We start from the raw sequence: 40,978 nt of genomic DNA on the forward strand, positions 1-40,978 counted from the left end.
TTGATGATAATGGTAAATGGATGGACGGCTGGGAGACTCGGCGCAAGCGCGGATTGGGTCATGACTACTGCGTGATTCAATTGGCTCGTCCTACGCGAATAATCGGTATAGATATTGACACCAGTCACTTCACTGGAAACTTCCCACCGTCGGCAAGTATCGATGCGATCTATGCACCTGAACTGATGGAAAAAGACGAGGATTCAATTAACTCGCTTACTAAAGACGATTGGGACGATATGTCATGGCGATACTTTATCGGTATGACACCACTAGAAGGTAACTCGCATGAGTTTATCAAACTTGATAAACCGAATGCGACAGACATCGTCACCCATTTACGTTTAAATATCTATCCTGATGGTGGTATTGCCCGTCTTAGAGTGTATGGCTATGTCAGTATCGAAGGAAATGAAACCGAGAATGAAACTGTCGATTTGGTTGCAGCTCGCAACGGCGGCCGTGCCATTGCCTGTAATGATGCTCACTTTGGTGCAGTTGAAAACCTATTACTACCAAATAAAGCACCGAACATGGGCGAAGGCTGGGAAACCAGACGCAGACGTGAACCTGGTAATGACTGGTGTATTATAGCCTTAGGCGGTGCTGGTATCCCTGAATCTATTGAAATTGACACCAATCATTTTAAGGGCAACTATCCAGATAAGGTATCTGTACAAGCTGCTTATGCGCCTACTATGACAGAATCAACTTTGATTACTCAAAGTATGTTTTGGGAGACCCTGTTAGAGCCGCAAAAGACCTCTGCACATAACGTACATACATTTGAAGACTTATGTATGGATAAGCCGATTACTCACATAAGAGTCAACATATTTCCAGATGGTGGTATTAGTCGAGTTCGCTTATATGGTAAGTTTTTAGATCACTTATAAAAAAAAATTTTCCAAAACTATGATTAATGTGTGTTGAGCAGTGAATGAGCTTGCGCTGCACACGTTAAGTAATAACTTATGAGATATTTATGACTACCCTTTTAAAAGCAAAACCGTTAACTAAATCAGCATTCGAACGTTTCGGTACTGTTATTGAACCTTATGACGATTCACAAAAGACGGCTGATAATTGCTTTGAGATTAATAATGGTTATGCCATGCGTCATCATGCTATAGCGACAGCAGGACTAGATGGCGGACAAGTAGGTATGAGTATTTTTTATGCCAAACCACGCTCGCACCCCATTACCCTATCAGTAATGGAGTATCACCCACTTGGTACTCAGGCATTTTTTTCTATGGAAGGTCAAGACTATATAGTAGTGGTGGCTCCAAAAGGTAAAGCGCCTGAGTCTTTAGAAGATTTAAGTGTATTTTATGCCAAATCTAATCAAGGTATCCAATATAACGCTGGCGTGTGGCACCATCCTCTATTAGCACTTAACAAGCCTTCTTCATTTTTGGTGGTTGATAGGATCAATGGTGAAGGTAATAACTGTGTAGAATTAAATATAAGTGATTGGAATGCCATTATAGATTTCGACTAAATTTATATTGCATATTTATTCATCCTATATTTAGATAGCGATTTAGAAAGCCAATAATTATAAAATTATTGGCTTTCTATTGTAATTACCGTACTGCTGTACTAGAATGCTGAAACATAAATATTAACTTATAAAATACACTATCATTTTTTGATTCAGTAGACAATTTTATGCCAAACAACACACTCGCTTTTGATAGCTTATTAAAGCATTTAGCTAATTCATCTGATACCTCTCAGATAGATAAGTTATTATCAGCACTATTGACCGATAAAGAAAAGCAAGACTTAACCAATCGTATTAGAATCTTTGATCTTTTAGAACAAGGCATTCCTCAACGAGATATATCACGGCAATTAGGCGTAGGTATAGCTACCGTATCAAGAGGAGCAAAAGCATTGAATAACATTGATAACTCATCTATTGAAAACTTGCTCGCCACTCATCGTAATAAACATAGCAACAATATTAAGAACAGGCATCTTAAATAGAGTTTTTTAGATATCAAAATTTAATATTTGCTTTATTTTTAAAACATAACTATCAAAACATTCATATGTTCAAACTTTTCAAACCACCCTTTTAAACCGTTCTTTTAAATCAATCTTTTAAACCAATCTTTTAAACCAATCTTTTAAACAATCAGAGCTGGAAGTAAATTATGCCAAACCCGAACACTACCAATCAGCCCAAACCAATTGATATACCGAGCAAGCCTATTCGAATAAAACTTACGCAAGATATAGACTTTTTTGAATTATTTAAACGTATAGAAGCACAGTTCGATACTTGTTATTTACTTGAATCCCTCGGTGAAGAGAGTCATATGTCGCGGCATCACGCCATTGGGTTCTCCCCTATTATGACGATCTCTGCACCAAATCGTAAAACCCTTCGTATCAAAAATAACGTAGAGAATCGTACTGAAGATTTTGATACAAATAATCCTTACCAATTACTACGCAATATAACGCCTCAACATGTTATCGCTCGCGACCAAACAGGCGGATTAGTAGGTTATCTTGGTTACGATAGCGTTAACTTTTTTGAACCCAGTCTTGATGCTCAGTCTAGTGAACATTTTGAAGCATTCAAATTTGGTGTGTATTTAGATGGCCTCACTTTAGATAAAATGACGGGTGAGATTTTTTACTTTTATTATCCCGCGCATCAACAACAAAATCGTATCGAATTAATCAAACAATTGCTTGACAGCCCAATACCTACTTACATATCGCCTCAAGTGGAGTTTTTGGGGGATGGCATGAGCCGCTCAGAACATGCTAAAGCAGTGATGCAGGTTAAACAAGATATTATAGCGGGTCGTATATTTCAGTGCGAAGTAGGTTTTAAATCAACATACAAAATCGTTGGAGAGCATATTCCTATCTATGAAAAACTGCGCCAAGTTAACCCCTCTCCGCATATGTATTATATGAAATTTGGGGAACAGCGAATTATAGGGGCGTCACCAGAATTGTTGTTTAGATTGCGCCAAGGAGAGATGGAAACTTTTCCATTGGCAGGAACCGCTAAGCGAGGCAAAGATGAGGTGGAAGATCGTCAATTGGCCCGTGCACTGTTAAATGATGACAAAGAGATTGCTGAGCATAATATGCTGGTTGATTTGCACCGTAATGATATTGGCCGTGTCGCAAGATTTGGCACAGTCAAGGTGCGTAACTTAATGGATATAAAAAGATATTCTCATGTACAGCATATCTCGTCAGAAATCGTTGGCGTATTACATCCTGACGAAGATATGTTTACTGCTCTTGCGAGCAACTTCCCGGCGGGCACGTTGTCTGGCGCCCCAAAAATTGAAGCGATAAAAATTATTAATGAGCTTGAACCTGATGGTCGCGGTGCATATGGCGGTGCATTAGGTTCATTTAACTTCAATGGTGATTGTATTTTTGCCATACCAATTCGTAGCTTATTTATAGAAGGCGAATTCGCCTATGCACAAACTTGCGGCGGCAATGTATATGATTCTAATCCTGAAGATGAGTATTTAGAAATTCAGCGCAAGCTGTCTGCAATGAAAGTGGTCTTAGATAGCTTTTCAAATACGCATGAATAGATTTAAATTAATAATAATCAAAAATCACGATTTAAACTTATAAATAGATTTAGGTTAGATTCGATCTGCACGGTTGTCTCTATTACTTAATGATTGGCAATCAGCATTTAGTTAGTGAAAACTTTAGGAAACTTTATGAACGTATTAATAATTGATAACTTCGATTCATTCACTTTTAATTTATATCAGTATGTCGGTGAGATATTAAAAACCTCACTAAACAACTCAGAATCAGATTCAGCCTCAGAATCAGAATCAGACTCAGACCCTTTATTGCATAAGAATACAAAAGGTACAAAAAATCAACCTACTCATGGCGTGACGGTTAAACGCAATAATGAAATAAGTATAGAAGATATAAAATCAGAAAACTACGATCGCATCATAATATCACCCGGCCCTGGCTCACCTGATGATCCCGCTTATTTTGGCGTTTGTGCAGATGTGATTAAAGAGCTTGGTCCAACAACGCCCTTGTTAGGGGTATGTCTAGGTATGCAAGGCATCGCGCATGTGTTTGGCGGAGATGTAGTTAAGGCTGGCGTGCCTATGCATGGCAAGACCTCTCCAATTCGTCACGATAATAAAGGTGTCTACCACGGATTACCGCAAGATATTGAGATCATGCGATATCATTCGCTTATGGTCAGAGGAGATACATTGCCTGATTGTTTAGAAGTCACGTCGGTGGTATCAAATGAAGCATTTTATGAGCTTCAGCTCAATGACTGCGTAAAAAATGGTGAAGAGATCATGGGACTACGGCATAAAGACTACCCTATTCAAGGAGTGCAATTTCATCCAGAATCATTTGCAACTGAGGGTGCCAAACAACTTTTATATAATTTTTTAATCCAGCGCTAGATATTTATAGGCTATATTAAAGATGCTTATTAAAGGTTAACTCTTAATTGAATCAGTCCTACATGGAGAACGAATATGATGAATACAGACGCCATAACTATGAGTATGCTTAAGCATCTATGTACTGTATTTGCGATGACTATAGGATTGTTCGTTTATAGTACGTCTTGTAATGCGCTAGCACCTATTGAAAATAACTTCTGGTTTAAAATTGAGGTGGAAGGTCAACGCTTAAACTTATATAAGGGCTGCGATGATGGAGACATATCGTGCAAAGATATGTTGCTCGAATCACCTGATTTAATGAATTTAATTAATCTAAAAGGTTATGATTATAAAAAGCCCAGTACTATTAAATATTATCCTACCACCACACTACATAGCACTTGCAAAGATGGCGTGACCCCATGTGCGTTTCATGGCTATAGCTTTGAAGGTCATGGTGTAAAGGGATTAATGACACATGACGATATAACCATAACTTTTGATTCCATTCATTCATTTAATAATGAACAAATCACTTTACCACTTGTAAACGTAAATAGCTCCGATATAAATTACCAACCTCTAAATAATAGACATAGTTTTATAGATACTTTGTATAACTATTCAGATGAATGGATTAATTCTGGATATAAAGCCATCTTGTATGAAGTTAAGAACATTTACGGTTCTGATGCGGCAAAAGAATTCCAAGACGATCAAATCAATTGGATTATCGAACGTTCACGCAAGTGCGGCGCCAACCAGCAGCATCTTCCGCGCACACAACAGGAAAAAGCGTGTTTTTACCAAGAGACTAAAAAAAGAGATAGTGCTTACTTTCTATGGATTGATTAATAAGTATCGACATATTAAATTTTAAGAGCTCTAATTAAATATTACTTAAATTATGGATTAAATAGTAGTTACATCGCAATTAGGTTTAACCTATTTGACAATCGGATTCTCAATGTTAGTTTCTCTTCCTCTTTAATTACTTCCATTCTATAAAACAGTGTTATATATTGGATTTAGAACACATGAATGAATCTAATAGTTTAAACATAACAATGTCATAATATTATCGATAAAACCTTGGTACTGATTTTGCAGTAGTTAATCAGTATCGTAGTTTTAAATGCGGTTTAAGCAAATATAGACTTTTGAATATTATAAATTTTTAATATATGTGTATAAATTTGAACGTTGGGACGATTTAATAATTGTAAAGCTTATAGTTAAGAATATATTTTACATCTACTTAAAAGGAATTAAACCTATGTCGGGAGAAAGCAAAATAAGTGGTTTAAATAATTCTGGAAGTGATGCCCCATCTCTTAAATTCGATTCTCAACCTAATGAATCATTAAATATAACAAATCAGGCATTTAATGAGCTCCAAGAGAATGACGGTAGTTATCGAGCCGTCGCCGAAAAATTAGGTCATTGGTTAAGCAACACCAATCTAGATGCATTGAATCAATTAAACGATCAAGCGGCTGATGTATTTTATCGTAAAGGGGTCACTTTTACCGTTTACAGCGATGCCAAAAACATCGAGCGCATGATACCTTTTGACATTATTCCACGTGTTATTCCCTATAGCGAATGGCAAACTGTTGAAGCAGGTTGTAAACAGCGCATTACGGCATTAAATAAATTCCTTGATGACATATACCATGAACAAAATATTCTAAAAGAAGGTATCGTTCCCTCAAACTATGTATATGCAAGCGGCTGCTATGAACCATGGATGATGAATATTAACCTCGCCAAACCAGTGTATTCGCATATAAGTGGTATAGACTTGATACGAGATGAAGAGGGTACATTTTGTGTATTAGAAGACAATCTACGTACCCCATCAGGCGTTTCATATATGCTTGAGAGTCGTAATATATCCAAAATGCTATTACCAGATGTCTATAATGACATGTCTATTTTAGATATTGAAGATTATCCCCAGCGTTTAAAAGCTTGTCTTTCAAGCTCATCAATTAAATATGATCCTCAGATAGTTATATTAACCCCAGGTCGTTTTAATAGTGCTTACTATGAACATGCTTTTCTAGCCCAAGCAATGCATGTGCCTTTGGTACATGGATACGATTTATTGGTGGAAGATGGCAAAGTATACATGCAAGGTATACGCGGTAAAGTTCAGGTCGATATTATTTATCGGCGTATTGATGACCCTTTCATAGACCCTTTAGGCTTTAAATCTGACTCAATCTTAGGAGTTTCTGGTTTAATGAGTGCCTATCGTGCGGGTAATGTCGTGATAGTAAATGCACCCGGAACTGGTGTTGCAGATGATAAAAGTATATATCCGTTCGTGCCTGATATGATTGAATATTATCTTGGCGAAAAACCTATCCTACCCAACGTAAAAACCTACCAATGCCGCAAACCTGAAGAACTAGACTATGTTCTAAATAACTTAGAGAGTCTAGTCGTTAAAGAGACTCAAGGCTCAGGTGGTTATGGTATGTTAATCGGTCCAAGTGCTACCCAAAAAGAAATAGAAGCCTATCGCTTGCGATTGATGGATAACCCTGCGGGGTTTATCGCTCAGCCTACCATATCGTTGTCAACCAATCCCACAACCGTTAATGATGGTATTGCTATAAGACATATTGATTTGCGTCCATTTGTATTAAGTCATGGTGATGGTAGCGTTGACATTGTACCTGGTGGATTAACACGAGTTGCTATGAATGAAGGCTCACTAGTGGTTAACTCTTCGCAAGGCGGTGGTATTAAGGATACTTGGGTAGTTGACGATACTAATAAAGATACCGATCCCTATAACAATAGCTTTAGAGATGCCAATCAGCAAACTATGCAGGGCACCTTAAATTCAATTGTTGCGCGTCATAACTATTATGCCGACAAGTCTCATCCCGTAGAAGTTGGTTATGAAAATCTTGATGCAGCGCCAATGATACTACTGTTATCAACGGCCAATTATTTGGTATGGTTAGGTAGATTTAGTGAGCGTCTTCATTACTATGATAGCCTAATGAATAAGGTATTAAAGGAGGAATATGACATAAGCGAACTCAATCATATTGTTCATTCGTTAGGTATTGGCATCGATTATATGGATGATAATTGTGATACTGATAATATTAAAATAAAACCCATTGTATTATCCATATTACAAGACTTAGAAACAAACAAAATACCTAGTGTTATCGAATCTATCGAAACCAATGTTCAAGAAGCTAAAGGTGTACTTGGTAAAGATACTGCCGAGCTTTATAACTTAATCAAGCGTTTATCGAGTGCAGGTACATATCGCGCAGCGACGCTTCAACTTGAAGCGTGTAACGCTGCGATGATGCAAGAGCACTTTAAGGTTAAAACCTTTTGGCAACTTGGACGACAGTTTGAAGTATTAGAGCGTGCTATTTTATTAAATGAAAACGCTGAGCAATCAAGTTTAGAATTCAAGAAATGGGTTAATGAGTTGCCTGAGAATACAAGATGGCGCGAGCTGATTCGACTTACTAACCAACTTATAAAATCTCAATCTTATGATGACTATGTATTATTGAGTCAGGAGTTTAATACCATATTGCAACAAGGAGTGTAATTCATGAAACTACAAATCAGTCATCAAACTAATTATTTTTATGATGAACTCGCTCAGCGTAGTGTTCAATACATTAGAATGACTCCAATGCGAATTTCTCATCAAAAAGTACATAACTGGCAGGTAATGTTACCTAAACTTGCTACGACTCAAGAGGATGGCTTTGGCAATATTTGGCTAACCCTGAGTCGTAACGAAGCACACAATAACTTACAGATGCAAGCTTCTGGTGTGGTAGAGATTGATTTAGAAACTGAACGTCTTGAAGATACGGGTAATGTACCCTATCAGTTATTTACGGTACAAAGCCCATTAACAGTGTGCTCAGAACAAATGCGTGAATTTGCAAATTCTTATCTAGAAGAAGTATCTGTCGATAATCTCAAAAAATTCTCAAAGGCACTACTTGATTATATGCCCTATACCAAATATGTGACGCATGTAGGAACAACGGCAGCCGAAAGTTTTGAGATAAAAGCAGGAGTGTGTCAAGACCATACCCATGTGTTTTTAGCTTGCCTTCGAGATAAATTAATACCCGCGCGCTATGTGTCGGGCTATCTGTATGACGATACCGATAATCATATGGCAAGTCATGCTTGGGCTGAAGCATACTTAGACGGATATTGGTACACATTTGATATCTCAAATCAGCTATATAAACCCAGCTCTCATGTGTATGTAGCTATCGGACGAGACTACCTTGATGCTGCGCCAGTGCGTGGCGTACGCATGGGTGGTGGTTACGAAAATCTTTATAGCCAAGTCGTAGTTAATCGTTTGGATTAATCGCTTATAATTGAGGTTGTATGTGGTAGTTTTTAAGTCATTTCATTTTTAATAATTCTTATACAAATTAACAAATGTTAGGTGGTATCATGCGCTACTTTTTATCAGAATAATTTATCGTTTAATACTATTCAATCTATTATAGATTTAGGTAGCTATTAATGAATAGAGTATTTTGACTTACCTCATAACCCCTTTTCAATTTTAAATATTGATTTAACTTAGGAACTTTAATGACCTATTGTGCAGCCTTAAGACTCAAAGATGGCATGGTATTCGCCAGCGATACACGCACCAATGCTGGCGTCGATCATATTTCGTCCTTTCGTAAACTTTATACCTTTGGTATCGATGGTGAACGCAGTATCGTTATTCAAACTGCGGGCAGCTTAGCGACCTCTCAAGCGGTATTTAAAAGATTGCAAAATGCTATCGATCAGCGCTCAGAAACCAATTTATTAACTGCCTTAACGATGTTCGATGCGGCCGAAATAGTTGGTGAACTGGTACGCGATGTAATCACTAAGGCGCAAAACGTCGCCAATGATTCTGTTAGTGGCACCTTTGCCAGTACGTTTATGCTGGGTGGTCAAATTAAAGGACAAGAAGCCGAACTGTATATGATATACCCCGAAGGTAATTGTATTCGGGCGTCTAAAGATACGCCGTTTTTTCAGCTGGGTGAAAGTAAATATGGTAAACCGATACTGGACAGATCGGTTAATTACGATATTGAATTAGAGCATGCTGCCCAAGCCATGATGTTATCTTTTGATTCAACTATACGCTCTAATTTGTCGGTAGGTATGCCGATTGATATGGTTATTTATCATAACGATAGTTTGAAACTGCCGACCATACGCCGTATTAGTGAAGATGATGAGTATTATTGCGACCTAAGCAAACGATGGTCTGATGCCTTATTAAATACTTTATTATCACTGCCGGACTACCCAGAGGGCTATTGGGATCAAAATTAATAAGATGATAAATATTTATTAGACCAAACTTTTATATATATAAGAGCTTTTTTACGACAAATCTTATTGTTATATTTATCTTAACAAATCCGTTCAAACCATAATGCATAAACTTCATAATCATGAGTGTTACCAAATCTTGAAGTAAAAAGTTTAGCGTGTTTAACTAATATGAGTTATTTTCAGAAAAAGTTTAATTATTAATACGCTGTAAAAAGGCTCTGGTTCTTGGATGTTCCGACTCTGCAAAAAGCTGCTGTGGAGGCCCTACTTCAACCACATAGCCATCTTCCATAAGCATGACGATATCTGCCACATCACGCGCGAAAGTTATCTCATGCGTGACCACAACCATTGTCCATCCTTCAGATGCCAATTGCTGCATAGTCTTTAATACTTCTTGAACCAATTCTGGATCTAAGGCAGAGGTTGGCTCATCGAATAGTAATAAATCAGGCTCTATGGCAAGCGCACGCGCTATACCCACACGCTGCTGCTGCCCGCCTGACAGTTGAAACGGATATAATTCTACTTTATCTGATAATCCTACCTTGTCCAATAGTTTTAACGCTTTCTCACGGCTTTCAGTTTTGTTCATACCTTGGGCCACAACTGGACCTAGCATTAAGTTTTCAAGTGCAGTTTTATGAGGGAATAAGTTATAAGACTGAAATACCATGCCTGATTTCTTTTTAAGGTCACGCATACGCTGCTTTGAGACTTTTTCAGCAAAGTCAACTATTAAGCTGCCATCTGTGAATTCTATAATACCTTTTTCAGGCACTTCCAAACCATTTAAACAGCGTAGGAAGGTGGTTTTACCAGATCCTGATGGACCCAATATAACAACAACACTCCCCTTTTCTACTTCAAGATCAATACCTTTAAGAACTTCATTATCTCCAAAGGCTTTATGAATATTGGATATTTTAATCATTCTTGTATCCTGATAACGCAATCCTAGTTATGGTTTATTTGGCTATTTAGCAATATAGCGATCAAGTCTTTTTTCTAATCTTCCTTGCAGCGAGCTTAAAGCCAAACAAATGACCCAATAAATAACAGCAGCTTCGGTATAAACCAGCATAAATTCATAATTTCGCGCTGTGATAATTTGGGCTTGCTTAAATAGCTCCGTTACCAAAATTAATGAGGCGAGAGAAGTGTCTTTGACCAATGAAATAAACGTATTCGATAAAGGCGGTACTGAGACTCTCAGCGCTTGTGGCAATATTACATGACGAAATGTTTGAAGGTAGCTTAAACCAACCGTTGAACCTGCTTCCCATTGTCCTTTAGGAATAGATAGAATTGACGCACGAACAGTTTCAGAAGCATAAGCACCGATGTTTAAAGAAAATGCAATAATTGCCGCTGGAAATGGTTCGAATTTGACCCCAATACTTGGTAAACCATAAAATATGATGAATAACTGAACCAACATCGGTGTACCACGGATAGCCGATACATACGCGCGCGCTATATAATAAGCGATTTTGTGCCACAGAGCATTGCGAGGTACGATGCGAATGAGCGCTACAACAAGCGCTATTCCCATTCCAATCATAAAAGACGCTATCGCTAGCGGAATCGAATAGTATATAGCGCCTTTTAACATTGGCCAGAATGAATCTATAACAATCTGAGCCCGATTGGGTGTCATGAATGGCAAGACTGCCAGAAGATTCTTTAATGCTTCTATAACAGATGCGATCATCTCTTACTTATATCCTCACCGAAGAATTGTTTGCCAAGCTCGGTTAATGTACCATCTTCATGAAGCTCTTTCATCGCCGCATCAACTTTGGCAAGTGCTTTATCATTACCTTTCAACATCACGATACCAGAGCCCGTCTTTTCTTCAGCAGGTGCGACAAGCTTTACTTCTAAGTCGCTATCTGGAAATTTGTTAAGGTAATCAAGAATGGCTAAATGATCATTTAAGGTCACATCGGCACGGCCTTGTTTCACCAACTCAATTGCTTGCGCCATGCCATCTACAGGTACAACTTCTGCTTCATATTTTTCAGCCATTTCACCATAATTACTACTTAATGATTGAGCAGATTTTAACCCTTTTAACGACTCCCAAGCGTTATATCGACTGTCTGACTTAGGTGCCAATACCGCTGCACCAGACCAATTATAAGGTTCGGCGATATCATATTTGGCTTGACGCTCAGGTGTAGTGAGCGCAACTTGGTTGGCTACCATATCAAAACGCCCAGCGTCCAATCCAGCTAACATCGCATCCCATTGGGTTTCTTTAAAATCAACAGTGACTCCAAGTTTGTCTGCTAAGGCGCGTGTCACTTCAACGTCGTACCCTGTAAGTTTGTTGTCTTCATCATGATAAGTATAAGGTGGGTATGTACCCTCAGTGCCAACATTGATCGTACCCCCATTGTTTATACGACTTAGAAGATCTGATCCTGTAGCTGACTCATCTGCTGAATCACTATCAGTTGTGGCCGATTGATTACAAGCAGCTACTAATATAGCAGTGGCAGCAACGACTGAAAAATTTTTAAAAGTCTTAAAGCGCATAAGTATTCCTTATATATCTAAATAATAAAATTTTTAGCTTTATATCATAAAGATAATTATCTTCCAAAATCTAGATTACCAAAACAATATTCAAGATAGAAATGTTTAATAGAAGCTATGCTTTAAATAGCAATGTTTAATAAAAGCTACATTTTAAATAGCTATGTGCTATTGAATAGTTCTTGAATGTAACTAATCTACCTATTCTAGGTCACTACGTTTAATATGTCACTCCTGCGACTAATAATCACATCAATATCAATACATATGACATCACATAAAAATGTCTATATGAAGAAAGTTTCAGTTACCTACTATATAAAAAATAGTTATTAACTGTATAAACATATCATTATAATAAGTCTTTAGTTTTTTGAATACTTTCAAGGTTTTAGATTTAATGATTAGTTTGTTTGATATGTTTAAAATAGGTATTGGACCTTCAAGCTCTCATACTATGGGGCCGATGGTTGCTGCTGGCATGTTTATAGATGCTGTTCAATCGGATTATAATTTGTCTGAGGTTAGCCGTGTTCAAATTGACTTATATGGATCATTAGCGTCGACAGGTGCAGGTCATGCTACAGATACCGCTTGTATATTAGGGCTGATTGGGTTTAAAGCCAATAGTATTGATACCAATAAAGTAAACGAGTATTTAGCTGCTCCTCTAAACAAACAGACCCTCAATTTCGCTGGACTGCATGATATCTTTTTTGATTACGATACTGATATCGTATGGCACCCGCAAACAAGCTTGCCGCATCATCCTAATGGACTGCGTTTTTCGGCTTATAATTCTGATAAGCTCATAGCTTCCAAAATTTATTATTCAATCGGTGGTGGATTCGTTGCTACCGAATACGAATATAATGGATCCAACGAATTTGACGACAGGGTAACGAGTACCGACAAAGTACCCAACCCAATTAGCAAAAAAAGTGGCCACGAAGCAGACAGTGTTGCAATCACAGACGATAGTAATGCTCCCTACCCATTTAACAATGCCTCTGAGTTACTTACCTTATGTGAGAGTCATGGGTTAAACATAAGCGACATAATGATGGCGAATGAATTAACTTTACGAGATGAATCTACAATTAACCAATATTTAGATGATGTATGGGAAGTTATGCAAACTTGCGTTAAAAATGGGTGCAGTAGCGAAGGCATTTTACCCGGGGGATTAAACGTTAAACGTAGAGCAAAAATGTTGTACACGCAACTACTTGATGAGCTGCAAAACCCGACCAATAACACAGATAAATTAATGGCTATGGATTGGGTAGATTTGTTTGCTTTGGCCGTGAATGAAGAAAACGCAAATGGTGGACGAGTTGTCACCGCACCGACTAATGGCGCCGCTGGCATTATTCCAGCAGTATTGCATTATTATAGAGACTTCTTGAACCACTATACTATAAAAGGGGTGCGTGAGTTTCTGCTCACAGCTGCTGCAATCGGAACCATCATTAAACAAAATGCGTCGATATCTGGGGCTGAAGTCGGCTGTCAAGGCGAAGTCGGTTCTGCTTGTGCAATGGCCGCAGCTGGTTTGGCTCACGTTATAGGATTAACCCCTGCACAATGTGCTAATGCAGCCGAGATAGGTATAGAACACAATTTGGGTTTAACTTGTGACCCGATAGGCGGGCTGGTTCAAATACCTTGTATCGAACGTAATGCAATGGGCGCAGTCAAAGCTATAAATGCAGCACGATTAGCCAGTCGCGGCGATGGGCAACATCATGTATCTCTTGATAAAGCCATAGCAACGATGAAAGCCACTGGCGCCGATATGATGGATAAGTATAAAGAAACTGCAAAAGGAGGATTGGCCATTCACGCTCTAGATTCAAAAGATGGACGCATCGATGTCGTAGAAGTTGGTGTGGGTTATCCACAGTGTTAGGTTGTTAATAAATCAATTGGTTAGTAGTTAGATACTAAATATAGCATTTGTAGTAATTTATAATCTATACAAAAAAAGACCAACTCAATAAAGTTGGTCTTTTAGATTATTCGCTAATTAATATAAACTAAAGTACTAGCCATTATTAGAACGGCGAGCGGGACGACCTTCGCCTGAACGAGACGATCCGCCTCGGCGTTGACCCGCTGGTTTAGCTGCTGCAGCTCCTGGCTTACCATTACCACCAAAGCGACGACCACTAGGCTTACCACTTGGACGGCCAGCGCCTGCACCACCAGAATTATTATTAGACTTACCACGATAGCCACCACCACCGTTTCCGCCTCGGCGATTGTTTGCACCAGAATCACCACGGCGATTGCCGCCACGGCCACGTTTCGGAGCTGTACCAACTTTTAAATCTTTGGTATTTTTCTTAGGCTCCATACCTTCGATCTCTTCAACAGACATGGTACGTTTTAAATAACGATTGATGGCGTCAAGTTGTGGACGGTCATCAATGCTACATATGTTTATTGCGATACCTGTACGACCAGCACGACCACTACGACCAATACGATGCACGTAGTCTTCTGTTTGGCGTGGAAGATCGTAGTTAAATACATGAGTTATACCACTCACATCAATACCACGCGCAGCCACATCAGTCGCTACCAATATAGTGATTTTACCCGCTTTCACGTCATTTATTATACGAGTACGTTTTGACTGAGGTAGATCACCGTGTAAGAAACTGGCTTTATGACCTTGCTCTTTAAGACTCTTAGCTAACGTCTCACAGCTACGTTTAGTCGCCGCAAATACGATGGCTTGATTAACGTCTTTTTGGGTCAATAACTTATCTAATAGACGGTTTTTATGATTAAAATCATCTGCGTAGTACACTGATTCATCAATGTGTTTGGTTTCCGCTTTAATTGATACGTTTTCAGGGTTATTGGTGAAGCTTGCTGCAATTTTGCCAACAGGACCATCCCAAGTGGCTGAACACATAATGGTTTGACGGCTATTAGGTGCAGCTTTCATAACTTTTTCAATATCGTCAGCAAAGCCCATATCTAACATGCGATCAGCTTCATCAAGAATCAATAGCTCAAGTTGAGATAAGTCGATACGACCCGAATTCATGTGATCAATGAAACGACCAGGGGTGGCAATAATAACTTGTACACCTTTATTTAGTGCGCGAATTTGACCACCGTAAGGTGCACCGCCCACTAAAGGAACACTGAATATATTGCGAGTTTTTGAACTATATTGACGTACGCTATCACTAACTTGGTTTGCAAGCTCACGTGTAGGTGTCAAGATTACGGTATGCACTACTTTATTAGTCGCTTTATCACGAATAATTTTATCTAGCATTGGTAGTACAAATGCTGCCGTTTTACCACTACCCGTTTGTGCAGACAATAGTAAGTCACGGCCTTTAAGTGCTGGCGGGATAGATTGTGCTTGAATAGGTGTAGGATGCTCATAGCCGCTTGCATTAAGCGCTTCTAATAGTTCAGGCGCTAAATCAAGGTCACTGAATGAAACTTTATCTTCAGTTGCTACGTTGGTGTTAGGATGGGTTTTATCGTTCAAATCTTGAGTAGTTACGACACCGTCAATTTCGTTTGCGGCATTATTTAGTACATTTTCTAGCTTAGACATATATGTGTATCCAATAAATTACTGCCACTACTTATTCGGCCGATGCTGAAGGCCAGTAGTTTACAGTTAAAGTTTTTAGGTACAACACAGATAAGCGTTTGAAAATATGTACATCCAATGTACATATCAATAACGTATTTTGATGGTTGTTACCGTGAATCGTTAGCAATGATAACTTTAATATTTAAACAAATATCAAGAAGTTATAGTAAAGGCTAACGGCAAAATCATCGGCAACAATTATAAAAGGTGTCTTCTCCAGACGACAATTGCGGGCGATGTTATCAATCAGCAGGCGCGCATTATAGCACAACTATATGATTTAGGGGGATTATTTAAAATTTATTCAAATAATCCCCCTATTTAGATTTTATACCTATAAAAGATTTAATTCTTATTAAATAACTTTTATGATTATCCAACCGTTTAGTATAGAAAATTTTAATAAGAGTTTTAGAATGCTATACAACTAATAGCATTCTAGAGTCTTAACATAGAATTTAATGTGAACTGATAGGTTGAAGCTCAAGCTCTACAGCACGTTTGACAGCTGAACGTTCAGCTATTTGCTTTGCCCATCTCTGTAGATTGGAATAACTAGAGGCGTTTAGGAATTCTGCACTGTTATTATATAACTCATCTAGTACCAGTCTGCCATACCAAGGCCATATCAACATATCCGCGATAGTATAATTTTGTTCGCCATTACCTATCATATACTCGGAATTTGCCAAATGTTTATCAAGTACATCTAATTGTCTTTTGGTTTCCATAGTGAATCTATCTATTGGGTACTGCATTGGATAAGGTGCATAATTATAAAAATGACCAAAGCCGCCGCCTACATAGGGCGCACTACCCATTTGCCACATTATCCAACTCAAGCACGAGGCACGTAATTGTGGTTCAGCCGACATTGACGGTATAAAGCACTCAAACTTCTCTGCTAAATACATCAAAATTGCGCCCGATTCGAACACCTTAACTGGTGAGTTTTCAACGCTATAAACAACCAATGCTGGAATTTTAGAGTTTGGGTTGATGTCAACAAAGTCTGAACCAAACTGATCGCCGTCCATAATATTTATTTGATAGGCATCATATTTTGCTTCTTCAATGCCCAATTCAGCCAGTTCTTCTAGCAGAATATTGACTTTAATTCCATTAGGGGTGTTTAGCGAATAAAGCTGTAACGGCTTATCTTTAATATTCCCTATAGGTAACGTTTGTTGATGCCTTGCCCCCGCAGTAGGTTTATTAGTATTGGCAAACTTGCCACCATTTTGAACCGGTTGCCAAACCTTTGGCGGCGTATAGTCGGTGTTATTAGTAGTGGTTTGATTGGATGGCTTATCTGAAGAAGTATTATTCATATTTGGTCCTAATCATTCTGATTATTTATTAGTGCTACTATTATAGGATGATAGTCTATCAATACATTAAAAGCAGTACTGTAAATTAAATCAGTCGTTATGAATGATTAATAATAATAGTCAAACTAGAACTTAGATTATATTGATTAACTTTTAAGCAAGGGATTGAAATGAATGGATAACTATATAAAGGCGCTATTATCGCATTATTTACCTGATATTGATGAGCAAGATAGCACTAAACTCATTGAGTCAATCAATCAATTTACTACAATTCAACACACTAAGTTCGAAAAGAACCAACGTATATATAGCAAAGGTCAAACTGTAAAAAGTATGTTCTTACTTAAGACAGGTCTAGCGCGGGTTTATGACCATTCTGATAGTCAATCTAATAACCTTGAGGTTAATCTGCGGCTTTTATGTGATGATTCGTTAGTTCTACCTATCTATGTCGTTTCACAATACTGGCAACTCGGTAGAAGCACGCAACCCCTTATAATAGCCTCAGAAACTGCGGAAGCCGTTACAGATTGTAACGGCTATCTAATACCTTTCAAAGCTTTCGATCAATTAGGGGAATGGCAATATAGATTGAAACTGGAAATGACCATTCGTCATTATCGTTCAATGGAAGAACGTCTTAGAATGTTGCAATTACTAACGGCATATCAACGCTATGAGACCTTTTTGAATACTGCACCGACAAAGATCATTGAGCAAATGCCAAGCTTACATATTGCCTCTTATTTGGGTATAAAGCCTGAAACACTTAGTCGAATAAAACGTCAATATAAAGCAAGTGACCAAAACCATCGGGGCTAAATTATCTGATACCATGAACGCGACTTGATATATATCAATGCATTCACTAAAGGCACACCTTATAATCCCTAATACATAAAATAATAATTAATAAGGTAGTGACTAAACATGGCAAACTTTATACAACCAATAATTGGAATGGTGAGCGTTACAGCTGGTGTGTGGGGATATATGTACATCAAACGTTTAGACTACCTCAATAAACATAACTTAGACCCACAATCAATTAATACACCTGAAAAAGTAAATTCTGTATTACCCGACGCTATTAATTACCCATCGAATAATTTAAAAAATCTGTTTGAAATGCCTGTTTTATTTTATGTGCTATGTTTGGCGTCTGAGCTGTATCGTACTCAAGATTTACTATCCACTCATGATTGGATGATCAAGTTGGCTTGGGCTTTTGTCATCCTTAGAGGGTTGCATAGCGTAGTGCAATGTACCTACAACAAAATCATGCAGCGCTTCACGCTATATTTTTTATCTTGTATTATTTTATGGGTGATGGCGGTTAAAGTGGCTATGCTGGCTTGGTCTTAGTCTAATGAGAAATGATAATTTCTAAATCAAATCAGTAAGGTTCCTTAGTAAAGATAGCGTTTACATACAGTACTAAAGATAAAGACAAACCCAATTAAATAATTTGACCCTACATCTTTATTAACAAAGTTTTAATGCTATGATTAGTTAAAACAAGATTAAGGATAATCTATCGTGACAAGTTTTCAATTTGAAACCACAAATGGCACCTACCCCGTTAATGTAAATATTAGCGAACCGTCTACAGATTTCATTGATGATTCTAGTTCTAAAAATAACAACGCTAAAAAAAACAGTGCTGACCATAGCACTGACAACCAAGCACCACAAACAACCCTCATTATGCTTAATGCGCTGGGTGTAACCATAAAAAAGTATGACAAGCTTATTAAAGGTTTGACTAAAAAAGGGTTTACCGTTATCTATGCCGATTATCCAAATTGTGGTGAAAATAAGCCACATATAAAACGAGGCATTGATTACGGCTACGATGAACTTGTGAATTATTTTGTTCATCAGTTAGTGGAAAAAGCCAAGGCGCATACGCCAAATAACGATATTGTTCTAGTGGGCCATAGCTTAGGCGGACATCTTGGTACTATTTATTCAGCCATCCACAATGTACCGATTATAGGCATCGCCTGTGGTAGTACCCATTACAAAAGCTGGCGGGGTCGTGGACGTATTAGAATACTGTCGGCGGTTGCCGTTATTCAAGCTTTGATAAGACTTTACGAGTTTCTGCCAGGTAATAAGATAGGTTTGGGAGAACGAGAAGCCAAAACAATGATGCACAACTGGTGCAGAATCTCTCTTACAAACAAATTTGATTTTATAACGAATAAAATGGACAGTGCAAAAGGCCTTGGTTTATATATCAATATACTTGGCGATGACTTTGCGCCATTGAAAGCAACCCAAAAACTTGCCGATCTTTGTGCCACTTCTAAGATTGTTAGAGTAAAGCTTGATGACAATCTTAAAGGCAATCCGCATGGCATTTGGGTTAAAAGACCAGACAAAGTGATAGAGGCTATTTGCGATAATTTAAACTCAATAAATAATTAGACCACTTAATCACCAGCACTTAATAACCAACACTAAATACCAATCAAAAGTTCAAATTTACTAACATTAACACTAAATAGTACCCATAGACTTAATGATAATATAAGCCCGAAGTTATTAACCCTTGACTAAAACAAAAGAAAAGAGCTAAATCTTAGGCTTTATTATGTCTGCTAATCTAACAACAGAACGCTCTACAACTAAAGAGACTAACCCTAACTTCACCCTTACACCTGCACAAGCTAAGTTTCTGCCGTATGTACTAGCGGTCGCCCTGTTTATGCAAATTCTGGATGCAACTATCCTTAATACCGCATTACCTGAAATGGCTAAGGCATTGGGCGAATCTCCCTTAAAGATGCAATGGTCGGTGATTAGCTATGCGCTGACCTTGGCAATATTTATACCGATAAGTGGCTTCTTAGCAGACAAATATGGTACCCGCAAAGTATTTTTGGGTGCTATTGTTATATTTAGTATTGGCTCAATACTATGTGCCCTGTCCCCTACTTTAGATATATTAGTAGCTTCAAGAGTCGTGCAAGGTATTGGCGGCGCTATGATGACGCCTGTTGCCCGCTTAATTTTAGTTAAGTCATTTCCGCGTAATCGCTTATTAACAGTTATGAATTTTGCGGTTATCCCAGCGCTGATTGCACCTTTGCTTGGGCCTTTGGTAGGTGGGTATATTGTAGAGTATGCAAGTTGGCAATGGATATTTCTTATTAATATTCCAATGGGGTTACTTGGCCTTGTTATCGGTTATAAATTAATACCTGACATTAGAGAAGAAGCCGGCAAGCTTGATTGGTTAGGTTTCGTACTATTTGCGGTTGCTGCTGCTATTTTGACACTAGCGGTTGAATTTTTATCGCAACCCGGTAAGGCTGTAGAGGGTTTAATGATGTTTGGCATCGCTCTACTTCTACTATTTATATATGTAAGACATGCTCGCAAAGCTCCAAACCCTCTATTCCCTTTATCTTTATTTAATATAAGAACATTTAGAATAGGCATCACTGGAAATCTGTTTACGCGTTTAGGCATCAGCGCCGTTCCATACCTATTACCCCTGTTATTCCAAGTTGCTTTCAAATATACGCCTTCACAAGCTGGGTGGCTGCTTACCCCTATTGCTATTGGCGCTATGGGAATCAAGCCTTGGGTGAGTAAAATCATTCAGCGCTTTACCTATCGGAAGGTATTGGTAGCTAATACGATCATTTTGGGGCTGTTAATTATTATGCTGGCTCAGCTTAATGAATCTGTACCTTGGTATTTTATTGCGCCACTTTTAGTTATTATGGGTGGGTGCAACTCTATGCAGTTTAGTGCCATGAATACCATAACCATAGGTGATTTAGACGGACCACAAACCAGTAGCGGAAATAGCCTGATGGCCGTAAACCAGCAATTAGCCATTAGTTTTGGTATTGCCTTTGGCGCGGCGGTATTAACCGTATTTAGTGATCGATTAAACTTTGATGTCATTCAAGCTTTTAATGCGACTTATTATGTGCTTGGTATATTGACGGTAATATCAGGATTGTCTTTCTTAAGACTAAAACCTGAGGATGGTCGCGGGCTATATTAGGTACATATATGCTTATATTTATTCGATGTATAATCAAATAAATTAAAGCTTATTGTCTTTATCGATTGTGATACGAACTTTTGGTTTCAAAGGATCTGAGAAATGTAAAATTAAAAATCCCACTAGGGATAAAATGATGGCGATTTCATAGCGCTGATAAGCTACTGTAATGCCAATGGCCGCTGTATTCCATAAACTTGCAGCAGTCGCTGTACCACGCGGCCCATCCTCGCTTTTGAAAATAGCACCCCCACCGATAAAGCCCATACCTGAGATTACCGCATACATAATTCGAGCTTCAGCATCTGCTTGATACACCTCCAAAGCCACTAACATAAATGCACATGATGCAATTGTAACTAAAGGAAATGTGCGTAGCCCTGCTCCACTGTCTTTCATTTCACGGTTTAGCGCGATAGGTAGCGATAGCACAAATGCGATGCCCAATTGAATTAAATGAAACTGTAATAATTCAAGATTAATATTAAATCCAGTCATTAAACTACCTCCCTACCTCAAACTCTATGAGTTATCCTTGTCAAAACTAAAGCATAAATTTTAATATTATTTTTATACAGCTTATCATCATATCGGTACTATCAAGTACATGCAGTTATTCAATACAAATGGTTAAGTGAAATCATGATATACGTTGGAATAAACTGACACTTGTGGCATATTTTGAGTGTAAAGAGTTTATTTATCTATAAAACTATTTTATGTCATTTATACAATCATTGTCGCAAATTTTGTACTGGTTTAAATAGTTACGATATGTTCGTTTCTAGATTTATAGTTTAATAATTTAACCTTATTCTATTTTATTTGCTTAGGCTATTTATTCTTTTATTCTTAATGACTTTGATTCACTCGATTGATCAACGCCTCTGCTGATTCGACACGTTCTGAATAGCGATCTACAAGATATTCAGCGTGGTCTCTTGTTAGTAAAGTAAAGCGCATTAACTCTTCAAGCACATCCACCACCCGTAGATAATATCCTGATTGCTTCATACGTTTAGTTGTATTGCCCTCACCGTCTATCACATCTTCGAATTCAAGGAAGGCTTTGGGTACTGAGGACTGATTCGGGATGGTTAACATACGCATCCACCGCCCTAAGATACGCAGCTGATTGACCGTATTAAAAGACTGCGACCCACCATTGACTTGCATGACAGCTAACGTCTTACCTTGAGTGGGCCGAACCGCGCCCAATGATAGAGGTATCCAATCAATTTGAGTTTTCATAATTCCTGTCATCGCACCGTGGCGCTCTGGTGAACACCACACCATGCCATCATTCCACTGTACTAATTCTCTAAGTTCAGCAACCTTAGGGTGACTCGCATCTTCACTGTCGGCTAACGGCAGACCTTGTGGATCGAATATTCGAACCTCGGCGCCCATAGCTTTGAGTATCCGTGCACATTCTTCAATCAGAAGCCTACTGTATGAGACCTCACGTAACGAGCCATATAAAAGTAAAAACTTGGGAGAATGTGTTGAAAGTTGCGTTTTAAAATCACGGCTATTCGGTATCTTGAAATGATGACCTTCGATATTTGGTAAATCGACAAGGTTGTTATCAATATCAATTTTATTTTGAGATTTTGTCATATTTTTATCAGTTACAATTAATTGTAGTAAAGTTTAATATTACTCATGATATTTAAAATACATTGAGAGTTTTTCATCTAATGTAATCTACTCATTACAAAATATTTGCTTAGGCTATTTATTAAAATTTATTGTAATTGGCTTTATTACGTCTTAATCAAATTTTCTAAAGCTATTTTACGATCCTGTTTTAGTAACGATGCCACTTTCATTAGCTGTTCTACCCTATCTTCTATAGTGCGAATCGTGTTTTGAAAATTGATTTGGGTTTGCAGTGCATCTTGTGTGTCTTTTGAGGGGTCAGTCAAACCCCAATGTAGTTTAGTCAAATTTGACAAGTCACCAAGCCATAATGGACACGCCTCGCCAGCAGCATTATCACACACAGTAATCAGCACATCTGGTTCAAAACCTTGCATATATTCAGCATCTTCCCAAGAGTTACTTGTTAATCCATCAATTGAATAGCCGCCCTCTTTCAAATATTTAAGCGTTAAAGGATGCACCTCTCCTACCGGTGTACTACCTGCACTTTTCGCAATTAATAACGATTCAGTGTTTCTATTTAGTTTACTTTGAGGCATGTCGCTTGTTGCCTTATGCTTTCGGTCTGAATGCTCTTGTGTGTTGGTCTTAACCTTCGCTGCCATTTGATTGGTTATGGCTTCACACAGTATGCTTCTGCAGCGGTTATGCGTACAGATATATAAGATTTTTAATGGTTGCATCGCTACTCCTAATGAATTGAATACCTATAAAACTCTAATGAATGTCTATTAAATGCTTATAGAATGCCTAAAGATCCCAAACAGGTAAGATTAACTCACCATTGGAAGCCATATTACTAATGCGGTAAGCGTCGCTAATAGGACAGGTACCGTTAAGATTATTCCTACTTTAAAATAGTATCCCCACGTAATTGTTACCTCTTTACTCGCCAGAACATGCAGCCAAAGTAAGGTTGCCAAAGAACCAATGGGCGTTATCTTAGGGCCTAAATCTGAGCCTATAACGTTGGCATATACCATCGCCTGTGCGATTAGATCAGGTTGCGAGGTATCTGCTATAGCTAGAGACTGGATTAGTACGGTAGGCATATTGTTCATCACGGAGGACAATCCAGCAGACATAAATCCTGTACCTATTGCCGCACTCCATAAGCCATGATCGCCCAAACCATTTAATGCATACGTCAAATACTCAGTTAATCCTTCATTTTTAAGCCCGTATACGACCAAATACATACCGAGTGAGAAGACCACCACTTGCCACGGTGCTTCTTTAATTACCTTGGAGACAGAGAGCTTTTTGTTGATAGTGGCTGTCAGCAGCAATACTAAAGCCCCTGATGCTGCAATAACACTTATTGGAATACCTATAGGCTCTAATACAAAAAACCCAATTAAAAGCGCTGCTAATACGAGCCAGCCTGTCTTGAAGGTTAGAGGATCAATAATTGAAGTACTCGCCTTGGGCAAGCTTGCGACATCATAGGTTTTAGGTATGTCGCGGCGATAGAAGATATATAGCACCAGAAGTGAGCTTAGCACCGATACGATATTGACGGGCATCATAACTTGGGCGTAGCGATCAAAAGAGATATTGAAAAAATCTGCAGAAACTATATTAACGAGATTTGACACCACCAAAGGTAAGCTTGCCGTATCTGCAATAAATCCAGCCGCCATAATAAACGCTAATGTCGTGGCCGCTGACACCCGCATTTTAATAAGCATGGCTATCACAATGGGCGTTAATATTAATGCTGCGCCATCGTTTGCAAATAATGCAGCGACCACAGCGCCTAGCAATACAATAAGAACAAATAGCAAGTTTGCATTACCCTTGCCTAAGCGAGCCACATGTAAAGCAATCCATTCAAAAAAGCCAGCTTGATCAAGTAACAAGCTTATGATGATGATAGCGATGAAGGCAAAGGTAGCGTTCCAAACTATATCCCACACAATAGGGATATCTTGTATATCGATGACACCTGATATTAACGCTACTACGGCGCCAAGGGTCGCACTAACGCCAATACCCAGTCCTTTAGGTTGCCAAATTACCAATATCAATGTACATATAAATATCAACCCAGCAGTGAACATAGTTTGTCTCTTACATAAAAGATTAATACCTTTCCAACAACCAACCTATTATTGTTAAAGTCGCTGAATCTACTATGCGTAGCTTTAGCTCTCGTTTTACTCGATAGGTTGGTTTTAAGATCGGGTATAAAAATTAAAAGAAATATTTACTAAATACATTAAAGCATATTTGTATACATATATCCGCATAAGCGAATATATCAAACTTTTAATCTAAGGTACAATACTTTAATATGAAAATAATAAATGGGTTTACCGAGGCAGCATATGCAAACACTTAGTCAAACAAAGATGCATCCGACCACATTCTTTAAAGCCCTATCTGACCCCACACGGTTAAACTTAATCATGCAGCTTAAAGATACAGAGGCTCTGTGCGTGTGCGACTTGACTGAAAACTTGCAACAGCCTCAGTCCACCATATCCCGTCATTTGAGCTATCTAAGAAAGGCTAATGTCGTTACCTCAGAGCGTAGAGGCACATGGATGTGGTATGCCATCAATGCCGATATGCCAGCTTGGTGTCATGATGTGATAAATACTGTGGAATGTGAGACAACGATACAGCCTAATGATTGTTGCTAGCCAGCTGAAACTTAATATACAAATAATTGCCACCCTTAAGCATTAGCTTATTTTCCTAATTAGTAACTTTTAATTCACGACCCTTAACTCACGATCCTTAACCAATAAGCTATATAACGTTGACACCTTCATATCGATTCATACTGCTATTTATGGCACTATTTACATAAAAGCACGCTAAAATAAAACGTATTATGGAAAAGTGCATTAACAATCAATATATTCCTCACTATTAAAACTAATCCAACTACGGTTACTAAAACTTTGAACAACTTATTTAATCTTCATCAATATTAATTACTAAAGGATATAATAATGACAACCACAGCTTTAAATACCGTTTTAGCCTGTATTGATGGATCGTCTGTGACAACATCTGTCTGTGATTATGCAGCGTGGTATAGCCAACAGCTTGATCTGGATGCGAAGCTATTACACGTTATTGATGTGCCTCGTTCCTATCGACATGACTTGAGCGGTGCCATTGGTATGGACAGCCGTAGTCACCTGATGAACGAATTGGCTATGCTAGATGAGCAAGTATCCAAAGTTGCCAATCAGCATGGAACGGCTCTATTAAAAGATGCTAAAGAGCACATGCTAAAAACATCGACTATTGATAAAGATAGTATTCATTTGTCCTTACGTCGTAGCAAGCTTCTACCCGCTATAGAACACACCCTTGATGAAACTCATGTCGTCATACTTGGACGCCGTGGGCAAGATCATCAAAACGAACGCGTCAATATCGGTAGTCAAATAGAAAGTGTGGTACGCGCAGTTAGTCGTCCTATTATGGTGTGTTCAGATGATTTTAAGACGCCTGACTCTTATATGCTGGCTTTTGACAACAGCCCTACCGCACAAAAAGCAGTGCAACTGATTTGTGATAGCCCCCTTGCCAAAACTTTGAAAGGTTATATCGTAATGGTCGGTAACCGTGATGTGGACCATCAGCAATCCCTATATAAAGCACAAAAACAAATGATTGATGCGGGTCTGGATGTGTCTGCCCATGAAGTAGAAGTCAGAAAGCAAGACAACAAAGATGTGGTCGATGCTTTAACGAGATTTCGTATTGAAAACAACATCAGTATGTTTGTAATAGGCGCTTATGGTAAGTCCAAATTGCGTCAATTTTTTGTTGGAAGCACCACAACCAGACTTCTATCAAAGACTACTGCGCCTGTCATTTTGCTTAGGTAAGATATAGATTGGCAATTAATTAGCAATTGATAAGTTATAGATAAGACTTAAATTACACCATAATTCAAAAAGGACCCTTAGGGTCCTTTTTATTTGGAAATAACTTTAAAATAAATAGATTTAAACTAAATCTAGGAAATCTTCGACAAAATCGCTGGCTGGATTAGTGATTAACTCTTGCGGTGTTCCAATTTGCTCAACCGTACCATGATTCATCACCACAATCTCATCCGAGACATCACGGGCTTCTTCTTGGTCGTGCGTCACCATGATGCTGGTTACACCCAGTTCATGATGAATATTTTTGAGCCACTTACGTAGCTCCTTTCGAACTTTGGCATCCAATGCGCCAAACGGCTCATCAAGTAGTAACAGCTTTGGCTCGATTGCCAGTGCGCGGGCTAACGCAATACGTTGGCGCTGTCCGCCTGATAGCTGATGTGGATAGGCATTTATTAGCGAGGGTAACTGTACCAATTCTAATAAATGCGTTACCCTTTTTTGAATATCCGCTTTACTAGGTCGTTCGCTCTTAGGTAGCAAATTAAGACCGAACGCTATATTTTGGCCAATCGTTTTGTGTCTAAATAATGCGTAATGCTGGAACATAAACCCGATATGACGTTTTTGTACTGGAACATCTGTGACATCTTCACCATCAAACAATATTCGGCCACGGTCTGAATATTCAAGACCAGCAATTATTCGTAATAAGGTGGTTTTACCGCAGCCTGACGGCCCTAACAATGTAGTCAGTTTGCCAGTTGGCACACTTAAGGTAATATTGTCTAAAGCTACAAAATCACCGAAACTTTTATATACGTTTTGAATATCTATACTCATATCTATACTCTTTTTATTTTTAGAGCTACTAATTTATTCGAATCATTATTAATTAAGCCATAGTTATTAACTAATACGCTTCTTACGTTTGATATCTATAGTCAAAGAAGTCTAAAATGGTTACAAGGCAACCGAGTGCAAGTACTACTGGAGTAGGCTTAACGAGGTTAACACTGTAACCGTTTAGTAGTTCGCTGACTATAACTTTAATTGTTCATTATTTTTAGAATTTAAGCGACCTAAATAATTTGCATCTTTTGAATCAGTGTTTGAAAGAAAGTTTGAATCCATATTTATATCTGCACTTGTATCATCGTTATTTTCAACCACAAGCTTTGTGGTTGTGATTGGGTTACGTACATTGGCTTTGGCAAACTTTCGGGCTTGCAGCTTTGTCATTAATTGCTGTACTAGTAACGTGAGTAGAGCCAGTGCGGCTAATATGCTAGATAATGCAAATGCGGCAGTAAAATTGTATTCGTTATAGGCAATTTCAACCAAAAGCGGCATGGTATTGGTCTCACCGCGAATGTGTCCTGATACCACACTGACCGCACCAAACTCACCCATGGCTCTTGCATTGGTTAAAATAATACCGTAAAGAAGTGCCCATTTGATATTTGGCAGTGTCACATGCCAAAACACTTGCCAGCCTGATGCCCCTAGCGTTAGTGCAGCTTGTTCTTCACTGTCCCCTTGAGATTGCATCAAAGGAATTAGTTCGCGTGCAATGAAAGGAAACGTGACAAACAAGGTAGCAAGTACGATACCCGGTACGGCAAAGATTACTTGAATTCCCTGAGCTTCAAGCCAACCACCCATGGTTGAATTGAGCCCAAACAACATAACAAACATGAGACCCGCTACGACAGGAGACACCGAAAAAGGTAAATCTAGTAGCGTGGTGATGATTTGTTTGCCTTTGAATTTATAGCGGGTTACTAACCACGCAATGGCAACACCCATAATGATATTAATAGGCAACACAATAGCTGCGGTTAATAACGTTAATTTGATAGCAGCGACTGCTTCAGGTTCTACCAGTGCCGCCACATATAAATCCCAGCCACCTTTTAGCGCTTCATAGAATACGGCGGCTAAAGGAATGATTAGCATAATGATCATGAATAATGATGCAATACCAATAAATAGCAAACGCACCCAAGGGGCGTCTCGGGTAGCGGCATTGTTTTGATAATCGTATCCATTTGATACTTGCATGGTCTTGTCCTAAAACTTGAATAGAGTCTGCTTAAGAGTCTGCTTAAAGGTGTCGTTAGTTAATTGAAGGTCATTCATAGGTTTGTAAGCGATCAATAAGAGCCGATTGAACACATCATTGTCATCGTTTACACGTAATTAAAATAAGCTATTTTGCACCGACTCGTCGTGACAAACGCCACTGCAATATATTGATGGACAACAAAATAACAAACGAGATAATCAGCATAAATAAAGCGACCGCAGAAGCTCCTTGAATATCGAATTGCTCAAGTTTACTGATTATAATAATCGGTAGTATCTCCGAATGCATCGGAATATTACCTGCTATAAAAATAACCGAGCCATATTCGCCAGTCGCCCGCGCGAACATCATGCCAGCCCCCATCAGCAATGCGGGCAATAACTCTGGCAGTATAATGGTTCTAAATGTCGTTAGCCTATTAGCACCTAATACAGCAGCGGCTTCTTCAAATTCTACTGACAGCTCCTCTAATACAGGTTGAACCGCGCGTACGATAAAAGGGAAACTCACAACCACTAAAGCCAGCCAAATACCTATTGGCGTAAATGCCACTTGTATACCTGCTTTGGCAAAGAATTGTCCAATCAAACCGTTTGGTGCATATAACGTGGCGAGCGATATACCCGTTACCGCTGTTGGTAGCGCAAAAGGTAAATCTACCAAAGCATTAATCAAAGATTTACCCCAGAACTCATAACGAACCAATACCCACGCAACTAACGTGCCAAAGACCATATTAGTCAACATGGCGTAAAATGACATTTTTAATGACAAAATGATTGCCGCTTTTACTTGTGGTTGGCTTATGACTTCTATGAAACCTGACAACCCCATTTGAGTGGTGGTATAAGCCATCATCGCAAAGGGTAATATTACCAATAGCGATAAGCTTAATACGGTTATGCCCATCGACAAACCGAATCCTGGCAACACGTTACGCTGACGTAGCTTAGTAAGCCACGAACGATTGCGTGTGTGATTGGCCGTGGTCGACGATGCAGGGGTTGAACTCATAAAGCACTCCTAATTTGATGTTGCTTATGCTATCAGGGGTCTGCTATTAAGTTTAATGATGAATAAGGCTATCTAAGTGCATAATAGGAATATAAGAACGAATATAAGGTGCGAATGTTAATAAGCTTTGCTAACCATTCAAGCGTCAGCACTGATGATCAGCACTGGTTAATGGTTATGAACATAAGCTCATCTAAAATTAAAAAAGTCTCATCTAAAACTGAATAAACCTTATAGCGTTAAAGTAAAAAACAGTCATAACATGCACAGTAAAAACGATAATGTTTCTACTGGCATTTTATGACTGTTATCACTGACAAAGCTGTCTGAAATTTAAGAGCTTAAAACTTAAGCACTATTTTATTCAGGAGCATTAATCGCCAATTCATCAAACACACCACCTTCGCTAAAGTACGTGCTCATGATCTCATCCCAGGTACCAAATACATCATTTGGTCTAAACGTATCCACAGGCGGCAATTTATCACTATTGGCATCCAGTACGGTTTGAACGCTTGGACGAAGGTATAAATCGGCGGCAAGCTGCTGTGCTTCATCACTCCACAAGTGATCTAAATAAGCGGTTGCAGGCTCAGTTGTACCCTTTTTCTCGGTTACCGTCTTCACAACGGCCACAGGACTTTCAGACTTGATTGAATAATCAGGATACACAATATCAACCTGACCTTTACCAAACTTAGTGGCTGCCAAATTAGATTCATTTTCAAATGTGATCAATACATCACCGATGTTACGCTGTACGAAAGTAGTTGTAGCAGCGCGTCCGCCATTTTCATACACTTTGATATTTTTTAATAAACCTTTTACAAAGCTCTTGGCTTGCGTCTCATCATTATTGAATTTATGCAGACCATAACCATACGCACCTAAGAACGCATAACGACCGTTACCCGTAACTTTTGGGTTTGCCATGACAATCTCTAAGCCTGGCTGGGTTAAATCATCCCATCCTGAAATATTCTTAGGATTATCTTTACGAACCAAAAATACGATGGTGCTGGTAAATGGCACCGAGTGATCAGGGAATGTCTCTTCCCAATCATCAGCAACCAGACCTTTTTTCTGAAGTAGCTCAATGTCTGAACCTTGGTTCATCGTGGCGACATCTGCTTGCAATCCATTAGCAACAGATAGAGCTTGCTTACTTGAACCACCGTGCGACTGCTTAATAGTCACTGTACTACCCGGATTCTGTGTTTCATAATGCGCTTTGAACATTGGGTTGTAATCTTTATAAAAGTCGCGAGCCACATCATATGAGACGTTTAATAATTCGACATTGTCGCCAGTGGTCGTTGCAGCATCAGTCGATGTTTGTGCATCCGTCTCCGCTTGCTGATTGCCACATGCGCTAAGTCCGATAGCTAATGTGGTAAAGGTAGTAATAGATGCAAGCTTGATGGCATTGCCGAAACGATATGTAGTGCTCATGCGGTTTTCCTTTATAGCAGCCTGCTTAATTAGCGCTTAGTTAATGCATAGTTAACGCATAGTTAGCGCATAAACTGTGGCTTAAAATATGGCAAAAAATATTTGGCTTATGACGATAAACTGTCTGCCATTTGGTGATCGCTATGCTAACAAGGCTTAGTTATTTAGTTTAATGATGTTTAACCCTATCTTAGTGAATAAATGGAATATACACTAAATATATAGATTTTTTATACCACCCTATAAAGGTTCATTTCTTGCGTTATTTTCGCGGTATTGATCTTTTAACAGTAATTATTTAGGCCACATTTGCTCAAAATGCTCAAATTGGGTCAATTTTGCTTTAAATTTAAAGACTGTAAAGACAAGTTGTGGCATAATAAATATATATCTTGATAAAACGTTAAACAGTGGAAAGCAACGTGCCCTCTATCACATTTTTTAAAACAGTCTTATTTAGCACCCTATTCTCAATGTCGTTATTGGGCTGTTTTACGAATACGCCGTCATCAAATTTGCAGCCAACATTCGCGAATACCCAAAACCATCTATCTTCGCCGCAAGACGTTGAAATTGCTGGGGCTTATAAAAAACATCAGATAAAACGCGCTGATCAAGATTCAGCGTCGAATATTGTGGTACACATAAAAAAGCTCGGGCTATCAAAACCGACTAAAAACATATCATTTAAAGTCACCACCACTAATATCAGTGATTTAAACCAGCCAGCATGTCATTACAACGGCACGGCAACATTAATGGGTCAAGATGCGCTACATGGCATCGTATATACGATACCTGTTGAAAGCTTCAAATATTCAGCCGATCATAATCATGCATCTATGATGTCAATTGCTCATGTCATAAATGGCACCGCTCAATCAGCTATACAGCCACTGCAAGACTTTACTCTATTACCCGTCTCTAATGCGTTAAACGAGACTGATTTTAGTTACTCGGCGCATGCATTCAATGACCAACACCTATCTTTGTCACCTATGGTATCGACAACTTTAGAATCCTCTAATAATCATAGCCAACCTGTTGTACAAGTCAGCGGCCCTAAAGACATCTCTAAAGGGTTAATATTTTTGCGATTTAAAGACAATGTGTTGTCTATAGATAGTAACAATCCTGATACTTTAACCCGTGTCTGTACTGGTAATATAACGCTTAAGGGTCACTACGCTTCCACTGATCAATAAGTTGCTATTAAGTCGTCAATAAGTCTGCTATCAGTCATATTTAAACTAACAGTATGTTAGCTGCAGATATTAGTCATTCAGCAGCCAGTCATCAGCCAGTCATCAGCCAGTTAGTAACCAATTAATAATCAGCTAAATGTTATAATCACTATCTAGCGCCCGTCATGCATAAACGGCATATTTAGTCTATTAAACGCTATGACCCTCTCTGATTAAATAATCTATCAACGTATTCTCTATACTCCTTTTATAAGGCAAAACTTATGGCAAAAAATGCATTACAAGCGCAGCTGCTTAAAGCGGGGCTAGTAGATGATAAAAAAGCAAAGAAACTCACCAAACAAGCGGCGCATGCCAAACGTGTTGGTGATGATCCTGATAAAGCAATTAAAGAATCTGTGGCCAAAGCACAGGCTGAGAAGCTTGAAAAGGATCAAAAGCTGAATTTAGAACGTCAAAAGGCGCTTGAAGAGAAAACTCTGCGCTCTAATATCGTGCAGATGATTAATCAGCATCAGATTAAAGCTTCGGATGCTAATCAAAATGATATTAATACTACTAGTGGCGCGCACAACAAATCTAAAGACGACAGCGCTGATGAGGTCGATTATCAATTTGTAGATGATGGCAAAATCAAAAAGCTGTCACTTAGCCAAAAGCTATATGATCAAGTGGTAGCGGGTCATGTTTCTATTGCGCGTTTAGAAGATGGTTATGCTTTATTACCGCGCCCATTGGCCGATAGAATCAACGAGAAAATGGAAGGGTTTATTGTTGAATCAAATGATAAGTCTGACGATATTGATGAGGATGATCCATACGCTGCGTATGTTATCCCTGATGACTTGATGTGGTAAGTTACCCTTACACTATAGTCAGCGAACTTATAAAGAGTCACGGTGTTAACCTCGTTAAGCCTACCCTAGTAGTACTTGCACTCGGTTGCCTTGTGACTACTTTAAAGTTCTTTGACTATATATACCCTTAAACTCTAGATAGTTATTTATAAAAACTTAAAACCTGCCAGTGTGCAGGTTTTTTATTGAGCTTATTTTTAAGCTAAGTATTTACTATAGTCATAGAAGTCTATAGTCGGCGAACTTATAAATAGTCACGGTGTTAACCTCGTTAAGCCTACCCTAGTAGTACTTGCACTCGGTTGCCTTGTGACTACTTTAAAGTTCTTTGACTATAAATGGTTACTAGGCAACCGAGTGCAAGAGTAAGAAATACGGGAATAGGCTTTAACGAGACACCGCGTTTAGTAGTTCGCTGACTATAGATGGGTTTTATTACTCATTCTTTATTACTAAAGCAGTTAATGTTAATGCTACAATTACCAAACCCATTTGTATCCTTATTAGCGACAGGCATATGTTGCATGACATCTAATAATACCAAAACCCTTAACATAACTCGATTTGCCTCAAACTACCTTATTTAATTAATACTTTAAAGAATTAAGAATTAACTTGAATTAAAATATAAGCGCATTAAAAACAGTAAGTTATCATAACTACCTGCCTTAGCCACTTTGATACTTTATAACATCAAAACTTTATAAAAAATTGCACAAATTAAGGATTTTATCCCAATGCTCGATTTAAAAAACGCTTCTGCCAATACGTCAGACTCCATTAGTCAATCCGAAATCAACAAAGCCGTCTGGAATGCGTGTGATACCTTCCGCGGTGTGATTAGTGCCGACACTTATAAAGACTTTATCTTAACCATGCTGTTTTTAAAGTATCTGTCGGATGTGTATCGTGACGAATACAACACGCTGATGGCAGAGTATGGCGATGCTGCATTAGTCACAGAGCTTATGGACAATCAGCGTTTTGTACTGCCTGAGGGGTCAAGCTTTTGGGACTTGTACGAGCAGCGCCATCAACCGGGCAATGGGCAGCGCATTGATGAGGCATTGCACGCCATTGAAGAAGCCAATGGCAATAAGCTTAGAAATGTGTTCCAAGACATCAGTTTTAATACCGATAAACTGGGCAATGAAAAAAAGAAGAACGAGCTGCTGCGCCATTTGTTAGAAGACTTTGGTAAAGCGGTGATGAACCTAAGCCCCTCGCGTGTCGGCAGTCTTGATGTGATTGGTAATGCCTATGAGTTCTTAATTAAGCACTTTGCGGCAGACTCTGGTGCCAGTGCGGGCGAGTTCTATACACCGCCTGAAGTGTCCACCCTACTCGCTACCTTACTGGCACCCACTGAGGGCGATGCGATATGCGACCCTGCTTGTGGCTCTGGCTCATTATTGATTAAGTGCGGGGCTATGGTACGCAAAAATAGTAATTCTAAAAATTATGAGTTGTTTGGGCAAGAGGCGATTGGCTCGACGTGGGCTTTGGCAAAAATGAATATGTTTTTGCATGGGGAAGACAACCACCGTATTGAATGGGGCGACACCTTGCGTCATCCGTTGCTACTGGATGATAAAGACAACTTGTTGCGCTTTGATGTGGTGACTGCCAATCCGCCATTCTCGCTTAAAAAATGGGGTCATGATGTTGCCGAAGATGACCCGTATGGTCGTTTCCACCGTGGTCTACCGCCCAAAACCAAAGGCGACTATGCGTTTATTACCCATATGATTGAAACTTTAAAACCTGCCTCCTCATCAAAACAAGGCGGGCGTATGGGTGTGGTGGTGCCGCATGGGGTACTGTTCCGTGGGTCTAGCGAGGGCAAAATCCGTAAGCAGTTGATTGAAGAAAACTTATTGGATGCGGTGATTGGTTTACCCGAAAAGCTATTTTTTGGCACGGGTATTCCTGCGGCTATTTTGATATTTAAAAAGAATAAAACCAATCCTGTTAGTGGTAAAGTCGATAACTCCGTATTGTTTATTGATGCCAGTCGTGAGTATGAGTCTGGCTCGAACCAAAACCGATTGACCGACGATGATTTAGACAAAATTATCACCACTTACAAAAATCGTGAGTTTGTTGATAAGTACGCCTATGTTGCCAGCTTTGATGAAATTGCAGAGAACGACTTTAATTTAAACATTCCACGCTATGTTGATACCTTTGAGCCTGAGCCAGAGATTGATTTGGTTGCAGTGCGTCGTGAGCGATTGGCACTAAAAGCGGAAATGGCGGCGTTAGAGAAAGAGATGGACGGCTATCTGAAGGAGTTGGGTTATGGTGCCTAAAGGATGGGAAATTAAAAAATTCGATTGCCTCTTCTCTGTTAAATCTGGGTTCGGTTTTAAGTATGCTGAATATTCAAAAACAGGTATACCTTTAGTTAAAATTGATAATGTTTCATATGGTTTTGTGAAGTGGGATAATATTAGCTACCTACCCAATTCTTATTGTGAATCATACCCAGATATAGTACTTAAAGAAAATGATATCTTGCTAGCCTTAAATCGTCCAATAACACAGGGAAAACTTAAGCTAGTCAAACTTACTGAGAAAGATGTTCCAAGCATACTTTACCAAAGAGTTGGTCGTATTGATTTTAAGTCTGATGATTTAGATAAAGATTTTTACTATTACTACTTAAACAGCGCTATTTTTGAATTTGTTTCTAGGAAATCGATTGGTTCTGATCAACCATTCATAAGTATAACAGAGTTGAAAAAAATCAAAATTGCTAAACCACCCCTATCCGAACAACAGAAAATCGCCAAAATACTAACTATTTGGGATAAGGCGATTGATACCACAGAGCGTTTGATTGATAACAGCAAACAGCAGAAAAAGGCGTTGATGCAGCAGTTGTTGACGGGTCAAAAGCGGTTGCTTGATGAGAATGGTGTGCAGTTTGATGGGGAATGGGAAAAGGTTAAAGTTGGATCGACGTCTAAGTGCTTTTCAGGCGGGACACCATCTAGAGCTAACCCTGAATATTATGGAGGTGATATACCATGGATAACCTCTGGAAAAGTTAATGATAGATTTATTGTATCAGTAGATGAGTATATTACAGAATTGGGACTGCAGAATTCTTCAGCTAAAATAGTAAAAACTCGTAGTATTCTGATTGCTATGTATGGCGCTACAGCAGGAAAGGTCGCTTTAAATGAGTTAGATGGAGCCACACTAAATCAAGCTGTTTTAGCTTTAGAACCTACACCTGAATATTATAATTTATTTTTATTTTACCTACTTGAAGTTGAGATGGTTAAAGCACTTCAACTCGTTCAAGGAGGTCAACCTAATCTAAGCGGTACAATTATTAAAAATATTGATATAAAAACACCTTCCTTAGTAGAACAACAAAAAATCGCAACTGTATTAACCAATGCCGATAAAGAAATCGAGGTACTTGAACAACAGCTTGCCGATTTACAACAAGAGAAAAAGGCGTTGATGCAAGTGTTGTTGACAGGGAAAGTTCGGGTGGAGGTTTAGTTATGCAATTAGAACAATTAAGACAACTGCTAGAGCATCTTAAAACGCTACCAACGCCTGAAACACCTGAGCCTACAATCTTAAGTATTGGCAGTCGCGGTTATTACGAAAATCCGACTTCCGATGTGCTTGCCTTCTTCTGTGACAGTGATGGCGCACATGGCTTGGGTACGTTGATGATGGAAGCCTTATTTGATGCACTGGCTACCGCCAATCCAGAGTCAGCCAACATCAACTTTGATGACTACGCAACGATTAGCGAACCTGTCCGCGAAGTTAGCACCAAAAACAACAAACGGATCGACTTACTGCTAGAAGGTAATGACTGGGTTATGGTGATTGAAAATAAAATTTTTCACCATCAGGTTAATCCTTTCAAGACCTATAAACAGCATATTGACTCATCCAATATGCTCAAAGAGAAGCAGTCACTTTATGTTGTTCTATCCCCTAAAGGTAAGGCACCTAACGAGTGGTTGGGTTTAAGTTATCCTATACTACTTAATAGCTTAAGAAATAAATTAGCGAACGCCTTTGTTGACCAGCCAATAAATAAATGGCTGGTTTTACTACGTGAGTTTATATTACATTTAGAGGGAATTATGTCTAAACCAAACATGCCTAGTGAAACTGTATCGTACGTTTTGGATAACTTAGCAACCATTAAACAAGCAGAAGATATCAAACAAAAAGTAATTGGTGCTTATCAAAAAGAACTACTTAAAAAAATACAATCCGCTTTCCCAAATGATCAAGTTAATACTAAGCTTCATCATTGGCATGGTTACCCCGCTCTTCGATTCTCATTTGAATCATGGCAAACTAAATCGGACGTTGTCCTATTTCTTGACGGTCGCAAAGGTAAGCGATTTTGCATTAACTACTACGCGTTTAATATCAAAACTCCAGAACAAATTGAGATTACAGATAAAGTACTTAAGGAAGAGGACTGTAGCTCAAGTTGGGCAGAAGGCTCAGGCAAAATTAGGTGTTATAAGTCACCTTATGACTCTTTTAACAAAGATACCGCACATGAGTTCCTTATAACAAAGTTAACTTTACTGGACTACTTTGAGAAAAAAATTCGTAGTCAATGGGGATAGCTCGTAACAATCTATATTTTGGAGCGTATAGTGCGCCTCGCGCATTAAAATTAAAATTTTCTATTATTAGGATGGATTAATGGAAGCTTTCAGTGTTGTTAGTAACTTTGCGTCAATAATTGGGCTTTTAATGTCGTTCTACTCTTTGAATGACAGCACTAAGCCTGATATAGAAGATTTTTACAACTGGCTTTATTCAAGTAATCATAAAAATACCGTAGAAATAATTCAAAATAATCAAGAGTTAAAAGCCCAGATAGAAGCCCTAATAAATAGTAATCATAATGAGTTACTTTCTAAATTAACCAATTTAAACGACTTACTAATATTAATTGTCAGTCATATCGATGGTCTAAGTGGTTTAGCGCATAAATTCGATGTTAAAGAAGGGTTTTCTGAACAGGCCATTGATATTTTAAAACAGTTTGCAAATTCGGGTAGTAAAAGCATGCATCGTTTTGAGACAATTGACGGGGCTATTGATTATGCCTTGGACAGTAACATCAGAGTTAATTATAGCGAGAAAAGGTTCATTGATGATGATGTTCAAAGCTTAGTAGATAACAAATTAATTATGAAAATCACTACTCCTGATGGTTATACTTATTATGATATAACGCGTCAAGCTATAAAATTTCTGAATATAATAGACTCATAAATTTAATTACATTGGCTATATTGATTTTAGACATATTCCCCAGAGTAATGACGTACATATCTTTTGACTAAACTCATTGACTAGACATCAAGAATTATAGAACTGAAAATGGTGCGCAATGCGACACCCTACTGTTCTAATTATCAGCCCCGAACTAGGTGAGGTTTAGCCCCGATTGTCGAAAATATATTTACAAGGATGTATACCCCCTTGATTAAACACATTAACTCGCTATCTATTATCGCCTATAATGTACTCAACATAACCGTCACGCATAGTGCCCTCTGGGTAACGCGCAACATTGGCGGTTTTTCTTTTCCTAAAATATGTATATTTTCCAACCTCACTATCCCACAACCACACCTCAAATAACAACAAAAAATTGCTATGGTATTTACCAATACCGATAAATAAATCGATTTTTAAACAGCTTGCTGATCTAAAGCAAAAAATAAAGGCCATGATACAAGTGTTATTGACAGGGAAAGTTCGGGTGGAGGTGGATGATAGGACTTGATTTGGTAGTGGTATGACAAATACATCCTACCCATAGACAATGTTAACTAACATAACCTAACAATAGTTGTGATAAGCTATTAAATAAACATTAAATAAAATAGAGAATAAATATGAAGAAAGGAATGGTTTTCCTAATTGGTACTGCTTTATCTACCACGGTTATGGCCAGTATCTTAGATGAAATGCTGGTCGAGTCAGGTGCAGTAAACAATAATTATGTATATATCGACCTAGATGTAGCTCAAGAAGTGTTTAGTGTCCATCAAAGCATTTTTGAATCGGTACGGGAAGAGGATATGGCCGCGTCCAATGGTGAAGATGTTATGTTGACACTGTCTCCCTATACGACTTCGATAACGTTGATTAATCCTAATGAATACTCTAATGCAAAAAAAGCACAAGAGACTTTCCCAAACTTTGTGTAACTGCTTATAATCCATAGTAAAGGAGAATAAGCAATGACAAAACAAACAGAACTAAAAAAACTAGCCGAACAAATGGCCAAACACGTTGGCAGCTTTGAAGACATCAAAGCATTTCAAAAAGAGCTCATGCAGTCATTTATTGACACTGCATTAGAAGCCGAGATGGAAGAGCATCTAGGCTATCCTAAGCATGAAAAGGCGGATACCCCAAACAAGCGCAACGGTCACACCAAAAAGACAGTGCGCAGTGACACAGGTGAGATTGAAGTATCTACACCCAGAGACCGTGAAGGAAGCTTTGATCCTGTATTGGTTGCAAAGCATCAAACTCGTATCACTGGGCTCGATGATAAAATCATCATGTTTTACGCCAAAGGCCAGACAACCACTGAGATTGTTGAGAGTATCAAAGATATCTATGACGTTGATATCTCAACCAGTCTCGTATCAAGGGTTACTGACAACATCATAGATGACATCACAGCATGGCAGAATCGTCCACTAAGTAGCTTATATCCTATCGTATATTTAGACTGCATTGTCGTTAAAGTACGTCAAGACAAGCAAATCATTAATAAAGCCATCTATCTGGCCTTAGGCGTCAATCTTGAGGGCAAAAAGGAGCTACTGGGTATGTGGCTATCGGAGAATGAAGGCGCTAAGTTCTGGCTAGGTATTCTCACTGAACTACAAAACCGTGGGGTTCAAGATATTCTTATTGCCTGTGTGGATGGTTTAAAAGGCTTTAGCGAGGCAATTAATACGGTATATCCAAACACACAGGTTCAGCTATGTATTGTGCATATGGTACGTTACTCTATGAAGTTTGTACCATGGAAAGATAGAAAAAAAGTAGCGGCTGGTTTAAAGGCGGTTTATGGTGCTGATACGCTTGAGCTGGCAGAGGCTAGCCTTGAGCAGTTTAATGAGATCTGGGGCGATAAATACCCGCATGTGGTTACCTCTTGGCGCAATAATTGGGAGGGCTTAACCGTGTTCTTTGATTACCCGAAAGACATTAGAAAAGCCATTTATACGACCAATGCTATCGAGTCATTAAATAGCGTGATTCGTACCGCTGTGAATAAGCGTAAGATATTCCCATCTGATCAAGCGGCGTTAAAGGTTGTTTATCTAGCGACTCAGCAGGCGTCTAAAAAGTGGTCGATGCCCATCCGTAACTGGACGTCTGCTCTTAATCGATTTATGATTATGTTCGATGAGCGTGTTAGTAAGCATTTAATCTAAATTGCAGTTACACAGAATTCAGGATGGGCTC

General features: G+C 38.7%; 37 protein-coding genes (1 of these 37 running past the window's edge). 24 read left to right on the top strand and 13 right to left on the bottom strand.

From position 1 onward, the window contains the following. The 9 genes from alc to AC2SLP_RS04850 form a co-directional block, all read left to right on the top strand. Positions 1-896 carry the 3' portion of an allantoicase gene (gene alc / locus AC2SLP_RS04810; protein ID WP_486535500.1) on the top strand. Its footprint begins 196 nt before the window's first position, so 896 of the gene's 1,092 nt are visible here — the last part of the coding sequence; its start codon lies off the left edge, out of view; it ends in the stop codon at positions 894-896. Between the two features lie 89 nt (positions 897-985). Further along, positions 986-1,504 (top strand): ureidoglycolate lyase, encoded by a 519-nt coding sequence (locus AC2SLP_RS04815; protein WP_486535501.1) that lies wholly within the window; start codon positions 986-988, stop codon positions 1,502-1,504. A gap of 170 nt (positions 1,505-1,674) precedes the next feature. After that, positions 1,675-1,995, top strand: a complete 321-nt coding sequence (locus AC2SLP_RS04820) for a Trp family transcriptional regulator (protein ID WP_486535502.1) — start codon at positions 1,675-1,677, stop codon at positions 1,993-1,995. A 170-nt stretch (positions 1,996-2,165) separates the two neighbouring features. Next, complete coding sequence (locus AC2SLP_RS04825; protein WP_486535503.1) at positions 2,166-3,587, top strand: anthranilate synthase component I family protein; 1,422 nt, start codon at positions 2,166-2,168, stop codon at positions 3,585-3,587. A 135-nt stretch (positions 3,588-3,722) separates the two neighbouring features. Continuing rightward, a complete protein-coding gene (locus AC2SLP_RS04830) occupies positions 3,723-4,451 on the top strand; it encodes an anthranilate synthase component II (RefSeq protein WP_486535504.1) in 729 nt (242 codons plus the stop codon). Between the two features lie 75 nt (positions 4,452-4,526). Beyond that, the gene (locus AC2SLP_RS04835; protein WP_486535505.1) at positions 4,527-5,291 is read left to right on the top strand and encodes a hypothetical protein; all 765 of its coding nucleotides are present in this window, start codon (positions 4,527-4,529) and stop codon (positions 5,289-5,291) included. A gap of 421 nt (positions 5,292-5,712) precedes the next feature. Then, positions 5,713-8,031, top strand: coding sequence for a circularly permuted type 2 ATP-grasp protein (locus AC2SLP_RS04840; RefSeq protein ID WP_486535506.1), 2,319 nt, complete (start codon positions 5,713-5,715; stop codon positions 8,029-8,031). Between the two features lie 3 nt (positions 8,032-8,034). Next, a complete protein-coding gene (locus AC2SLP_RS04845) occupies positions 8,035-8,820 on the top strand; it encodes a transglutaminase family protein (RefSeq protein ID WP_486535507.1) in 786 nt (261 codons plus the stop codon). A gap of 233 nt (positions 8,821-9,053) precedes the next feature. Continuing rightward, complete coding sequence (locus tag AC2SLP_RS04850) at positions 9,054-9,800, top strand: proteasome-type protease (RefSeq protein WP_486535508.1); 747 nt, start codon at positions 9,054-9,056, stop codon at positions 9,798-9,800. Positions 9,801-9,993: 193 nt separating this feature from the next. Here AC2SLP_RS04850 and AC2SLP_RS04855 read toward each other — a convergent pair whose 3' ends face one another. The 3 genes from AC2SLP_RS04855 to AC2SLP_RS04865 are packed head-to-tail and all read right to left on the bottom strand — an operon-like array spanning position 9,994 to position 12,347. Further along, on the bottom strand, positions 9,994-10,737 hold the full coding sequence (locus AC2SLP_RS04855; protein ID WP_486535509.1) for an amino acid ABC transporter ATP-binding protein: 744 nt from the start codon (positions 10,735-10,737) through the stop codon (positions 9,994-9,996). 42 nt (positions 10,738-10,779) lie between these two features. Further along, complete coding sequence (locus tag AC2SLP_RS04860; RefSeq protein ID WP_486535510.1) at positions 10,780-11,517, bottom strand: amino acid ABC transporter permease; 738 nt, start codon at positions 11,515-11,517, stop codon at positions 10,780-10,782. Next, entirely contained in the window at positions 11,514-12,347 is an 834-nt protein-coding gene (locus AC2SLP_RS04865) for an amino acid ABC transporter substrate-binding protein (RefSeq protein ID WP_486535511.1), read from the bottom strand. Before AC2SLP_RS04865 ends, AC2SLP_RS04860 begins: the two co-directional genes overlap by 4 nt. A gap of 400 nt (positions 12,348-12,747) precedes the next feature. On the opposite strand from AC2SLP_RS04865, the gene AC2SLP_RS04870 reads away from it, so the two are divergent. Then, on the top strand, positions 12,748-14,259 hold the full coding sequence (locus AC2SLP_RS04870) for an L-serine ammonia-lyase (RefSeq protein ID WP_486535512.1): 1,512 nt from the start codon (positions 12,748-12,750) through the stop codon (positions 14,257-14,259). 135 nt (positions 14,260-14,394) lie between these two features. Here the strand turns inward: AC2SLP_RS04870 and csdA are convergent, their stop codons facing one another. Then, positions 14,395-15,867, bottom strand: coding sequence for a DEAD/DEAH box helicase CsdA (gene csdA / locus AC2SLP_RS04875; RefSeq protein WP_486535541.1), 1,473 nt, complete (start codon positions 15,865-15,867; stop codon positions 14,395-14,397). Between the two features lie 569 nt (positions 15,868-16,436). Beyond that, the gene (gene yghU, locus AC2SLP_RS04880) at positions 16,437-17,309 is read right to left on the bottom strand and encodes a glutathione-dependent disulfide-bond oxidoreductase (RefSeq protein ID WP_486535513.1); all 873 of its coding nucleotides are present in this window, start codon (positions 17,307-17,309) and stop codon (positions 16,437-16,439) included. A 174-nt stretch (positions 17,310-17,483) separates the two neighbouring features. Here yghU and AC2SLP_RS04885 point away from each other — a divergent pair, with 174 nt between their 5' ends. The 4 genes from AC2SLP_RS04885 to AC2SLP_RS04900 all read left to right on the top strand — a co-directional run bounded on the left by AC2SLP_RS04885 (position 17,484) and on the right by AC2SLP_RS04900 (position 21,339). Beyond that, a complete protein-coding gene (locus AC2SLP_RS04885) occupies positions 17,484-18,134 on the top strand; it encodes a Crp/Fnr family transcriptional regulator (RefSeq protein WP_486535514.1) in 651 nt (216 codons plus the stop codon). Positions 18,135-18,242: 108 nt separating this feature from the next. After that, entirely contained in the window at positions 18,243-18,677 is a 435-nt protein-coding gene (locus AC2SLP_RS04890) for an MAPEG family protein (RefSeq protein ID WP_486535515.1), read from the top strand. A 174-nt stretch (positions 18,678-18,851) separates the two neighbouring features. Further along, positions 18,852-19,745 (top strand): alpha/beta fold hydrolase, encoded by an 894-nt coding sequence (locus tag AC2SLP_RS04895; protein WP_486535516.1) that lies wholly within the window; start codon positions 18,852-18,854, stop codon positions 19,743-19,745. A 166-nt stretch (positions 19,746-19,911) separates the two neighbouring features. Then, a complete protein-coding gene (locus tag AC2SLP_RS04900; RefSeq protein WP_486535517.1) occupies positions 19,912-21,339 on the top strand; it encodes a DHA2 family efflux MFS transporter permease subunit in 1,428 nt (475 codons plus the stop codon). Between the two features lie 42 nt (positions 21,340-21,381). Here the strand turns inward: AC2SLP_RS04900 and AC2SLP_RS04905 are convergent, their stop codons facing one another. The 4 genes from AC2SLP_RS04905 to AC2SLP_RS04920 all read right to left on the bottom strand — a co-directional run bounded on the left by AC2SLP_RS04905 (position 21,382) and on the right by AC2SLP_RS04920 (position 25,067). Then, positions 21,382-21,837, bottom strand: a complete 456-nt coding sequence (locus tag AC2SLP_RS04905; protein WP_486535518.1) for an MgtC/SapB family protein — start codon at positions 21,835-21,837, stop codon at positions 21,382-21,384. Positions 21,838-22,191: 354 nt separating this feature from the next. Then, a complete protein-coding gene (gene arsH, locus AC2SLP_RS04910) occupies positions 22,192-22,959 on the bottom strand; it encodes an arsenical resistance protein ArsH (RefSeq protein WP_486535519.1) in 768 nt (255 codons plus the stop codon). Between the two features lie 146 nt (positions 22,960-23,105). After that, positions 23,106-23,687, bottom strand: coding sequence for an arsenate reductase ArsC (locus AC2SLP_RS04915; protein WP_486535520.1), 582 nt, complete (start codon positions 23,685-23,687; stop codon positions 23,106-23,108). A 90-nt stretch (positions 23,688-23,777) separates the two neighbouring features. Next, complete coding sequence (locus AC2SLP_RS04920) at positions 23,778-25,067, bottom strand: arsenic transporter (RefSeq protein ID WP_486535521.1); 1,290 nt, start codon at positions 25,065-25,067, stop codon at positions 23,778-23,780. 267 nt (positions 25,068-25,334) lie between these two features. Here AC2SLP_RS04920 and AC2SLP_RS04925 point away from each other — a divergent pair, with 267 nt between their 5' ends. Both AC2SLP_RS04925 and AC2SLP_RS04930 read left to right on the top strand, forming a co-directional pair. Further along, a complete protein-coding gene (locus AC2SLP_RS04925; RefSeq protein ID WP_486535522.1) occupies positions 25,335-25,652 on the top strand; it encodes an ArsR/SmtB family transcription factor in 318 nt (105 codons plus the stop codon). Between the two features lie 315 nt (positions 25,653-25,967). Then, positions 25,968-26,858 (top strand): universal stress protein, encoded by an 891-nt coding sequence (locus tag AC2SLP_RS04930; protein WP_486535523.1) that lies wholly within the window; start codon positions 25,968-25,970, stop codon positions 26,856-26,858. Positions 26,859-26,978: 120 nt separating this feature from the next. Here the strand turns inward: AC2SLP_RS04930 and AC2SLP_RS04935 are convergent, their stop codons facing one another. The 4 genes from AC2SLP_RS04935 to AC2SLP_RS04950 form a co-directional block, all read right to left on the bottom strand. Then, the gene (locus AC2SLP_RS04935; protein WP_486535524.1) at positions 26,979-27,701 is read right to left on the bottom strand and encodes a sulfate/molybdate ABC transporter ATP-binding protein; all 723 of its coding nucleotides are present in this window, start codon (positions 27,699-27,701) and stop codon (positions 26,979-26,981) included. 198 nt (positions 27,702-27,899) lie between these two features. Beyond that, positions 27,900-28,922, bottom strand: a complete 1,023-nt coding sequence (gene cysW / locus AC2SLP_RS04940; RefSeq protein WP_486535525.1) for a sulfate ABC transporter permease subunit CysW — start codon at positions 28,920-28,922, stop codon at positions 27,900-27,902. 148 nt (positions 28,923-29,070) lie between these two features. After that, complete coding sequence (gene cysT / locus AC2SLP_RS04945; RefSeq protein WP_486535526.1) at positions 29,071-29,961, bottom strand: sulfate ABC transporter permease subunit CysT; 891 nt, start codon at positions 29,959-29,961, stop codon at positions 29,071-29,073. A gap of 360 nt (positions 29,962-30,321) precedes the next feature. Then, the gene (locus AC2SLP_RS04950) at positions 30,322-31,413 is read right to left on the bottom strand and encodes a sulfate ABC transporter substrate-binding protein (RefSeq protein WP_486535527.1); all 1,092 of its coding nucleotides are present in this window, start codon (positions 31,411-31,413) and stop codon (positions 30,322-30,324) included. A 422-nt stretch (positions 31,414-31,835) separates the two neighbouring features. On the opposite strand from AC2SLP_RS04950, the gene AC2SLP_RS04955 reads away from it, so the two are divergent. From AC2SLP_RS04955 to AC2SLP_RS04990, 8 genes are all read left to right on the top strand, one after another. Then, positions 31,836-32,618 carry a hypothetical protein gene (locus AC2SLP_RS04955; RefSeq protein ID WP_486535528.1) on the top strand — a complete coding sequence of 261 codons (783 nt, stop codon included), beginning with the start codon at positions 31,836-31,838 and terminating at the stop codon, positions 32,616-32,618. Between the two features lie 263 nt (positions 32,619-32,881). Beyond that, the gene (locus AC2SLP_RS04960) at positions 32,882-33,475 is read left to right on the top strand and encodes a DUF2058 domain-containing protein (protein WP_486535529.1); all 594 of its coding nucleotides are present in this window, start codon (positions 32,882-32,884) and stop codon (positions 33,473-33,475) included. A gap of 737 nt (positions 33,476-34,212) precedes the next feature. Beyond that, positions 34,213-35,787, top strand: a complete 1,575-nt coding sequence (locus tag AC2SLP_RS04965; protein WP_486535530.1) for a type I restriction-modification system subunit M — start codon at positions 34,213-34,215, stop codon at positions 35,785-35,787. Continuing rightward, positions 35,777-36,994, top strand: coding sequence for a restriction endonuclease subunit S (locus tag AC2SLP_RS04970; protein ID WP_486535531.1), 1,218 nt, complete (start codon positions 35,777-35,779; stop codon positions 36,992-36,994). Before AC2SLP_RS04965 ends, AC2SLP_RS04970 begins: the two co-directional genes overlap by 11 nt. Before the next feature lie 2 nt (positions 36,995-36,996). Next, a complete protein-coding gene (locus tag AC2SLP_RS04975) occupies positions 36,997-38,097 on the top strand; it encodes a PD-(D/E)XK nuclease family protein (protein ID WP_486535532.1) in 1,101 nt (366 codons plus the stop codon). A 79-nt stretch (positions 38,098-38,176) separates the two neighbouring features. Beyond that, positions 38,177-38,755, top strand: a complete 579-nt coding sequence (locus tag AC2SLP_RS04980; protein WP_486535533.1) for a hypothetical protein — start codon at positions 38,177-38,179, stop codon at positions 38,753-38,755. A gap of 629 nt (positions 38,756-39,384) precedes the next feature. Further along, positions 39,385-39,699 (top strand): hypothetical protein, encoded by a 315-nt coding sequence (locus tag AC2SLP_RS04985; RefSeq protein WP_486535534.1) that lies wholly within the window; start codon positions 39,385-39,387, stop codon positions 39,697-39,699. Positions 39,700-39,732: 33 nt separating this feature from the next. Next, on the top strand, positions 39,733-40,947 hold the full coding sequence (locus AC2SLP_RS04990; protein WP_486535535.1) for an IS256 family transposase: 1,215 nt from the start codon (positions 39,733-39,735) through the stop codon (positions 40,945-40,947). Positions 40,948-40,978: the final 31 nt, after the last annotated feature.

This window comes from Psychrobacter sp. CX21 (assembly GCF_057396255.1).

Bases quoted from the DNA above. Each gene is read 5' to 3' on its own strand.
- AC2SLP_RS04815 (WP_486535501.1), top strand. From the start codon at position 986: ATGACTACCCTTTTAAAAGCAAAACCGTTAACTAAATCAGCATTCGAA.
- AC2SLP_RS04920 (WP_486535521.1), bottom strand. From the start codon at position 25,067: ATGTTCACTGCTGGGTTGATATTTATATGTACATTGATATTGGTAATT.
- AC2SLP_RS04900 (WP_486535517.1), top strand. From the start codon at position 19,912: ATGTCTGCTAATCTAACAACAGAACGCTCTACAACTAAAGAGACTAAC.
- arsH (WP_486535519.1), bottom strand. From the start codon at position 22,959: ATGACAAAATCTCAAAATAAAATTGATATTGATAACAACCTTGTCGAT.
- AC2SLP_RS04905 (WP_486535518.1), bottom strand. From the start codon at position 21,837: ATGACTGGATTTAATATTAATCTTGAATTATTACAGTTTCATTTAATT.
- cysW (WP_486535525.1), bottom strand. From the start codon at position 28,922: ATGCAAGTATCAAATGGATACGATTATCAAAACAATGCCGCTACCCGA.
- AC2SLP_RS04935 (WP_486535524.1), bottom strand. From the start codon at position 27,701: ATGAGTATAGATATTCAAAACGTATATAAAAGTTTCGGTGATTTTGTA.
- AC2SLP_RS04860 (WP_486535510.1), bottom strand. From the start codon at position 11,517: ATGATCGCATCTGTTATAGAAGCATTAAAGAATCTTCTGGCAGTCTTG.
- AC2SLP_RS04865 (WP_486535511.1), bottom strand. From the start codon at position 12,347: ATGCGCTTTAAGACTTTTAAAAATTTTTCAGTCGTTGCTGCCACTGCT.
- AC2SLP_RS04870 (WP_486535512.1), top strand. From the start codon at position 12,748: ATGATTAGTTTGTTTGATATGTTTAAAATAGGTATTGGACCTTCAAGC.
- AC2SLP_RS04845 (WP_486535507.1), top strand. From the start codon at position 8,035: ATGAAACTACAAATCAGTCATCAAACTAATTATTTTTATGATGAACTC.
- AC2SLP_RS04830 (WP_486535504.1), top strand. From the start codon at position 3,723: ATGAACGTATTAATAATTGATAACTTCGATTCATTCACTTTTAATTTA.
- AC2SLP_RS04985 (WP_486535534.1), top strand. From the start codon at position 39,385: ATGAAGAAAGGAATGGTTTTCCTAATTGGTACTGCTTTATCTACCACG.
- AC2SLP_RS04840 (WP_486535506.1), top strand. From the start codon at position 5,713: ATGTCGGGAGAAAGCAAAATAAGTGGTTTAAATAATTCTGGAAGTGAT.
- AC2SLP_RS04850 (WP_486535508.1), top strand. From the start codon at position 9,054: ATGACCTATTGTGCAGCCTTAAGACTCAAAGATGGCATGGTATTCGCC.
- AC2SLP_RS04915 (WP_486535520.1), bottom strand. From the start codon at position 23,687: ATGCAACCATTAAAAATCTTATATATCTGTACGCATAACCGCTGCAGA.
- AC2SLP_RS04975 (WP_486535532.1), top strand. From the start codon at position 36,997: ATGCAATTAGAACAATTAAGACAACTGCTAGAGCATCTTAAAACGCTA.
- AC2SLP_RS04980 (WP_486535533.1), top strand. From the start codon at position 38,177: ATGGAAGCTTTCAGTGTTGTTAGTAACTTTGCGTCAATAATTGGGCTT.
- AC2SLP_RS04825 (WP_486535503.1), top strand. From the start codon at position 2,166: ATGCCAAACCCGAACACTACCAATCAGCCCAAACCAATTGATATACCG.
- AC2SLP_RS04885 (WP_486535514.1), top strand. From the start codon at position 17,484: ATGGATAACTATATAAAGGCGCTATTATCGCATTATTTACCTGATATT.
- yghU (WP_486535513.1), bottom strand. From the start codon at position 17,309: ATGAATAATACTTCTTCAGATAAGCCATCCAATCAAACCACTACTAAT.
- AC2SLP_RS04925 (WP_486535522.1), top strand. From the start codon at position 25,335: ATGCAAACACTTAGTCAAACAAAGATGCATCCGACCACATTCTTTAAA.
- AC2SLP_RS04820 (WP_486535502.1), top strand. From the start codon at position 1,675: ATGCCAAACAACACACTCGCTTTTGATAGCTTATTAAAGCATTTAGCT.
- AC2SLP_RS04950 (WP_486535527.1), bottom strand. From the start codon at position 31,413: ATGAGCACTACATATCGTTTCGGCAATGCCATCAAGCTTGCATCTATT.
- AC2SLP_RS04960 (WP_486535529.1), top strand. From the start codon at position 32,882: ATGGCAAAAAATGCATTACAAGCGCAGCTGCTTAAAGCGGGGCTAGTA.
- AC2SLP_RS04965 (WP_486535530.1), top strand. From the start codon at position 34,213: ATGCTCGATTTAAAAAACGCTTCTGCCAATACGTCAGACTCCATTAGT.
- AC2SLP_RS04930 (WP_486535523.1), top strand. From the start codon at position 25,968: ATGACAACCACAGCTTTAAATACCGTTTTAGCCTGTATTGATGGATCG.
- AC2SLP_RS04835 (WP_486535505.1), top strand. From the start codon at position 4,527: ATGATGAATACAGACGCCATAACTATGAGTATGCTTAAGCATCTATGT.
- AC2SLP_RS04970 (WP_486535531.1), top strand. From the start codon at position 35,777: ATGGTGCCTAAAGGATGGGAAATTAAAAAATTCGATTGCCTCTTCTCT.
- AC2SLP_RS04890 (WP_486535515.1), top strand. From the start codon at position 18,243: ATGGCAAACTTTATACAACCAATAATTGGAATGGTGAGCGTTACAGCT.
- AC2SLP_RS04855 (WP_486535509.1), bottom strand. From the start codon at position 10,737: ATGATTAAAATATCCAATATTCATAAAGCCTTTGGAGATAATGAAGTT.
- AC2SLP_RS04990 (WP_486535535.1), top strand. From the start codon at position 39,733: ATGACAAAACAAACAGAACTAAAAAAACTAGCCGAACAAATGGCCAAA.
- cysT (WP_486535526.1), bottom strand. From the start codon at position 29,961: ATGAGTTCAACCCCTGCATCGTCGACCACGGCCAATCACACACGCAAT.